This is a genomic window from Pseudomonas sp. WC1 (assembly GCF_050586565.1).
Classification (GTDB): Bacteria; Pseudomonadota; Gammaproteobacteria; order Pseudomonadales; family Pseudomonadaceae; genus Aquipseudomonas.
Map to the genome: position 1 here is coordinate 1 of NZ_JBOBDQ010000040.1, position 52,632 is coordinate 52,632.

37 protein-coding genes and 2 pseudogenes are annotated in these 52,632 nt (G+C 65.6%); 11 read left to right on the forward strand and 28 right to left on the reverse strand.

Going from position 1 to position 52,632, the window contains the following annotated elements:
* Positions 1 to 14: 14 nt before the first annotated feature.
* The 6 genes from ACQ4OD_RS17825 to ACQ4OD_RS17850 form a co-directional block, all read right to left on the reverse strand.
* The gene (locus ACQ4OD_RS17825; protein WP_139672062.1) at positions 15 to 1,031 is read right to left on the reverse strand and encodes an XdhC family protein; all 1,017 of its coding nucleotides are present in this window, start codon (positions 1,029 to 1,031) and stop codon (positions 15 to 17) included.
* Between the two features lie 66 nt (positions 1,032 to 1,097).
* Entirely contained in the window at positions 1,098 to 2,432 is a 1,335-nt protein-coding gene (locus tag ACQ4OD_RS17830; RefSeq protein ID WP_430944680.1) for a c-type cytochrome, read from the reverse strand.
* A 17-nt stretch (positions 2,433 to 2,449) separates the two neighbouring features.
* Positions 2,450 to 4,696, reverse strand: coding sequence for a molybdopterin cofactor-binding domain-containing protein (locus tag ACQ4OD_RS17835; protein WP_430944681.1), 2,247 nt, complete (start codon positions 4,694 to 4,696; stop codon positions 2,450 to 2,452).
* Entirely contained in the window at positions 4,696 to 5,151 is a 456-nt protein-coding gene (locus ACQ4OD_RS17840) for a (2Fe-2S)-binding protein (protein WP_023631311.1), read from the reverse strand. The genes ACQ4OD_RS17835 and ACQ4OD_RS17840 overlap by 1 nt, the downstream gene beginning before the upstream one ends.
* Before the next feature lie 148 nt (positions 5,152 to 5,299).
* Entirely contained in the window at positions 5,300 to 6,802 is a 1,503-nt protein-coding gene (gene proP / locus ACQ4OD_RS17845) for a glycine betaine/L-proline transporter ProP (protein ID WP_023631310.1), read from the reverse strand.
* Positions 6,803 to 6,971: 169 nt separating this feature from the next.
* On the reverse strand, positions 6,972 to 7,430 hold the full coding sequence (locus tag ACQ4OD_RS17850; RefSeq protein WP_139672053.1) for a GNAT family N-acetyltransferase: 459 nt from the start codon (positions 7,428 to 7,430) through the stop codon (positions 6,972 to 6,974).
* Positions 7,431 to 7,976: 546 nt separating this feature from the next.
* Here ACQ4OD_RS17850 and ACQ4OD_RS17855 point away from each other — a divergent pair.
* A complete protein-coding gene (locus ACQ4OD_RS17855; RefSeq protein WP_430944682.1) occupies positions 7,977 to 9,686 on the forward strand; it encodes a ShlB/FhaC/HecB family hemolysin secretion/activation protein in 1,710 nt (569 codons plus the stop codon).
* Positions 9,687 to 9,724: 38 nt separating this feature from the next.
* On the forward strand, positions 9,725 to 13,945 hold the full coding sequence (locus ACQ4OD_RS17860) for a hemagglutinin repeat-containing protein (RefSeq protein ID WP_430944683.1): 4,221 nt from the start codon (positions 9,725 to 9,727) through the stop codon (positions 13,943 to 13,945).
* A 254-nt stretch (positions 13,946 to 14,199) separates the two neighbouring features.
* On the opposite strand, the gene glsB is transcribed toward ACQ4OD_RS17860, so the two are convergent.
* The 4 genes and pseudogenes from glsB to ACQ4OD_RS17880 all read right to left on the reverse strand — a co-directional run bounded on the left by glsB (position 14,200) and on the right by ACQ4OD_RS17880 (position 17,643).
* Entirely contained in the window at positions 14,200 to 15,117 is a 918-nt protein-coding gene (gene glsB, locus ACQ4OD_RS17865) for a glutaminase B (RefSeq protein WP_038705799.1), read from the reverse strand.
* A gap of 149 nt (positions 15,118 to 15,266) precedes the next feature.
* Positions 15,267 to 15,773 carry a GNAT family N-acetyltransferase gene (locus ACQ4OD_RS17870; protein ID WP_277505584.1) on the reverse strand — a complete coding sequence of 169 codons (507 nt, stop codon included), beginning with the start codon at positions 15,771 to 15,773 and terminating at the stop codon, positions 15,267 to 15,269.
* 9 nt (positions 15,774 to 15,782) lie between these two features.
* Positions 15,783 to 16,340, reverse strand: a pseudogene (locus ACQ4OD_RS17875) (HD domain-containing protein); the annotation flags it as partial.
* Positions 16,341 to 16,437: 97 nt separating this feature from the next.
* On the reverse strand, positions 16,438 to 17,643 hold the full coding sequence (locus ACQ4OD_RS17880) for a diaminopropionate ammonia-lyase (protein WP_430944684.1): 1,206 nt from the start codon (positions 17,641 to 17,643) through the stop codon (positions 16,438 to 16,440).
* Positions 17,644 to 17,963: 320 nt separating this feature from the next.
* Here ACQ4OD_RS17880 and ACQ4OD_RS17885 point away from each other — a divergent pair, with 320 nt between their 5' ends.
* Entirely contained in the window at positions 17,964 to 18,425 is a 462-nt protein-coding gene (locus tag ACQ4OD_RS17885) for an Lrp/AsnC family transcriptional regulator (RefSeq protein ID WP_139672035.1), read from the forward strand.
* Between the two features lie 2 nt (positions 18,426 to 18,427).
* On the opposite strand, the gene ACQ4OD_RS17890 is transcribed toward ACQ4OD_RS17885, so the two are convergent.
* The 3 genes from ACQ4OD_RS17890 to ACQ4OD_RS17900 form a co-directional block, all read right to left on the reverse strand.
* Positions 18,428 to 19,081, reverse strand: coding sequence for an HD domain-containing protein (locus ACQ4OD_RS17890; protein ID WP_430944685.1), 654 nt, complete (start codon positions 19,079 to 19,081; stop codon positions 18,428 to 18,430).
* 89 nt (positions 19,082 to 19,170) lie between these two features.
* Positions 19,171 to 20,325, reverse strand: coding sequence for a type VI secretion system tip protein TssI/VgrG (gene tssI, locus ACQ4OD_RS17895; RefSeq protein WP_430944686.1), 1,155 nt, complete (start codon positions 20,323 to 20,325; stop codon positions 19,171 to 19,173).
* A 121-nt stretch (positions 20,326 to 20,446) separates the two neighbouring features.
* On the reverse strand, positions 20,447 to 21,550 hold the full coding sequence (locus tag ACQ4OD_RS17900) for a polyamine ABC transporter substrate-binding protein (protein ID WP_139672026.1): 1,104 nt from the start codon (positions 21,548 to 21,550) through the stop codon (positions 20,447 to 20,449).
* A gap of 138 nt (positions 21,551 to 21,688) precedes the next feature.
* Between ACQ4OD_RS17900 and ACQ4OD_RS17905 the strand changes: the two genes are divergently transcribed.
* Positions 21,689 to 22,480 carry a response regulator transcription factor gene (locus ACQ4OD_RS17905; protein ID WP_102683356.1) on the forward strand — a complete coding sequence of 264 codons (792 nt, stop codon included), beginning with the start codon at positions 21,689 to 21,691 and terminating at the stop codon, positions 22,478 to 22,480.
* Positions 22,481 to 22,591: 111 nt separating this feature from the next.
* On the opposite strand, the gene ACQ4OD_RS17910 is transcribed toward ACQ4OD_RS17905, so the two are convergent.
* Positions 22,592 to 22,909, reverse strand: a complete 318-nt coding sequence (locus ACQ4OD_RS17910) for a hypothetical protein (RefSeq protein WP_046856247.1) — start codon at positions 22,907 to 22,909, stop codon at positions 22,592 to 22,594.
* A gap of 227 nt (positions 22,910 to 23,136) precedes the next feature.
* On the opposite strand from ACQ4OD_RS17910, the gene bla reads away from it, so the two are divergent.
* Positions 23,137 to 24,012 carry a class A beta-lactamase gene (gene bla / locus ACQ4OD_RS17915; protein WP_139672011.1) on the forward strand — a complete coding sequence of 292 codons (876 nt, stop codon included), beginning with the start codon at positions 23,137 to 23,139 and terminating at the stop codon, positions 24,010 to 24,012.
* A gap of 61 nt (positions 24,013 to 24,073) precedes the next feature.
* On the opposite strand, the gene ACQ4OD_RS17920 is transcribed toward bla, so the two are convergent.
* The 4 genes and pseudogenes from ACQ4OD_RS17920 to ACQ4OD_RS17935 all read right to left on the reverse strand — a co-directional run bounded on the left by ACQ4OD_RS17920 (position 24,074) and on the right by ACQ4OD_RS17935 (position 27,343).
* A complete protein-coding gene (locus ACQ4OD_RS17920; RefSeq protein ID WP_430944687.1) occupies positions 24,074 to 24,937 on the reverse strand; it encodes a diguanylate cyclase domain-containing protein in 864 nt (287 codons plus the stop codon).
* Positions 24,938 to 25,294: 357 nt separating this feature from the next.
* A complete protein-coding gene (locus ACQ4OD_RS17925; RefSeq protein WP_139672005.1) occupies positions 25,295 to 26,335 on the reverse strand; it encodes a hypothetical protein in 1,041 nt (346 codons plus the stop codon).
* Between the two features lie 367 nt (positions 26,336 to 26,702).
* A pseudogene (locus ACQ4OD_RS17930) lies at positions 26,703 to 26,795 on the reverse strand (isocitrate lyase/PEP mutase family protein); the annotation flags it as partial.
* 167 nt (positions 26,796 to 26,962) lie between these two features.
* On the reverse strand, positions 26,963 to 27,343 hold the full coding sequence (locus ACQ4OD_RS17935) for a hypothetical protein (RefSeq protein WP_198755186.1): 381 nt from the start codon (positions 27,341 to 27,343) through the stop codon (positions 26,963 to 26,965).
* Between the two features lie 264 nt (positions 27,344 to 27,607).
* On the opposite strand from ACQ4OD_RS17935, the gene ACQ4OD_RS17940 reads away from it, so the two are divergent.
* Complete coding sequence (locus ACQ4OD_RS17940; protein ID WP_258598527.1) at positions 27,608 to 28,399, forward strand: FecR domain-containing protein; 792 nt, start codon at positions 27,608 to 27,610, stop codon at positions 28,397 to 28,399.
* Positions 28,400 to 28,466: 67 nt separating this feature from the next.
* Here ACQ4OD_RS17940 and ACQ4OD_RS17945 read toward each other — a convergent pair whose 3' ends face one another.
* The 5 genes from ACQ4OD_RS17945 to ACQ4OD_RS17965 all read right to left on the reverse strand — a co-directional run bounded on the left by ACQ4OD_RS17945 (position 28,467) and on the right by ACQ4OD_RS17965 (position 34,726).
* Entirely contained in the window at positions 28,467 to 29,072 is a 606-nt protein-coding gene (locus tag ACQ4OD_RS17945) for a hypothetical protein (RefSeq protein WP_258598525.1), read from the reverse strand.
* Positions 29,073 to 29,171: 99 nt separating this feature from the next.
* A complete protein-coding gene (locus tag ACQ4OD_RS17950) occupies positions 29,172 to 30,224 on the reverse strand; it encodes a hypothetical protein (RefSeq protein ID WP_430944688.1) in 1,053 nt (350 codons plus the stop codon).
* A 91-nt stretch (positions 30,225 to 30,315) separates the two neighbouring features.
* Positions 30,316 to 31,644 (reverse strand): TolC family outer membrane protein, encoded by a 1,329-nt coding sequence (locus ACQ4OD_RS17955; RefSeq protein ID WP_430944689.1) that lies wholly within the window; start codon positions 31,642 to 31,644, stop codon positions 30,316 to 30,318.
* A 1-nt stretch (position 31,645) separates the two neighbouring features.
* The gene (locus ACQ4OD_RS17960) at positions 31,646 to 32,983 is read right to left on the reverse strand and encodes an HlyD family type I secretion periplasmic adaptor subunit (protein ID WP_258598520.1); all 1,338 of its coding nucleotides are present in this window, start codon (positions 32,981 to 32,983) and stop codon (positions 31,646 to 31,648) included.
* Positions 32,984 to 32,989: 6 nt separating this feature from the next.
* Positions 32,990 to 34,726, reverse strand: a complete 1,737-nt coding sequence (locus tag ACQ4OD_RS17965) for a type I secretion system permease/ATPase (RefSeq protein WP_258598518.1) — start codon at positions 34,724 to 34,726, stop codon at positions 32,990 to 32,992.
* 653 nt (positions 34,727 to 35,379) lie between these two features.
* Between ACQ4OD_RS17965 and ACQ4OD_RS17970 the strand changes: the two genes are divergently transcribed.
* Positions 35,380 to 46,206: a peroxidase family protein gene (locus ACQ4OD_RS17970; RefSeq protein ID WP_430944690.1), complete on the forward strand. Its 10,827-nt coding sequence runs from the start codon at positions 35,380 to 35,382 to the stop codon at positions 46,204 to 46,206.
* 350 nt (positions 46,207 to 46,556) lie between these two features.
* Here ACQ4OD_RS17970 and ACQ4OD_RS17975 read toward each other — a convergent pair whose 3' ends face one another.
* Positions 46,557 to 47,021, reverse strand: coding sequence for a DUF1348 family protein (locus ACQ4OD_RS17975; protein WP_046856235.1), 465 nt, complete (start codon positions 47,019 to 47,021; stop codon positions 46,557 to 46,559).
* Positions 47,022 to 47,187: 166 nt separating this feature from the next.
* Here ACQ4OD_RS17975 and ACQ4OD_RS17980 point away from each other — a divergent pair, with 166 nt between their 5' ends.
* The gene (locus ACQ4OD_RS17980) at positions 47,188 to 47,379 is read left to right on the forward strand and encodes a hypothetical protein (protein WP_023631521.1); all 192 of its coding nucleotides are present in this window, start codon (positions 47,188 to 47,190) and stop codon (positions 47,377 to 47,379) included.
* A 1-nt stretch (position 47,380) separates the two neighbouring features.
* Here ACQ4OD_RS17980 and ACQ4OD_RS17985 read toward each other — a convergent pair whose 3' ends face one another.
* The 3 genes from ACQ4OD_RS17985 to nhaR form a co-directional block, all read right to left on the reverse strand.
* Positions 47,381 to 48,019: a YceH family protein gene (locus ACQ4OD_RS17985; protein ID WP_102683336.1), complete on the reverse strand. Its 639-nt coding sequence runs from the start codon at positions 48,017 to 48,019 to the stop codon at positions 47,381 to 47,383.
* 124 nt (positions 48,020 to 48,143) lie between these two features.
* Positions 48,144 to 49,355 carry a serine/threonine transporter SstT gene (gene sstT, locus ACQ4OD_RS17990; protein WP_430944691.1) on the reverse strand — a complete coding sequence of 404 codons (1,212 nt, stop codon included), beginning with the start codon at positions 49,353 to 49,355 and terminating at the stop codon, positions 48,144 to 48,146.
* A 72-nt stretch (positions 49,356 to 49,427) separates the two neighbouring features.
* Positions 49,428 to 50,321, reverse strand: coding sequence for a transcriptional activator NhaR (nhaR, locus tag ACQ4OD_RS17995; protein WP_110698522.1), 894 nt, complete (start codon positions 50,319 to 50,321; stop codon positions 49,428 to 49,430).
* A 131-nt stretch (positions 50,322 to 50,452) separates the two neighbouring features.
* Between nhaR and ACQ4OD_RS18000 the strand changes: the two genes are divergently transcribed.
* Complete coding sequence (locus tag ACQ4OD_RS18000) at positions 50,453 to 50,692, forward strand: hypothetical protein (protein ID WP_102683333.1); 240 nt, start codon at positions 50,453 to 50,455, stop codon at positions 50,690 to 50,692.
* Between the two features lie 15 nt (positions 50,693 to 50,707).
* A complete protein-coding gene (locus tag ACQ4OD_RS18005; RefSeq protein ID WP_102683332.1) occupies positions 50,708 to 51,460 on the forward strand; it encodes a TerC family protein in 753 nt (250 codons plus the stop codon).
* Between the two features lie 96 nt (positions 51,461 to 51,556).
* Here ACQ4OD_RS18005 and ACQ4OD_RS18010 read toward each other — a convergent pair whose 3' ends face one another.
* Positions 51,557 to 51,736, reverse strand: coding sequence for a hypothetical protein (locus tag ACQ4OD_RS18010; protein WP_081941225.1), 180 nt, complete (start codon positions 51,734 to 51,736; stop codon positions 51,557 to 51,559).
* A 204-nt stretch (positions 51,737 to 51,940) separates the two neighbouring features.
* On the opposite strand from ACQ4OD_RS18010, the gene ACQ4OD_RS18015 reads away from it, so the two are divergent.
* Positions 51,941 to 52,632 (forward strand): peptidase C39 family protein (locus ACQ4OD_RS18015; RefSeq protein WP_177486045.1); only part of this gene is annotated, 692 nt, incomplete at its 3' end.

Consider the following 52,632-nt stretch of genomic DNA (forward strand, 5'->3'; position numbering starts at 1 on the left):
GGCCGGTTCAGGCATTACGAAGGTTGATGGTCACGCTCGCGCTTGGCCCCGGATACGCTCACCGCCCCCGGCAAGCTCACGGCATTCTTGGCGGCCAGCACTTCGGCCATCACGCTCACCGCGATCTCCGCCGGGGTCTTGCTGCCGATGTAGATGCCGATGGGGCCATGCAGTCGTTGCAACGAGGCCTCGCTCTCGCCGAAATGCTCTATCAAGCGCTCGCGGCGCAGCTGGCTGTTGCGCCGCGAGCCGATGGCGCCAATGTAGAACGCCGGGCTGTGCAGGGCCTCGAGCAGCGCCAGGTCGTCGAGCTTGGGGTCATGGCTGACGGCGATGATGCAGGTACGCAGGTCTGCGTTGAAGGCGCGTACCGCATCGTCCGGCATGCCCTTGAGGTGCTCGACGCCGGCCACCGCCCAGGTGGCCATGTGTTCGGGGCGAGGGTCGCACACCGCCACCCGAAAACCGTTGAACAAGGCCATGGTCGCCAGGTATTCGGCCAGTGCCCCGGCGCCGATCAGCAGCATGCGGTAGCCGGGACCGAGGGTGTTGACCATGTGCTGGCCGTCGAAGCTGAACTGCTCGGGGGTGGCGGTGGCTGCCAGGCTCACCGCGCCGCTTTGCAGGGCCAGTCGGCGGCGCATCAGCCGGCCCTGGTCGAGGTGCTCCAGCAGTTGCAGCAGGGGCAACGCGGCCGGTTCGAATTCCAGGATCAGCTCCAGGGTGCCGCCACAGGGCAGGCCGAAGCGGTGGGCATCGTCGGCGCTGACGCCATAGCGAATCACCTCGGGCCTGCCCTGGGGCAGGCCGGGGCCGCCATAGGCGGTGGTGTAGCGATGAATCAGGTCGTCTTCGATGCAGCCGCCGGACACGCTGCCAACCACCCGGCCATCGTTGCGCAGCGCCATCATCGAGCCGACCGGGCGAGGGGAGGAGCCCCAGGTACGGGCGACAGTGGCGAGCAGCACGCGGTGCCCGGCCTGGAGCCAGTCGTGGGTGGTGCGCAGGACCAGCAGGTCGATGCTTTCCATGGTGTCCTCGGTTGTCTGTGCTCCACGCTTCACACGTGGGAGCGGGCTTGCCCCGCGATGGCGGTATCAGCGCATATGCAGGATGATCGGGCTGCTGCTGGCAGGGTCGGTATGCCCGCGCAGCTCGCCCACCGCCTTGGCCTGCACCGCGCCACCCTGATTGCCCCAGGCACTGCGGGCGAAACTCAGCACCTCGGCGATCTCCCGGTCCGACAGCTGCTCGCGGAACGCCGGCATGCGGTAGGCGTCCGGCACCCCGGCGGCGACGATGCGCTGCGAGCCGTTGAGGGTGATGTTGATCGCCGAGGCATTCTCTGCGGCCAGCATCGAGGTGGCCCCCGCCAGCGGCGGCATCCACTCGGCCTGGCCCTTGCCATCCGCGCCATGGCAGCTGGCGCAACGGGTCGCGTAGGTGTGCGCGCCGGGCGCATCAGACGCGGCGGCCGTCGCCTGGTACTGCCAGGGCGCACCATCACGTCGAGGGTCACCGGGCAATGCCTTGAGGTAGCGGGCGATCGCGCCCAGGTCGTCGTCGCTCATGAACTGCGTGGAGTTGTTGAACGCCTCGGTCATCGAGCCGTACACCACCGCATGGTGATTGCGCCCGGTCTTGAGGAACTGCACGATCTCGGCTTCGCTCCAGCGCCCGAGCCCGGTGTTGTGGTCCTGGCGCAGGCTCGGCGCGTACCAGCCATCGAGCAGGGCCCCGGCGAGGAACGGCGCGCCGCTTTCGTCCAGGGCTTTCTCGTTGAAGGCCAGGCCCCGAGGCGTATGGCAGCTGCCGCAGTGGCCGGGGCCCTGGACGATGTAGGCGCCGCGATTCCACAGCGGATCCTCGTCGGGTTTCTGCGCATAGGCGGTGGTCGGTGCGAAGAGGCCGTTCCACAGGGCGATGGGCCAGCGCAGGTTCAATGGCCAGGGAATGCTGCTGGGTATATTGGCTTCGGCTGCCGGTTGCACGCCCTTCATGAAGAACGCGTAGAGCGCCCGTACATCGTCATCGCTGAGCTTGGCATAGGACGGGTAGGGCATGGCCGGGTACAGCCGTCGCCCTCTCGGCGCCACGCCCTGGCGCACGGCACGGTCGAAGTCGGCCAGGCTGTAGGCGCCGATGCCGTGGTCGCGATCCGGGGTGATGTTGGTGGCATGGATCGCCCCCAGCGGCGTGGCCATTTCCAGGCCTCCGGCAAAGGGCGCCTTGCCCGGCAGGCTGTGGCAGGCCACGCAGTCGCTGAGGCGGGCGACGTATTCGCCGCGGCTGACCAGGGCGGCGTCGGCGCTGTCCGAGGCGCTGAAGGGCGAGGCAGGCTCGCGGGTGACGTACCAGGCCAGCAGGCCTGCCGCGACCAGGCACGGCAAAGCCAGCCAGCCTGCGGTTCTTGCGAATCGGCTGTTGTTCATGGGCTGTCCTTGTCGTGTCAGCTGAAGGTATGGCGGCTCAGGGGCATGCTGCGCACGCGCTGGCCGGTGAGCTGCGCCACGGCGTTGGCCACCGCAGGCGCGACCGCCGGCAGCGGCGGTTCACCGATGCCGCCCATCTTCGCCCCGCTCTCGACGATGCGCACATGCACCCGGGCCATGCGCGATGGCGGCAGCACCGGGTACAGGTCGTAGTTGCGCGCCCGTGGCATGCCGTTCAGCCACACCGATTCTTCCAGCAGCACCTGGGACAGGCCCAGGGATACCGCGCTGTTGACCTGGGCCTCGATGATCGCCGGGTTGACGATGCTGCCCGGGTCGATGGCCTGCCAGATGTCGTGCACCTTGACCTGGCCACCCTCCAGCGACACTTCGGCGATGACCGCCGCCTCCGAGCCGAATGGCGAGGCCATGGCCACGCCGCGGGCGCGCTTGCTGCCGTCCTCGGCGGTGAACGGGCCGCGCTTCCAGCCGCCGGACAATTCGCCCACCGCTTGCAGCAGGGCGGTCAGGCGTGGGTTGTCCCGCAGTAGCTGCAGGCGCAGCTCGAAGGGATCGTGGCCGCCCTTGTCGGCCAGCTCGTCGAGGAACGACTCGTAGAAGAAGTCGTTCAGCGAATTGCCCACCGAGCGCCAGTAGCCGAGCATGGCCGGGCCTTTGACATAGATCTGCGCGATGCGCTTGTTGGCGATGGCGTAGGCCTTGCCCGACAGTCCTTCGAGGGCGGTGGGGTCGACCGTGTCGCCCTGCTTGCCGGCAATGGCCTCGGTCGGGCCTTCGGTGGCGCTGATCGCCTCGATGGCCACCGGCAGGCCTTTCTCGTCCAGCGCGGCGCGGAACTTGACCACGGCCATGGGGCGCATGGCATCGCGCAGGAACTCCTCCTCGCGGCTCCAGATCAGTTTCACCGGCCTGCCGACCGCCTTGGCCAGGGCGATGGCCTGCGGGTAGGGGTTGGCCGAGTCGTACAGGAAGTGCCGGCCGAAGAAACCGCCGAGCAGGGGCGAATGCAGGGTGATCCGCGCCGGGTCCAGGCCGGTGCGCTTGGCGATATCGTCGCGGAACATGTCCTGGGCCTGGTTGGGCAGCCACACTTCCAGCGAGCCGTCGGGGTTGAAACGGGCGGTGGCGGAGGGCGGCTCCAACTGAGCGTGGTTGAGGAACTGGTTGTGGTAGGTGGCCTCGACCTTGGTCTTGGCCCCGGCCAGGGCGCTGGCGACATCGCCCTGGTTTTCCTCGTCGCGGCTCGGCCCGGTCTGGGCGGCCAGGTGTTCGCGCCAGCCATCGCTGGAAAAATCGGCAGGCATAGGCCGCACCTGGCTGTCGGCGGCCACTTCCTTCCAGTCCACCTGCAGCGCTTCCACCGCGCGCTTGGCGTGCCACCAGCGTTCGGCGACCACGGCGACCGCACCGGGCAGTTGATGCACCGAGTGCACGCCCTTCATGGCCTTGACCTGTTCCTCGTTGCGCAGGTTGCCTACGGTCATGCCCAGGCGCGGGGCATGCTGCACGGCGGCGTGGAGCATGCCGTCGACCTTGACGTCGATGCTGTAGACGGCCTTGCCGGTGGACTTGTCGTAGGCGTCGAGGCGCTGCACCGGCTTGCCGATCCAGCGGAACTGGCTGGGGTCGCGCAGCTTGACGCTGGCAGGGTCGGGCACCGGCAGGTCCATGGCCTTGGCGGCCAGTTCGCCGTAGCCCAGCGCACGGCCCGAGGCCGCGTGCACCACCTTGCCAGGCTCGGTGCTCAATTCACCAACTGGCACGCCCAACTGCTCGGCGCCGGCCTGCAGCAGCATGGCGCGGGCCAGGGCGCCGAGGCGGCGCATGGTCGGGTAGCTCATGCGCACCGACATGCTGCCGCCGGTGATGCGCAGGCCGTTCTCCATCACCACGTAGGCCTCGCCCGCTGGCGCGCTTTCGACCACGAAGGTGGCCGGGTCGGCGTCCAGTTCCTCGCCGATGATCTGCGCCATGGCCGTGTTGACCCCTTGCCCGCCCTCCATGAACGGGCTGAGCAGGTGCACGCTGCCGTCCGCGCGGATTTCCAGGAAGGCCGGCACCTGGGTGCCGCGCTCAGTGGTCGCGGCGGCGGCCTGTACCCGCGCCGAGCCCAGCGGCAGGCCGAAGCCCAGCACCAGGGCACCGATGGCGCTGCCGGCGAGAAAACGCCGGCGCGACAGGTTGACCGTTTCGCCGCTGCGCAGCCGTGCCAGGTCGTCAGGGGTGTCGATACGCGCGTTCATCAGGCGTTCTCCCCTTGGGCCAGTTCGTGCACGGCGGCATGGATGGCGTTGTAGGTGCCGCAACGGCACAGGTTGACCATGGCCGCGTCGATCTGTTCGGTGCTGGGTTTGGGGGTGTGCTTGAGCAGCGCAGTGGCCGCCATCACCTGGCCGGACTGGCAGTAGCCGCACTGGGCCACTTGGTGCTCGACCCAGGCGGCGACCACTCGCTTGCCCACGGCGTCGGCTTCGATGGCCTCGATGGTGGTGACTTCACGACCGACCACGCCGGCCACCGGGGTGACGCAGGCGCGCACCACATTGCCGTCCACCAGCACCGAGCAGGCGCCGCATTGGGCCAGGCCGCAACCGTACTTGGTGCCGGTCAGGCCCAGGTCATCGCGGATCACCCAGAGCAAGGGCGTGTCGGCGTCAGCCTCGACCTGGTAGGTCTGCTGGTTGATTCTTAGTTCCATGGGCTCACCTGCTGATCATCGGTTCTGGAAGCGGGGAATACGCTGTTCCCCAATCCAGAAACGCTAGCACATGGCCCCGTTGCGCAATCGATGCACCCCGCAGGTTCAGAGGATCAGGCAAGCAATCCGGTGGAATGCGCAAGCCTCCTCAATCGATGCGCGGGTGCTGCTGGGCCAGGGTCTTGCGCTTGGCCTCCAGCTCGGCGATCTGCGCGTCGATGTCCTCGATCTTCTGTTCGATATTGTCGTGGTGCTCCTGCAGCAGTTCGCGGGCTTCGTCGATATCCGAGGCGGCCGGGGCGGCGCCGCGCAGCGGGCGGTTGGCGGTCTCCTTCATGGTCAGGCCGGTGAGCAGGCCGATCACGGCGATCACCATCAGGTAATAAGCCGGCATGTACAGGTTGTCGGTGGTTTCCACCAGCCAGGCGGCGAGGGTCGGGGTCAGGCCGGCGATCAGCACCGAGATGTTGAAGGCGCTGGCCAGGGCGCTGTAGCGGATATGCGTGGGGAACATCGCCGGCAGGGTCGAGGCCATCACGCCGATGAAGAAGTTCAGCAGCACGGCGAGGATCAACAGGCCGGCGAAGATCACCGCCAGCTTGCCGCTGGTGATCAGCATGAACGCCGGGATCGCCAGGGCGAACAGGCCGACGCTGCCGATGATGATGAACGGCTTGCGCCCCCACTTGTCGCTGAGCAGGCCGATGATCGGCTGCACGAACAGCATGCCGACCATGATCGCGATGATGATCAGCACGCCGTGGTCTTCGCTGTAGTGCAGGTTGTGCGAGAGGTAGCTGGGCATGTAGGTGAGCAGCATGTAGTAGGTGACGTTGGTGGCGATCACCACGCCGATGCAGGTCAGCAGGCTGCGCCAGTGCTGGGTCGCCACCTCCTTGAACGAAACTTTCGGGCCGCTGGCCAGGCCTTCGCGGTCACCTTGCTCGAGTTTTTCGACGTGTTGCTGGAAGGCCGGGGTTTCTTCCAGCGCGTGGCGCAGGTACAGGCCGATCAGGCCCAGCGGCAGGGCCAGGAAGAACGGCAGGCGCCAGCCCCATTCGAGGAACTGTTCCTCGCCGAGGAGCGTCGAGATCAGCACCACCACGCCGGCGCCGAGGACAAAGCCGGCGATCGAGCCGAAGTCCAGCCAGCTGCCGAGGAAGCCGCGCTTGCGGTCCGGGGCGTACTCGGCGACGAAGATCGAGGCGCCGGTGTATTCACCGCCCACCGAGAAGCCCTGGGCCATCTTCGCCAGCAACAGCAGGATCGGCGCCCAGATGCCGATGCTGGCGTAGGAGGGGATCAGGCCGATGGCGAAGGTGCTCAGGGACATGATCACGATGGTCGCGGCCAGCACTTTCTGGCGCCCGTAGCGGTCGCCCAGGGCGCCGAAGAACAGCCCGCCCAGCGGGCGGATCAGGAAGGGCACGGAGAAGGTGGCCAGCGCCGCGATCATCTGCACGCCGGGGCTGGCGTTGGGGAAGAACACCTTGCCCAGGGCATAGGCGACGAAGCCGTAGACGCCAAAGTCGAACCATTCCATCGCGTTGCCCAGGGCGGCGGCGGTGATGGCCTTGCGCATCTTGGCGTCGTCGACGATGGTGATGTCCTTCAAGCCGATGGGCTTGACGGGTTTTCTGCGTGATTTCATGGGCCGTTGTCCTTGAAGGCTTGGGGGCATGGCCATGGTTTGGCCAGCCTTGTACCTAGGGTCAGATACAACGGCGCGCTAAATAATTCCCTACTGGATCATTTGTGTGCGGCATGGATGGCCCTGGCGCGGGGCAAGCCCGCTTCTACAGAGGCCATCGGGCAAGCGATCAGAGCGTGCGTGACATCAGCCAGTGCTGCTGCCCCCAGGCCTCGAAGGGTTCCAGCGGTGCCCAGCCACGCTTGGCGTAGTAGGCGCTCTGGTCGTGGGTGTGCAGGTAGAGCGTGGAGACTCCGCTGCTGCGTGCATGGTCGCAGATGCCTTCGATCAGTTGCTCCGCCAGGCCTTGCCCTCGTGCTTGCGGGGTGACGAACACGCAGGCCAGCCACGGACCAAGGTCGCTGCGCCCGGGCAGGTCGTCGCTGGCCAGGGCGGCGCTGCCCAGCAGGCGGTCGCCGTCGAGGGCGACCAGGCATCGCCATTGGCCGTTGCGCTGGCCTTCGGCGAACTCGCGTTGCCAGTCGCTAAGCGGCACGTCCGCGTACTCGTAGTGGAACTGTTGGTGCAGCCACTGGGCGAGGGTATCGCTGTGGGCCATGTGGTGTTCAAGCCAGTCCAGGCGGGGCATGCTGTTGTCCTTGTCGAGGGGCATTTCAGTGCGGTGGGCTGTGATGTCGCGAGCATACACCAGGCCTCTAACGCGTACTCGAGTTGCAAGTGCATTCGAGGGCAGTCGCTTCAATAGAGTCGAAAGTTCAGCACGAATCGTCGCCGCACGGGCCAATTATTCGGCTTAGTTTCGGCGCGTTTCACCGAGGTAGAATCCTCTTGTGTGTTTCCAAGTTGCTGTGCGTAGGCGGCATGCGACTAAAGTCCGGTGTCTCCCGCTCTTGTCTAGAAGTACCGTTGGCTCAAACAGTCGGCAAGTTTGATTGTTGGACAATCTAGCGCGTCAGTCCCTCTAGCCTCTGCAATACGGGGTGTCGGGTGACCAGGTGGTCATGCCAGGCTTCGGGTGGTAATTGGCAGTCATTAACTTTTCCGTGAGCGTTTCAGTGAATAACGCTCAACTTTCTAAAGTTATTGCACGTGTGCCGATAACTCTCGGTAACCGTGCCGGGAAGTTCCAAGTGCTGCGATTCTCGCTGTGCCTTTGCCTGCGAATGGGTGTTGTATGTCGTACCTGTCTGCTATTGATTGCCGTCGCGTATCGCTGTGTGTCGTATTGACTTGCCTGTCCCTGGGCAACGTGCGGGCTGAGACGTTCGTGCCTGGCCAGGAAGTGTTGCGCCAACAGCAACAGCAACAACAGGACCTGCAGCAACTGCAACTGGAACAACGCCGCCGCCAACTGCAGCGCGGTGCGTTCACAGGGCCCGATACATCCGCGCAGGTCCCTCAGGCCGCGGCTCCGGATACGCACTGCTGGCCGCTGGCCGGGGTGCGGGTGGGCGGCGTCACCCTGATCGACCGTGCCACCCTCGATGCGCGCATCGATCCGCTGGTGGCGGCGTGCATGGGCGTGGGGCAGATCAACCAGCTGCTGGCGAGTATCACCGCGCTGTACCTGGAAAAGGGCTATATCGCCAGCCGGCCCTACCTGAGCAGCGCCCCGGCAGCCGGGCAGTCGCTGGACATCCTGGTGGACGAGGGCTACCTGGAGGCCATCGAACTGGCCGACCAGCGCCTGCCGGTGTCGCTGGCCGGGGCCTTCCCCGGCATGCTCGGCGAGCCGCTGAACCTGCGTGACCTGGAGCAGGGCCTGGACCAGCTCAACCGCCTGCGCTCGGTCGACCTGACCGCCGACATCGCCCCCGGCAGCCAGCCGGGCGCCTCGCGGATCATCCTGCGCCCGCGCAGCGCCGGCCAGCCACGGGTGGCCGTGGGCCTGGGCCTGGACAACCTCGGCAGCGCCAGCACCGGGCGCGACCGTCGCGTGCTCAGCCTGGGCCTGGACAACCCGCTGGCACTCAACGACCTGCTCAGCCTGTCGGCCAGCGATACCCTCAACCAGGGCGACCGTTACAGCCGCAACGCCAGCCTGTACTACGCGATCCCCTATGGCTACTGGACCTTCAGCCTGTTCGCCAGCCATGCCGAGTACCGCTCGCCGGTCAAGCTCAGCACGCTGACCTTGCATAGCCGCGGCATCACCGACCAGCTCAGCCTGCGCGGCGAGCGCGTGCTGTGGCGCGACCAGCGCCATCAACTGAGCGCCAGCCTGCAACTGGCGCACAAGGATGTCGACAGCGAGTTCGCCAAGGTGCGCCTGGACGTGCAGAGCCCGACGCTGACCGTGGCCGAGGCCGGGCTCAACCTGTTCTGGCTCGACCACGCGGTGTGGAACCTGGACCTCAACTATGCCCAGGGGCTGCATTGGTTCGGTGCCGACGATGACGCCGATCGCCCGGTGCCCGACCTGCCCAGGGCGCAGTTCCACAAGTACCGCGCCGGGCTCAGCCAGTGGCGCAATGGCCAGCTGCTGGGTCAGGCCTGGCAGTGGCAGAGCCAGCTCAACCTGCAGTACAGCCCCGACCCGCTGCCGGCCATCGAGCAGTTGCTCGGCACCGACGATTCGGCCGTGCGCGGCTACCGCATCAGCAGCCTGTCCGGGGCCAGTGGGGCGGTATGGCGCAACACCCTCCGCCTGCCGTTGCGGGCGCAGGGGTCGTTGAGCGTCACCCCACGGCTGGGCCTGGACCACGGCTGGATCAAGGCCGACCACGGCGCCGCCAGCCAGCGCCTGAGCGGCGCGAGCCTGGGCGTGAACCTGGGCTGGAAGGCGCTGCAGCTGGACATCGACTACCAGCGCAGCCTCAACACTCCCCGCGGTTACCAGCGCGAGCCTGAAGTCTGGCTGTTCAGGGCCGCCGTGCAGATCTGAGCGCACCGATTTAGCAGTACCTACATGGAGAGTGACCTATGCCCAAGACCCCCTTTACCTTCAATTTGTCCCCGCAAGGCAAGCTGCGCTGGGCGATCGCCAGCCTGCTGCTGGCCACCAGCCTGCCCCAGGCGCTGGCTGGCGGCGTGGTAGTCGCCCCCGGGCCCGGGGGCACGGCGCAACTGCAGACCCAGGGCGGCGTGCCCATCGTCAATATCGTCGCCCCCAACGGCGCGGGCCTGTCGCATAACCAGTTCCTCGACTACAACGTCGACCGCCAGGGCCTGGTACTGAACAACGCCCTGCAGGCCGGGCACTCGCAGCTGGCCGGCGAGCTGGCGGCCAACCCGCAGTTCCAGGGCCAGGCGGCGAGCGTGATCCTCAATGAAGTGGTCAGCCGCAATGCCTCCGCCATCAATGGCGCCCAGGAAATCTTCGGCCGTGCCGCCGACTATGTGTTGGCCAACCCCAACGGCATCTCGGTCAATGGTGCCAGCTTCATCAACGCGCCCAACGCCAGCCTGGTGGTGGGCCGGCCCGAGCTGGAGGCGGGCCGGCTCAAGGCCCTGGGCACCCAGGACGCCAACGGCCAGTTGCAGGTGCAGGGCGCCGGCCTGCGCAACGACGGCGGTTCGGTCAACCTGATCGCCCCGCGCATCGACAGCCAGGGCCGACTGGATGCCCGGGACCAGCTCAACCTTACCGTGGGGCGCAACCAGGTGGACTACGCCAGCGGCCAGGTCAAGGTGCTCGACGGGGGCGCGGCCAGCGGCGAGCAGCGTATCGACGCCAGCCTGTTCGGCGCGATGCAGGCCGGGCGCATCAATATCGTCAGCACCGCGCAGGGTGCCGGGGTGCGGGTCGGGCCAGGGCAGATCGAAGGCCGCGACGGCGTGCGCATCGACTCGGCGGGTAACCTGAATATCAGCGGCGCCGCCGTGGCCGACTCGCTGCAAGCGACCCGTGCGGGCGTGCGCAGCAGCCAGGGCGATGTGCAACTGCATGGTGCCCAGGACCTGACCCTGGCCGCCGCCGACGTGGCCGGGCGCGACGTCAAGCTCGACGCCGGGCGCAACCTCACCCTGAGCACCGTGCAAAGCCGCAAGCTCCAGGAAAAACGCGAGAACTGGCGCAGCGGCGCACTGGGCATCGATTGGGAAACCTACCAGCGCACCCAGACTGACAGCGATACCCGCGAGCATGGGGTGCAGGTCGTGGCCCAGCGTGATGCTCGGGCGAATGCCGGCCAGGATGTCACCGTCAATGCCGCCAGCATCGAGGCGCCCGGCCAACTGAGCCTGAACAGCGGTGGCGACCTGCGCCTGACCGCTGCCACCGAACGCCAGGTCAACAGCGACCAGGGCAAGCACACCAAGGGCTTCTGGAAGGCCGACTGGGACAACCGCAGCGAAACCCAGCGCAGCGTCACCAGCCAGCTCAAGGGCGGCGATATCGAACTGCGGGCCAAGGCTTCGGTGCTGGCCGAAGGTGCCCAGCTGACCAGCGGCCAGGACATCCGCATCGCCGGCAAACAGGTGCAGATCAGCAACGCCTCGCGCACCGACCAGCGCGACAGCCAGAACCAGCAGAGCAAGTTCTTCGGCGTCAGCCACAACGAAGCCAAGCAGAACAGCCGGGAAAGCACCGCCGTGCGCAGCGAGCTGGTGGCCGGTGGCAGCGTTGGCCTGAACAGCGCCGAAGGCATCGAGGTGGTCGGCTCCACGGTCAAGGCCACCGGCGCGTTGAGCGCTGACGCGGCGGGCGACCTGAAGGTCGCCTCGGCCCAGGACACCCGCGAGCACGGCAGCGCCAGCAGCAACCGTGGTTTCGTGGCCTCGGCCAAAGAGACCGCGCCGGGCTCGGGGCAGTATCGGGCCGGCGTCGGCTATGCGAGCGATCGCCAGAGCGCCACTGGCAGCCAGGTCAGCCAGCAGGGTTCCAGCCTCAGCGGCAGCGAGGTTCAGCTGACCGCCGGCGCTGACCTGACCGTCAAGGGCGCAGCGGTGAAGTCCACCGCCGGCGACACTACCCTGGCCGGCAAGCAGGTGTTGTTGCTGGCCGAGCAGGACAGCCGCAGCGAGTCCCGCGACAGCAGCCACACCGGGGGTGGCGTCTACCTCACCGCCGGCCTCGACCGTGCCGGCGCCGGGGTCGACTTCGCCCATGGCACCCAGCAGGACGCCGCGAGCAGTAGCACTGCCAAGACCACCGGCCTCGACAGCGCCGGCAGCTTGACCATCAAGGCCGACACCCTGGCCAGCGAAGGCGCCCAGGTCAACAGCGCCGGCACCCTGAGCGTCAGCGCCAACCAGGTGGACAACCGCGCGGCTCGCGACACCACCAGCAGCAGCCACCAGCAGAGCAACTGGACGGCGGATGTCGGCGTCAATGTCGAATACAAGGACATCGCCCGGCCGATCGCCGGGGTGGTCAAGGATGTGGTGGACGGCAAGGTGTCGGTGAAAGACGCGCTCGACGGCAAGCTGCCGCTGGGCGATGTCAAGGACGTGCTTGCCGGCAAGACCTCGCTGACCGAAGCCCTGGGCAAGCTAGGCACGCCGAACCTGGGCGTCGACCTGGCCGTGGGCCATGCCAGCCAGCAGCAGGGCGAGCAGACCGGCACCGCGGTGGTCAGCCAGTTCAACGGCCAGGGCGTCCAGCTGGACGTGGCCGGTGCGCTGAAGGATCAGGGCACCCAGTACAACGCCAACGGCGGCGCGCTGAACGTCAAGGCCGGCACGTTGCAGGCCGATGCGGCCAGCAACACCCACAGCCGCAGCGAACATCAGGTGAATGCCGATGTATCCGCCCGGGTCTACACCAAGACCGGCGAGGACCTGAATGTGACCGCCAGTGGTTCGGGGGGGAGCAAGCGCCTGGCCGAAGACCGTTCCACTGCCGTGGTCGGCACCTTCACTGGCAATCAGGGCCTGAACATCCAGGTCGGCGGCGATGCCCGCTTCGAAGGCAGCCGCCTCGACGGTGGCCAGGGCGCGGTGGCCGTCAACACTGGCGGCAAGCTGGCCCTGGAGCAGGCCAGCAACCATGAGCGTCTCGACACCAGCAGCCTCGGTGGCAGCGGCTCGCTGACCGTGGGCACCTTGCCGGTGGGTGACAAGGTCGACCTGGGCGCAGGGTTGCAACTCGATCATGCCGGCGAACACAGTGCCGACAGCAAGGCCCAGGTGGCGAGCATCAGCGGCAGCGGCCCGGTGCGGCTGGGCAGCGGTGGCGACCAGACCTTGCAAGGTACGCGCATTGACGCGACGGGCCCGGTCGAACTCAAGGCCGGTGGCGCTCTCGACCTGCAGGCCGCCAGCGACACCCGGACTGTCAGCGGCAGCCACCTGGGCGGCGGTCTCAACCTCGGCGGCAAGGTAGCCACCGGCGAGCAGGGCCGCGACCTGAGCGGCAAGCTGGGCGGCAACTTCAATGTGGGCCAGACCAACGAACGCTCGCAGACCCTGAGCGGCGGCCAGCTGAACAGCCACGCCAATGTGGACCTGGCCGGCCAGTCGGTGCATCTGCAGGGCACGCAGGTCGCTGCTGCGGGCGTCAACGTCGGCGCAGGCGAGGGTGGCCTGGCGCTGGAGTCGGCGCAGTCCACCCAGGGCCGCAACAACTGGGGCGTCGAGCTGAAGGCCGGCGGCAACCTGAGCCGCAATACCCCGGCCGACGCCGGCCAGCAGGCCACTGCGTCCCATGACTTCGACCTCGGCGGCAAGGTGCACGTGGACCATCTGCAGGGCACCACCCAGCAGAACAGCCGGATCGCCGCCGACACGGTGGCGTTGAACAGCACGGGCGCGGCGCAACTGAGCGGTGCCCGTGTCGAAGGCCCGCACATCGGCGGCAAGCTCGCCGGCGGGCTCAGCATCCAGGAGCGTCAGGACACCACCACCTCGGTGCGTCTCGACCTGGGCGCCGGCCTTGTCGGCAAACCGGGCGAGGCCAAGGAGGGCGAAGCCAAGCCCGCCTTCGGCTACACGCCGTCGTTCAACGCGCAGGGCGAGTTCGTGCGCAAGGCCGGGGTCCAGGAAACGTCGCAGATAGCGGCGCAGCGCGAGCTGGGGCTGCAGGTCAAGGGCGTGGAGCAGGGCGGGAACACGGTCGGGGCCGAGGTGAAACCACTCGGTTACCAGGTCAAGGCCACCCTCGACCTGCCCAAGCTGCCTGACGCCGGCCTGCCCAGCGTGTCGCTGGATGACGGCAAGCTGAGGGTCGGGCCGCTGACGGTCGAGGGGCATATCGACGGCTGAAGGGCTTCCGTTACACCAATGAGGTCTGGGGCGCTTGGCGCCCCTTTTCGTTGGCTGGTAATAGCGACGGTGTCCTAGATCGGAATAGCGCTGGGCGGGGCTGAGCCTCTCGGCTTGGTGCGAGAGCTGTGGAGGCGAGCCTGGCCTCGCGATAGCACAAGGCAACGCCATAGGGCATCTGACGCTATCGCGGGGCAAGCCCGCTCGCGTGCAGGTTATGTGTGCAACCAAGCGCCTGCCTGCAACGGCCTCGTTCAGACCGCCGAAAACACCGACCCGGTGATCCGTTCGCTCAACAGCTCCAGAACCCGCAATCCCGCCAGCGAGTTGCCCGAGGCGTTCAGCGCCGGCGACCACACGCAGATGCTGTAGCGCCCCGGCACCACCGCGACGATGCCGCCGCCCACGCCGCTCTTGCCCGGCAGGCCGACCCGGTAGGCGAAATTGCCGGCCTCGTCATACAGCCCGCTGGTGGCCATGATCGCATTCACTTGCTGCGCCTGGCGCGGGCTGAGCACTTGTTCGCCGCTGTGCGGGCAGTAGCCGCTGTTGGCCAGGAAGGCGAAGCCACGGGCGACGTCGGCGCAGCTCATCGACAGCGCACAGTGGTGGAAGTAGCTGCGCAGCACCGCGTCGACATCATTGTGGAAGTTGCCGAAGGCCTGCATCAGGTACGCCATGGCCGCATTGCGTGCGCGGTGCTGGTACTCCGACTCGGCCACCACCGTGTCGCTGACGATACGCGGATTGGCCGCCAGGCGGCGGACGAAGTCGCGCATCGACAGGGTGGGGGTGGCATAGCGCGATTGGTTGATGTCGCAGATCACCAGCGCCCCGGCATTGATGAACGGGTTGCGCGGCCGGCCCTTTTCCACCTCCAGCTGCACCAGCGAGTTGAACGCCTGCCCCGAAGGCTCGTAGCCCAGCCGCGACCAGATGTCTTCGCCACTGTGGTTGATCGCTTGCACCAGGCTGAACACCTTGGAGATGCTCTGGATCGAGAACGGCGTGCGCGCATCCCCGGCGCAGTGCAACTGGCCGTCCAGGCTCTGCACGGCGATGCCCAGCTGGTTGGGGTCGACCTGGGCGAGGGCGGGAATGTACTGCGCCACCTGGCCCTGGACGAGCAGGGGGCGGACGTGGTCGAGGATCTCTTGCAGGAGTGCTTGCATCGGAAAACCTGGTGCGGAGGAAAGACGCGGTCGAAAACGTTCAGGTAGACGATGGTTGCTGGCTGCGGAGCACATCTGCCGGCGTTGATTCCTGTGATGATGCGTGACCTGCAGGCGCAGGCTTGCCCCGCGCCTGCAGTGACCGCGTTTTACGCGTTGGAGGTTGCCTCGAACGCGGCGTGGTATTGTACGTCGCCTTGCGGTACGTCCCCAGTGAAGGCCAGGGCCTGGAAGTACTCGGCAGGCACGCCCGGCAAGGTCAGGCCCGGCTGGGCCTTGAAGCCGAAGCGGGCATAGTAGCGCGGGTCGCCCAGCACCACGCAGCCCTGGCCGGCCAACCCATGCAACCGGGCCAGCGCGGCATTGATCAGCGCCGAGCCGATGCCTTGCCCCTGGCGCGCCGGCGACACCGACACCGGCCCGAGGCCGAACCAGCCGCTGGCGCCCGACGCCAGGGTGACTGGGGAAATCGCCACATGGCCGACGACAGCGCCGGCTTCCACGGCCACCAGCGAGACAGTGAGCTGCCCCGCCCGACGCAGCGCCGTGACGATGAACTGCTCGGTGTGGCTGCTGTGTTCGGCGTCGGCGAAGGCGGCTTCGGTCAATTGGCCGATGGCGTCGATGTCTTCGGGGCGTTCGTCGCGCAGGGCGATGCCATTGTCCAGGTGTCTGCGCGTATCGGCGTCGATCAGGCCGCGCAGGGCCTCGAACAGCGGTGTGGCGGCGGTGTAGCGCTTGCCGTAATCCAGGTTGAAGGCATAGTCGAAGCCCGGTGGGTTGCGGCCCTGGTTGTGCTGCAGCAGGGTCTCCAACTTGTCGAGGGCCTTGACCGCCTGGGCTTCGGCGGACGTCGCGGCTTCGTAGTCTTCCCACAGCCACATGATCTCCTCGCGCAGGGGCGTATCCAGGCTCGCCATCAACTGCAGCAGGTCGTCGCGCTCCTGCTGGCTCTTGTCGGGGAAGCCCTGCTTGCTGACGGCGGGCACGTCGCCGCTGATGGCCTCGCCGAGGTCGTGGACCAGGCACATTTTCAGGACCTTGAGCAGGTCGAGGTCGCCCAGTTCGTCGGCGAAGGTGATGGCCATCAGGCACAGCCGCCAGGTGTGCTCGGCGGTGCTTTCGGCACGGCCGGTGGAGGTATGGGCGCTGCGCAGCACGCTCTTGAGTTGTTCGGCCTGGCGCAGGAAGTCCAGGCGGTTCTGCAGTTTTTCGATGTTCATGGCGACTCCATGTCCTGGGGCGGGTTCAGCGTGTCGGCATGATAACCCCAGACGACTGCCGGCCTTCATGGTTCTGACGTTTGCATGCCTGGGATACTCAATTCCACGCCTGCTGCCGTGCGAGCACCGATGCCGGCTTTTCCCCCACCAACTCGGTATACAGGCCCGGCGCGGTAGCCCCTTCGGTGCTGATCAGCAGCACCCTCGAGTCGCGTCCGAGCCCCACCTGGGCCGCCAGTTCCGGCGCCGCCATCAACTGCGCCAACCCTGCCAGCCCGGCCACCGCCGACTCACCCGCCAGCAACGGAATGTCCCGAGCACTGCCTTGCGCCAGGCGCCGCATCGCGGCGATGGCATCGGTGTCGCTCAGGGTCATGAAGAAGTCGACGCTTGGCTGCAGGAATCGCCATGCCAGCGGCGAGGTTTTCCCGCAGGCCAGTCCGGCCATCAGTGAGTTCACTGAGCCGCTGGCAGCACGGGGCTGGCCGGCCATGGCGCTTTGCAGCAGGCAGTCGGCCTGCTCAGGTTCGACCACGATGAAGGTCGGGCGCTGTTCACCCATCAGCTCCCACAGGTAGCTGACAATGCCCGCCGCCAAGCCACCCACGCCCCCTTGCAGGAACACATGGGTAAAGGTGGGATCTGGCCCGCCGGCCTCGACCAGTTCGGCAGCGAGGGCTCCGTAACCTTGCATGACATCGCCGGGGATCTGCTCGTAGCCATCGTAGGACGTGTCTGAAACCACCTGCCAGCCGTGGGCCTGGGCCAAGGCCGCGGCGTGCGCCACCGCGGCGTCGTAGTTGCCCTCGACCCGTATGATCTGCGCGCCGTAGGCGGCAATGGCCTGATCGCGCTCCACGCTGACGTGGGCGTGCAGGACGATGACGCAGCGACACCCCACGCTCTGCGCGGCGGCGGCCAGGGCGCGGCCATGGTTGCCGTCGGTGGCGCTGACCACACTGAAGCCGGCCAGCTCGCTGGCGTGTCGGCTGGCGAACAGGTCGGCGGCGGTGAAGCCGTGCCCGGGGAAGGTGCGCAGGATCAGGCGCACCAGGGCGATGGGCGCCCCCAACGCCTTGAAGCTGCCCAAGGGGGAGCGCACCGATTCATCCTTGACCAGCACCTGGTCGACACCCAGTTCGGCGGCCAGGTCAGGCAGGTCGTAGAGTGGCGTGCCCGCGGCGCGCAGTTGCGGCCAGTGCGCCAGCCATTGGCGGCTTTCGTTCGCCTGGCGGATGCTCATCAGTACCTGCAGGCTGCGAGGATAGGGCTGGCGGGTGGCGTTGGGGTTGGCAAACAGCATATACGTCTCCAGGGGGCAGGGCGGTAGGATCTGGTCACTGCGTGGCGCTCAGTCGCTGAGCAACCACGTCCAGCAACATCCGCGCGCCGTCGAGCAACTGGGCGTCGTCAGTATGCTCACGGGGGGTGTGGCTGATACCAGTCCTGGATGGGCAAGAAGGTCATCGCCGCCGGAGCGATGCGCGTACGGCCTCCACTCTGTGCATTGACGCCATGCGGTGTGAGCGAAATGGTATTTGCTTGTGGCGTATGGAAAGATTGATTTTCAGGTAAAATGCGTAATCTTGTTGCATTCGCACACGCCTGACAGGACCCACTCCCATGACCCTTGACCCCTTCGACCGCGCACTGCTCGACGCCGTGCAGCGTGACGCCAGCACTTCCCAGATCGATCTTGGCACACAGGTGAACCTGTCGTCGGCTGCGGTTAACCGTCGGCTGAAGAAACTCACCCACGATGGCGTGATCCAGCGCACCGTGGCCCTGGTCGACCCGGTGGCGCTGGGTTACACGCTGACGGTGATCACCGAAGTGGAGGTGGAGAATGAGCGGCTCGACTTGCTCGACGCCATGAAGCGCACCTTCATGGCCTGCCCGCAGGTTCAGCAGTGCTATTACGTGGCGGGGGCATGCGACTTCGTGCTGATCCTGCTGGTGCGGGACATGGCGCAGTACACCCAGTTGACGCGGGAGCTGTTCTTCCAGAGCAACAATGTGAAGCACTTCAAGACGCTGGTGGCGATGAGCAATGTGAAGACCGGGTTGCAGGTGCCGGCGACCTGAGCTCAGGCCACGCCGATCTCATCCATGAAGTCGTCCAGGAACGACGCCAGCCGTTCATGCCGGAGCGTCGCCAGGCGAGCCCCCTCGGTGGTCTGGAACCCCGAGGCGAGCTTTAGCAGCTTGGTGTGGAAATGCTCGATGGCGTACCGGTTGTCCTGGTGGTCCCGCCCTTCGGCAGTGGGATTCTCGAAGTCGTACAGTGACGAGCCCATGCGCCCTGCGACATAGAAACAACGGGCGACGCCCACCGCGCCGAGGGCATCGAGGCGGTCGCTGTCCTGGAGGATCCTCGCCTCCAGGCTCAGCGGCGCGATGCCCGCCGAGTAACTGTGGGCCTGCACCGCATGGGCCGCTTGCTCGACGCGTGCCGATGGCCAGCCCTTGTCGGTGAGGATCGCGGCGGCCCGCTTGGCCGAGAGCATCGAGGCCTGGCTACGCAGAGGCGAGTTCTTCTCCACCGCCACGCAGTCGTGCAGCACGGTGGCGGCGAGCAGCACTTCAAGGTCGCCACCTTCCTTGGCCTGGATGCGCCGGACGTTGCTCCACACCCGCTGCACATGGGCGAGGTCGTGGGAGCCGTCGGTACAGGCGCCGGGCAGGCAGGGCAGCAGTTCGTCCGCCAGGGGCTGCAGGGGAAAGAACGGCGCGTTGGCCATCGAGCGTGCTCCATCGATCAGGGTAAGGGCTGAACATCGGTTCGGCGCGGCAACGGTACACCAATCGTCGCTGGCTCGGGCAGGCGCGGTCAGCGGCAACACAGGCAACCGCTGATCAGCGGTTGATCAGGGTCGTTCTCCAGAAAGGTGACCATGACTTCCATGCCCGTGTGCGGTGGCGTGCTCGCACAGCTCCAACTGGAGCACGCGCTCAGCCAGCAACGGCTCTTGTCGTCGAACCTGTCTTCACGGTCCCAGGGGAACTTGACCTGTATCTTTGCCAGGCGCCGGTCACGCTGGGACATCTCGTCTTCCACCGCGATGACGACAGCGGTCTGGTTGCCGGGTAACTCAGGTTTGCGGTGAGTCAGAGGCAGGCGGTAGGGCGCTTCCCAGGGAATAGCCATGAAGTGGTTGCGGTATCCCCGAGCAATTTCATCGACGTGGTCAGTGGCGCCGCGCTCACCGGCTATCCGTGGTTGCCTGCCCTGGTGAATGACCCGCGTCAGGAGCCACGGGGCGTTCAACGCCTGGCGCGGATGCCCGCAAACGTCCAGCACATGGCCACTGGCCAAATGGGTCTGGTCACTGTGCCCTTCAGCTTGATGATCTGCCAGGCCACGAAAATCGAGCGGATTGTCGCCGTCCTGGTTGCAGGCGGCAGGTTGCCCCAACCTGGGGAACACCGCCTGGTCATCACCGAACACCAGCACATGGCCCTGGGCACTGTGCTGGAAATGGAAGTGGATGCCTTCTTCCTCGCACAGGCGCTGAATGAAGTGCAAATCCGTTTCGTCGTACTGGGTGCAGTAGTCGCGCTCGGGGTAGGTCGAGCCTAGATGAAACCGATAAGCGTCGCCGACGATTCCGTGCTCTTCCAGGATCAAGGCAACGATATTCGGTACCGAGAACTTTTCATAGATTCTCTGGTTGATGCGATGGCGCAAGTAGGAGAGGTGCGGTACCAGGGTCATGCTGTAGTGCTTCGAGCACTGTGCATTGCCGCTTTGAGCGATGTGGTAGACCCGGCCATGGATGCCGTTGCCATTGTTGTCGAAGGACAGGAAAGCCTCACGGTCGAAAAGGCACTCGAGATCCATGTCAGCCCGCTCGCCGACAAGCTCCACATTGAAGTAGTACGGCCTGCCGAGCGCTTCCTCCCCACTGAATGCGAGCACCTGGAAAGCGGGATCGATACCGTCGATCGTCAAACTGAATCGAGTTTGTTGGGCTGGGCTGAACATCCACTGTTCTCTTTTCAAGGTCGGACTCAATTGAGCAACAGGCATTGGCGCGCAGCGCGCTGCACGGCAATGGACACGATCAAGGGGTGGCATGGGGCAGCAGCCACCCCATCACCTCAGATCACACGCCGCTCTTCACTTTGGTCCAGACCCGGGTGCGGATCCGCTCCAGTTTCAATGGCAGTGGCTCGAGTGGGATCAGCGTGGATATCGTCGTGGCGTCCGGGTAGATCCAGGGATTGTCGCGCAGCTTCTGCTCGACAAACGCGGTGGCGTCTTTGTTGGCGTTGGGGTACAGCGTGTGGTTCGAGGTCTTGGCAATGACTTCTGGCCGCAGCATGTAGTTGATGAACGCCATGCCTTCCTTGGGGTGAGGGGCGTCTTTGAGCAGTACCAGGTTCTCCGACCAGACCAGCGCGCCCTCGCGCGGCAGGCTGTAGGAAATCCGGCGCCCGGTGTTGGTCTTTTCGTTCAGGGCCTGTGCCGCAAGGGCGCCATTGGCCCAACCGACAACCGCGCAGATATTACCGTCAGCCAGGTCGGTGTCGATTCGCGAGGAATCGAAGTAGAGGACGTAGGGGCGTATCTTCAACAGCAGCGCCTGGGCCTTCTGGTAGTCGTCCGGGTTCTTGCTGTTGCTGGGCAGCCCCAGGTAATGCAAGGCAATCGAGATGATCTCGCTCGGGGAATCCAGCATCGCCACCCCGCAGGATTGCAGCTTGCTGATGTTCTCTTCCTTGAAGATCAGGTCCCAGCTGTCCACCGGCGCCTGTTCACCCAATGCCGCTTTGACTTTGTCGACGTCATAGCCGATGCCGGTGGTGCCCCACAGGTAGGGCACCGCGTAACGATTGCCAGGGTCATTGACCGCGACCTGGGCCAGCAGCGCCGGGTCGATATGCGCCAGGTTGCTCAGTTGCTCACGGTCCAAGGGCTGCAGCACGCCCGCCTGGATCAGGCTGGGCAATACGTTGGAGGTGGCCACGACCACGTCATACCCCGTGCGCCCGGCCATTACCTTGCTCTGCATGATGTCGGCGCTGTCGAACGCATCCATGCGCATCCGCGTGCCGGTTGCCTGCTCGAAGGCCTTGGGGGTCTCTGGCGCGAGCAGCCCGAACCAGTTGTACAGGTGCATGCCGGGCTGGGCCGCGGCCACCGAGGTGCTGATTGCCGCACCGAGCAGCGAGGCCGCAAAAAGGGTTCGCAAACGTGACGTTCTCATGCAACATCCTTATCGAAACGATGTATCTTCTGGCCCGTCCTGAGCCCAGACAGCGACTATACCGGGCAGGCCCGGATAGTAAATACCTCCGATTACGTAGCGCTGACCTGCTGATTCCTAACCCAAAAGGGGTAGAAAATGCCGTTCGACCTTCATGGCCTGGCGTGGCACCGTTCGATCGGCAAGCTGATCATGCAGCTGGACCGCCCCGCGTTCTGGAGTTCGTTGGTGCGGGTATTGAATGAGTACGTGCAGATCGACAACTGGGTGGTGTTGATCTTCAGCCAGCAGCAGGTGGACGTGGTGGCTCTTCCTGAGGTGGCGGATGCGCAGGAGGTCGATGCGTTCATTCATCGCTATGTGAAGGGGCTTTACCTGCTGGACCCGTTTTATATCGCCAATCGGGAAAACCCGCAGAGTGGCTTCTTTCATCTGCTGGACATAGCGCCGGAATACTTCGTCGAAACTGAATACTATCAGCAGTATTTCGCTCATTATATTTCGGCGGATGAAGTCCAATACAATGTCCAGCTCGACCCCGATAGAACATTGTGCATGTCCATCGGGAGCAAGGTACGTTTCAGCCAGGAGCAAATTACCCTGCTCGATATCATCAAGCCCTGGGTAACTGCGCTCATGCACCAGCGCATGGCCTTTGAAGTCGACGCGAATGAACACCTCGCCGAGCCACTGTCATGGCCTGAAACGGTTGCGCAGCTGGCCACGCAGATCACCTCGCGCGAAAGCGATGTGCTCAGGTTGTTGCTCAGTGGCTATTCCAACAAGGAAGTGGCCGGCAAGCTGGCGCTCTCGGTGGAGACCATCAAGGTTCATCGGCGTAACCTCTATGCCAAGTTGAATGTCCGTTCACAATCGGAATTGTTCGCCCGGTTCCTCATGCCCAAACAGGACGTTCTTTCTGCACGGTGACGTCAGTTACTGGGGCAGATGTTGATCGCTAGTGTGGTATTTCTGAAACACCACACTAGTGCAAGATCGGGGCAGGGCAGAGCCCGGCATGGCGCCGGGCTCTTGAAGGTATTACTGAGGCAACAGCTTGTGGGCGCGTTCGCTGGCGTTATTGAAGACCTCGATCAGTCTTTTCGCCAGTGCGTCTTCGATTGCCGCGGCAGTGAGCAGGCCCTGGGTAAAGCCGATGCCCTGGTCCTTGGCAACCGCCAGTTGCTGGCTGTTCTCCGCTTCGGCCAGGTCGCCCAGGTAGTGGGCTGCGCGGAAGGCGTAGCGCTCGGGGAGGGTCAGCTGTTCAAGCTCCTTCAACGAAAGGGCGAACTGGCTGGCGGCGGCGGGTTTCAGGCTGAGGTGCTCGAACTGGAGCAGGCTCAGGCGATCGGTAGTCAAGGCGAATCTCCGTTTCTTTGCGGGAATACCCGGTTACTGTCCTGCCTTTTGCCGGTCAGCGCAAGGGTAGCCAGGGCGGTGGCGCGAAAAACAGTTGTCCAGGCTCGCTCGCAGCACAAGCGCGTGCCATGCGCCGCGCAGGCAGCCCTGGGCGCATCCTCTGCTTGGCGCGCATGCTAAAACGTTCTAGCCTTCGCGTTTTGCTCATTGCCGTAAGGAATACCCGCATGACTTCCACCCTCAGCCGCCGTCGCGTGCTCCAGGGCGCGCTCGGCTGCTCGGCCTTGCTGGCCCTGCCAACCTGGGCGGATGACCCGCTGCGCAAAGCATTGCAGCAACTGGAGGCCACCACCGGCAGCACGATCGGCCTGTGGGCCCTGGACACGGGCAGCGGCCAGCAACTGGCCTGGCGCGCCGAGGAGCGCTTCGCGTTCTGCAGCACCTTCAAGGCCGTCCTCGCCGGCGCCATCCTGCACCGCAGCCAGGCCGAGCCAGGCTTGCTGGAGCGGCGCATCGCCTACGGCGCCGAACAGCTGGTGGTGTATTCCCCGGTCACCGAAAAGCACGTAGGCGCCGGCATGACCGTCGCCGGGCTCTGCGCCGCCGCGGTGCAGTACAGCGACAACACCGCCGGCAACCTGTTGCTCGAGCTGGTCGGTGGCCCGCCGGGTCTTACGGCGTTTGCTCGCAGCCTGGGTGACCCGACGTTCCGTCTCGACCGCAACGAACCGACCCTCAATACCGCCTTGCCAGGCGATCCGCGTGACACCACCACGCCCCTGGCCATGGGCGTGACCCTGCAGCGTCTGTTGTTGGGCGACGGCTTGGCCGCTGCCGAGCGACAACAGCTGCAGGCCTGGCTCAAGGGCAACACCACGGGCGATGCCCGCATCCGCGCCGGCGTGCCGAAGGATTGGGTGGTGGGCGACAAGACCGGGTCGGGTGACTATGGCGTGGCCAACGATGTCGCGGTGATCTGGCCCAAAGGCCGGGCGCCGTGGATCCTGGTGGTGTTCAGCCGGGGCGCCAAGGCGGATGCACCCTGGAACAGCGAGACGATCGCGGCAGCCACGCGGGTGGTGGTGGACGCCTGGCAGGGCTGAGCAATCGCTCGGACCATTATCCAAACGCGTGGGAGCGGGCTTGCCCCGCGATGAGGTCGGCTCACCCCACGCGTACGCGCCGCCGTTTCTTGAGGTACATCTGGCCATCGGCATGGCTGAGCAAGGTGTCGGCATCTTCGCCATCGCTGGGGTAGCAGGCCACGCCAATGCTGCAGGAGGGCATCCTGACCTCACCGAATTCGGCGCCGAGCGGTTGCTCCATGACCCTGGCGATCTGCTCGACCATCTGGTACACGGCATCCTCCGAGGGCACGTCAGTCAGCAGCACGATGAACTCGTCGCCGCCGATCCGCGCCACGGTGTCCGCCGCCTGCACGCTGTCCTGCAGCCGGCGGGCGATGGTGCACAGCACGCGGTCGCCAGCAGCATGGCCATGCACATCGTTGATACCCTTGAAATCATTGACGTCGAGAAACAGCAAGGCGAGCCGCCGCTGCTGCTGGCGAGCCATGCGCAGGGCCGTGGCGAGGCGGTCGTTGAACAGCGAGCGGTTGGTCAGCTTGGTCAGCGGATCGTGATGGGCCAGGAAGCGCAGTTCCTGCTCGGCCTGGGTGAGGGCGGTGATGTTGCGGGCCACACCGATCCGCGCGCCGACTTCGTCGGACCAGGAGGCCGCCCAGAGAATGTGCACGATCTCGCCATCCTTGCGTACATAGCGGTTGCGAAAGTCGCAGTGGGCGTTGCCGTTCATCACCCGCACGATCGAGGCGCGGGTGGCCTCCAGGTCATCCGGGCGCATGTAGCGGGTGATCGGGGTGCCGGTCAGCTCGTCGGCGCGGTAGCCGAGCAAGGCCTCGCAGGCATCGCTCACGAACACGATGGTGTCGTCCCGGTCGACCACGAACACGGTGTCCAGCATCAGGTGGATCAGCCTGGGGTACAGCGCTTGCAGGTCGACGGGCATAGGGCGGGGGTATCCGATACGGGTAGCCCGGTCATGGTCCGATCACGCAGGGCGGCCGCGCGATGTCCTGCAAGCCGCCGTGGGCCGCTTGCCGCGCCCGAGCAGCATACACAGGGTCGGGGGCGGGCACACTACCTGTGAGCAAGCAAAGCCTGCATGGTGCAGCCTGGCGGCGCGTACCCTGTCCCCCAAGGCGAGGGTGACCGGGCGCAGGGCGTGACCTTTGCGCAGGCAGGTGCCGGGCTGCGCCTAGGCTGATGGAGCCGGCGGGTTGGTGGCTGGCCTCAGGGAGCTGAGGCCGAGGTTCAAGGGGGCGGCGATCACTAGCATGGGACAGACTTGCGCTCGGGTGACTGCCTACAGCCTCCAGCATCCGGCGAAGCGCTGGCAAACCCCTTCGCGTTGATCCAGTTCAGCCATGCTGCGCAAGTGTTCGAGGCTGATCTGCGCGACCGTCTCTTGCAGGACATAGTTGTAATAGTACGCCATGTCGCGCATGCGCTGGGCCTTGCTGCGCAGGCCTGCGTCGTTGTTGCCACCGGCCCAGACCTGTAGCTGCTCGTCGCGCACGCTACGCAGATAGGCGCGGCTGTCGGCGTCGTAGCGCTCTAGCGTACGTGCCTTGAGGTTGGCGAGCGCCTCGGCGAGCCTCTGCAGATTCTGCTGGTACTGCTGCCAGTAGGCCTCTGGCAGATCGAGGCCCAGTTCCCGCTTGCGTGCCGCTACCTGGGCTTCGGGAGAGGTTTGACGAGTGATGGCGACGGCAGTGCGCAACGTGGTCAGTTGCTCCATCTCCGGGGTGACGCTGTCGTGGATGATGCTATCGATCAACGCGGTGCGCCGGGGGGTATCGGGCAGCGGTGTGGGTTGTTTCGGGAACAACGCTGAGGTACCCCGGCAGGCGCTTGGGATGGTGTCGATCATCGGATAGGGCTGGCGCTGGTCCTTGCCCTCGACGCGTTGCAGACGCACCAGTGCCGCCTGGCAGTAGCCAGGTGACTGGTCGAAGCTCAGTTCATACTCGGAGCCTGCCTGAGGTGTCAGGGTGAACGAGGCCGAGCAGACCGTGGTTGCGCCCTGGGTGTTGGCGCGAACATGTACCGGCTGGCCGGGTTCGAGGCGGATCTCGTAGTAGCTGTTGCTGTTTGCTGGCGGCGGCACGCTCATGTCGGCCCGCCGGCGAGAGTCGGGCACGAACAGGTTGTTGAGCATGCCGGTGGTCCGGGCTTCACAGCGCGCGCTGTCGAACAGGTCCAGGGTGGCGCTGCCATTGCCCGAGATGTAACGCAGCTTGGCGGCATCCGGGCGGGCGCTGTCGATATAGGTACCATTGAGACTGCAGGCGCTGACCAGGGTGGACAGGGCGAACAGGGCAAGCAGGCGGGCGGCGGGGTGCATGATCGTCCGTGAGTGAGGCCATGGGGGCGCCGATGCTAGGGCGATTCCGGCTAATCGTCCAGTGGGCCGAAGGTGATCAGCCCACGGTGGTGGAGCGCTTGCTCTTCCCTTTAGAACATCCGCCACCGTCCACGTAGAGCAAGGCCTTGACCAGCTCACACGAACCCATGAGGGTCAGGTGCTGTTCAGCATTTACAGGCTTTCCCTACCGTTGGGGAGGTGCCATCAGTGCGTTGAGTTCTGCATTGCTGTGGGCCTTCAACCCGCTGGTCTCGAGCTGCCCGCTCTGCAGGAAGCGCTGGATCAGGCCGCGCATGGCACCGTGGAGGAAACCGTGGATATCGAAGGCGGCTACTCGAACGCTCCCGACCAGGCGTGCACCGCCGGCGTCCGCCACATTGGCCAGCATCAACAGCTCTTGCTGGTGAAGGTCATGAAAAATGCGATCCATTGCAGGCATGAGTGCATGACTCCCTTGAATATCCTGAAGAGTGTTTGCTGCGCGCCCTAGATTGCCACCCAACCGGTCGGGCCTGCAGGATTTTTCAAGATGTTCCAGCGAAGCGTCGCGGTGGCCTCCAGCCCCAGTGGAGCTTTAGCGCGGGGCTGCATACACAGGGCTGCTGCTCAACGGCGATAGTAGCGGCGGTCGTCGTCATAGCGATGGTGCAGGGCGCGATCATGGTGGCGGTCCCAGTAGCGTTGCCGCTCCATTGCCCGGCGGTGCTGCTCCCGGCGCCATTGCTCGCGGCGCCACTGCTCCCGGCGCCAGTCGTCGCGGTGGTCATGCCAGCGCTCGTCGTGGCGGTAGCGGTCGTCATGGGCCAGCAGCGGTGCCGATGGCGCGCTTGCCAGGCTTGGCCAAGGGGTTTCAGTGGCCTTTCGGTCCGCCAGGTCGAGGGTATGGGAGGGAGGTGTCGAAGTCTTCATCGCTGCGGCGGTTGCCGAGCCTGCGGTCGCGAGTGCGAACAGGCCAACGAGCAGCATGTATGGGGCAGGGATTTTCATGAGTGAAGACAACCTCTGATTGGCAGTTGAACGTGCGTTCGGTAGCTGTTGGAACAACCGTGGAACGCACTCACCCAATAGACCGGCAAAATGGAAAAAGTTCTGGAGCGGCGCGTGCCCCGGGGCTTGCTCTCCGGTTGTCTGCAGCAAGCGCTGTGGCCAGCGTCTTGAAAGCCTGCCTTTGGAGTGGATTGAAGCAACTGGCAGAAAGTAAATGATAAGAATTATCATAAGCGCCTTTCGCCCTCCCCAGAGAGTCGTCGTATGTCTTCAACCAACCGCGAGCCGGCTCTGGACCTGATCCAGAACAATGGCGCCGAGCCGCTGGGCACCTGGAGTGGCGGGGCGAAGGTATCGCGGCGGGCATTGCTCGGCGGACTGAGCGTGGCCGGTGCGCTCCTCGCCAGTGGCTATGGCGCGAGCAAGTGCGGCGCGCTGCCAACCCTGTTCAGCGATTGCGCCACTGGCACCGGGCAACGACGTGGCTGGCGGCTGGCGTCGGGCCTTTCAGTGCTACTGGACAGCCGCAGCGCGCTGGACAGCGTTGACCGCGCCGTGACCTTGCAACGTGGGCGGGTGTTGCTGGAGGTGACGCAGGGCGCTGGAGTCAGCCTGCGAACTGCGCAGATATGCATTCTGCCGGGGCAGGCGGCACGCTTAATCGTTCAGCAACAGGCCGGCGTCACCCTGGTGCAGATGCTTGATGGCGTGGCGTCGATCGCGTGTGGTTCGGCAGCGCCGGTGGTACTGGAAGGCGGTTGGCAGCAACTGTTCGGCGACAAGGGCTGCACACCGAGAGCTGCGCTGCCGGATGGTGCTGGAGCCTGGACCCACGGGCACCTGGTGGCCGAGCACATGCCCCTGGCCGAGGTGCTGGAGGAGCTCGACAACTATCGCCCCGGCGTGCTCAGGTGCGACCCGCGGGTCGCGGGATTGCAGGTCAGCAGATCGTTGTCCCTCGACCAGCCGGACGACAGCCTGACGCTGCTGAGCGAAGTGCTGCCAGTCCGGGTCCTGCGGGTGCTGGGGTTCTGGGTCAACGTGGTGCCGGCCTGAGTCCGTCTGTTTCAACGGCTGAACAGCGTGTTGTCGGGACCTGCAACGTACCGCACGCGCCAGTCACTTACTTCACCTGGCCGTTGTACACCACGGTCGCGGCGCCGTCCTTCTTGATGGTCAGCTTGTTGCCCTCGGCCATGCTTTCGACCATTTCCGAACAGCCTTCCACTTCGGCCTTGCCGTCCACGTACTCACCGCTGGTATCGAAGCTGAAGACATAGGTGGACGCCGGGCAGGCATTGCCGCCTTCGCCCGTGGAAACCACGAGTACATAGCGGTTGGGGCCGAAGGTATAGGCCTTTTCGATGGCGACGTAGCCGGTGCTTTCGGCATCGGCGACGACGGCCTCCATGACGTTCATCACGCCCGCCCGGGACTGGTAGTTCAGTGCAGTGCCCAGTTCCATGCCTTGCACGGTGAACGGCCCGGCGCCTTCGTCGCCGACTGGCAGCGGCTCGTAGGCGATGCTCGGCGCCAGCGGCGCGGTGGCCGGTTTGGCCAGCAGCGCGGGTTGCGGCTGGGGGTTGACGCACTGTCCACTCTCACAGATGCGCTCACCTTTGCAGTCGGTGTCCTTGGCGCATTGGCCAGACACTGCGGCGGTCTGTTCGGCCTTGTCGCAGCCGGCGATGGCCAGGGTGAGGAGGGCGAGGGTAAGCAGTCGCTTCATCAGCGAAGTCCTTTTCATGGATGAGGGCCGCGTAGTATCGCCAATCCGTGGGCGGATGTCGTGGGGCACGCCTCTTCCAGGCTGGTTGCGGACCAACGCTCAGGATGATTTGTCGTCCTGGTCCTGTGTGGGTGCAATCGTGGAGTCTTCCTCGGCAGGTACTCTCGCCTCGGGCGTGCCAGATGAGAGGGTGGAGGGAGGTGTCCCGACAGGCCCATCGCTGTCATGCGTGCTCAAGGTGCCGGCGGGCGGCATGAACAAGCCCATGAGCATGGAAAGGAACGCACCGAACAGGGTAGAACAGCTGATGGTCACGAACAGGCGCTGAGCTACGCTGTGGCGTTTTTGCAGGTGGATCTCGAAGCCTGTCAATGCACCCTGGATGTCACTGGAACGTGCTGTTGGCTTCCCGGACCACGATAGCCGGGTCGTGGCGAAATAACGGTGTTCGACATCATCACCACGCCCGATGTTCGGCCCCATCGACAGACCTTGAACAGGAGGGAGCGCGGAGGTCAATTCAAACACCGAGGATACGTACAACAGCGCTCCCCGCAAGGGGGGCCCGCAATTGAGATCGTCAGGCTTTCCATTCTGGTTCGGTTGGCCCGAGACAGCGTCCTGGCAGCGCAGATTTCGGGTGGCGAGCTGAACCTGGGCTGAAACTTGACCGAATCCGGCGTCCATTGCATCAGCGGCCAGGCGGAAGCTGCCTTGAGGGTTAGAGACATCTCCTGCAAGGTGTACGGCAAATGACGAAGATTCACCCATGGCCCTCTTCAGTGTCCCTCGGGTTACGATACTCGGCCCATCGTTGAGTGAGAAACCACGAGGAATGATCCGGCCTTCCTCCAAGTGAAGCACCAGGTTTTCGGTGGTGATCAGTGCATAGGGCGGGGTACTGCAGCTGGGGTGCTCCGACGGCAGTGCTTGGATGGTGAGCGCTGACTGGAATGGCAGCACCTCCATCATGGCAGTCACCTCGGCAACCGAGTTGCAGGCGTCGTCGACATGGATCTCTATGCGGGGTGTGCCCAGGCTTTGCGTTGACTCGAACAGATCGAGTCCATCGTTGACGTACAACACGGGTAGCAACGAGATGATGCACCCAGTTGCGAGCAGTACGCCTGACATGGAACGCTTCAGTTGCATTTCTGGACGTCCCCTGACGTGCCTTGCAGATCGCAGCGCTGATAAGGCTGGCATCTGGCCAAATAGCGCTGAATGAGCAGGTATGCAGATTTCAGTTCGTCACCAACAACTCCGGCCCCAGGTAGCGGTTGATCTGGTCGATGTCGTCATCTCCCAGGCTGCCCACCGAAGACGCCAGGCGCAGCCGTGACATCAGGTAATGCAGCTTGGCCTCGAACAGGTCATGGCGTGCCACGAACAGCAACTCCTCGGCGTTGAGCACATCGGCATTGGTGCTGGTGCCGCCCGCGCTGAAACCCTTGCGCGCCGAGAGCAGCGAGCGTTCGTTGGAGGCGACCGCCCGCTCCAGCGCGTGCACGCGCAGGGCTCCGCTCTGCACGCCGCGGAACTCGCGGGTGGTGCCGGTGATGACTTCCTGGCGTGTGGCGTCGAGCTCGTCCAGGGCCTTGGCACTGTTGGCACTGGCCTGCCGGCTCAGCGCGCTGACACCGCCACCGCTGTACAGCGGGATGTTCAGCTCCAGGCCGATCGAGCTGTAGTGGTTGCGCTGGTTGAGCTCGGATATCGACTGGCTCTTGCCGGCGGTGTAGCCGGCGACGAAGTCCAGGGTTGGCCAGTGACCGGCCTTGGCACGCTTGAACTCTTCCTCGGCCAGCGCGTAGCTGTGCTGGCGCGCATGGATCAATGGGCTGTCGGCCTGGGCCCGGGCCAGCCAGTCGCGCAGGTTGTCCGGCAGCAGCGGCGGGGTGGCGAAATCTGTTTGCAGGGTGGTCAGCGACGCCGGTGTCTCGCCGATGTATTCGGCCAGCTTGCGGCTGGCATTGGCCAGGTCGTCCTGGGCCTCGATCAGCTGGGCTTCGGCAAGGTCGCGGCGGGCCAGGGACTCGTCGATATCGGTGACGGTGCCGGCACCCAGCTGCATGCGTCGCCGGGCCGAGGTGAGCTGTTCCTCGAAGGAGGCGAGCTTGGCGCGGGCCAGGGTGATGGTCTCGCTAGCGAGGAGCACGTCAAAGTAGCTGTCGGCCAGGCGCACGGCGGCGTCCTGGCTCTTGGCATCGAACACAGCGACGCTGTAGTCGGCGCGCTGCTGGCCCTGACGGTATTCAGCCATTTTCTGCTTGTTGAACAGCGGCTGGCGCAGGCGCAGGTTGGCGCCGGTGGAGTCGTAGTCGAGGTCATTGTCGATGCCGTGCTGGCGCTGGCTGCCGTCGATGCGGTTGGCGTAGGCCGATGCGTTGACCTGCGGCAGCAGGCCGGCCTGGCCGATGGCGCGGTTTTCCAGGCCGGCCTGCTGTTCATGCACCGCGGCGCGGTAGATCGGCCCCTGGTACTGCAGCAGGTCCCAGGCCTGCCTGAGGTCCATGGCGGCGGCCGGCAACGCCAGCGCCAGCAGGCACAGGCCAAGGCAGTGGCGGTTCATCTCATTGCTCCTTGAACGCGGCGTCGACGCGTTCGAGCAGGGGCTTGAGCAGGTAGCTCAGCAGGTTGCGCTCGCCGGTCTTGATGGTGACGGTGGCGGGCATGCCGGGGCGGATATGGTTGCTGCCGAGCAAGGCCATGCCATCGGCCGTGACCTCCACCTGGGCCAGGTAGAACGGCTGCTTGCTCTCCTCGTCGAGCAGGCGGTCGGCGGAGACGGTCAGCACGCGCCCGGGGATGTTCGGCGTGCTGGCATGGTTGAAAGCGGGGAAGGCGATGTCCACGGCCAGCCCCGGCGTCATCTTGTCGATAGCCTGCACCGGTATCATCGCGTCGACCTGCAGCGGCTCGTCGAGCGGGACCACCTCCATGATCCGCGCGCCGGGCTGCACCACCCCGCCAACGGTGGCGATGCCCAGGGCCTGGACCATACCGTCGATGGGCGCGCGGATGACTGTGTGAGTCACCTCGTCGTCCAGGGCGCGCAGGCGGTCGGCCAGGGTGGTGCTCTCCTTGGCGGTGTCGGTCAACTGCGACTGCACTTCCTTGAGGTAGTCGTGGCGACGTTGCAGCACGCGCAACTTGAGCTCGGTGACCTGGCTGCGCACACGGGCAATGTTGTTGAGGTTCTCCGCTTGCCCGGCGGAGAGCTCTGCGTTGCTGCGCTCGAGCTCGAGCAGGCGGTTGCGCGGCACGTAACCTTCGGCCGCGAGCATGCGAGTGCCTTGCAGCTCCTGGCCGAGGAAGCCGATCTGCGAGGCGCGTGCGCCGTACACCTGCTGCAGGCCCTTGAGCTGCGCCGCCGAGGCGGCGAGGTTCTCTTCGAGGATGCTGATCTCTCCGGCGAGCCCCGCGCGGCGCGTATCGAGCAGGTGCTGTTGCAGGTCCATGGCTGAAAGCAGGCGCGGGTCACCTGCGTATTGCCTGAGCAGTTCGGGGGCGAAGATGACCGTGTCGCGCCCGTCCCGCTCGGCCTCCAGGCGGTTTTCCACGGTCTTGCTGACGATGTACTGGGCGCTGACCGCGCCTTGTTCGGCCTGCGCATGCAGGGCGTCCAGACGTACCAGCGGCTGGCCTTTGCCGACCCGCTCGCCTTCGTGCACGAGAATCGCCTCCACGGTGCCGCCGCTCAGGTGCTGCACGGCCTTGCGGTTGCTGGTGACCTTGACCGTGCCGGTGGCGACCACGCCGGCGTCCAGCGGCGCCAGCCAGGCCCACAGGAGAAAGCCGCCGAAGCCGGCGAGCACCAGCCACAGGCCCCAGCGCACGGGTTTGCCAACGTCCAGGTCAAGCAGCTCGGTGTTGGCGGCAAGCAGTTCGGTATGCGCGGTGGTGGACATGATCGGTCACTCCCTTGCCTTGACGGCGGCCAGTGGGGTCGCGGTGCCAGCGGGGATGACGCTGGCCGTGCGCAGGGCGGCGAACACTTCGTCGCGGCTGCCGAACATCTGCACGCCGCCATCGCGCAGCATCAGTACCTTGTCGACGGCGCAGAGCACGTTGGGGCGGTGCGAGATCAACACCACGGTGGCGCCGCGGCCCTTGAGCTCGGCCAGGGCGTCGACCAGGGCTTTTTCGCCGACGTCGTCGAGGTTGGCGTTCGGTTCATCCAGCACGATCAGGTTGGGTTCGCCGTACAAGGCACGGGCCAGGGCGATGCGCTGCTTCTGGCCACCGGACAACGGGCTGCCGTCGCTGTCCAGGCGGGTGTCGTAGCCCTGCGCAAAGCGCAGGATCATGTCGTGCACGCCGGCGCTCCTGGCGGCGCGGATGACCGCGTCGCTGTCCACCTCGCCAAAGCGGGCGATGTTGTCGGCGATGCTGCCTTCGAACAGCTCCACGTCCTGGGGCAGGTAGCCGAGCCAGGGGCCCAGTTCGCGTTTGTTCCAGGTGAAGATGTCGGCGCCGTCCAGGCGCACCTTGCCGGCCTGGGCTGGCCATACCCCGACCAGCAGCCGGGCCAGGGTCGACTTGCCGGACGCCGAGGGGCCGATGACGCCGAGGCTTTCGCCTGGCAGCAGGCTCAGGCTGACCCCGCGCAGGATGGTGTTGCTGGTGCCGGGCGCCCCGGCGTAGACGTTCTCCACGGCAAGCATGCCCACGGGCCGTTGCAGCGACATGCTCGGCGGGCGCTGCGGGTAGTCTTGCAGCAGGCCGTTGAGGCGGCTCCAGGCCAGACGGCAACCGAGCAGCGGTTTCCACGCGGCGATCACCTGTTCCACCGGGCCCAGCGCACGGCCGGTAAGGATCGAGCAGGCGATCATCATGCCGGGGGTGATCTTGCCTTCGATGGCCAGCAGGGCGCCGGTGCCGAGGATCAACGACTGCAAGGTGATGCGCACGAAGCGCCCGATGCTGCCGATGACGGCGGCGCGGTCGGAGGCCAGGGTCTGCATCTGCAGGATGCGCAGGTGGCTCTGGAACCAGCGCTGGCTGATCGACGGCAGCATGCCCATGGCCTCGATCACTTCGGCATTGCGCAGGTTGTTGTTGGCGTAGTGGGCGCAGGCGAGGGCGGCGTGGTTGGCCTCGGACAGCGGTTGCTTGGTGGCTTTCTCGGTGAGCCAGGCCAGGGCCGCGAGGATCAGCGAGCCGACCAGCGTGACCAGCCCCAGCAATGGGTGGATCAGGTAGGCGACCAGCAGGTAGATAGGTGTCCAGGGCGCGTCGAAGAAGGCGAACAGGCCATTGCCGGTGAGGAACTGGCGCACCTGTGCCAGGTCCTGCAGGGCCTGGCCGGGGCTGCCGCCGGCACGGCTGAGGTTGCGCTCGAAGGCGGCGCTGAACAGGCGCCGGTTCAGCGCCATGTCCAGGCGATTGCCAACCCGCACCAGTACTCGGCTGCGCAGCAGCTCCAGGGCGGTCATCAGCAGGAACAGGCCCGTCACCAGCACCGTCAGCATGCCCAGGGTGGTGAGGTTGCGGCTGACCAACGCGCGGTCGTACACCTGCAGCATGTACACCGCAGGTGTCAACATCATGACGTTTATCACCCCACTGAACACCGCCAGGGCATAGAAGCTGCGTCGCAAATGAAACACTGCCTCGGCCAGCTCGGAGCGGGTACCTGGATGCCTGGTCATCGGGGGGAGCCTCCCTCTTCGCAAAAGCCGTCCGCCGTTGCGGCGGTCGGGCTAGAAGCCTTGTGGTTGCTGGTTTGCAGAAAGGTTGGTCGCTCTTTTGGCGCGTTTTCCGAATACAGTGCAAGCAGCCCACAAGCAGCAGAGTAGGCGCCTCAGAAACATCCTGTAATATCTTTTTGCTCTATCGGTTCCTTCAAGTTCCTATTAAAAACAGTGGGTTGATAACCATTATCGCTGGCAAGGTTTTTTTGCTGACGAAATATTGACAAGATTTTGCAGCGCAACTTTAGTCTTAATCAGTTCGTGGGAACTTTCGCCGCAGGCCTGCTGTCGCCCCGACCCCTCCGCGAATCCTCTGTCGACATTCCTGTAGGAGCAGAACATGACTCGTTTCCTGTTCTTGTGCCGAGTGAATGGGCTCTACAGGACGTTCCCCTTCCACTCGCGAAACCATGGCCCACCCACCGCCCGGGAGCGCCGCGCCTGATCGTCGGCGAGCCCTGAACCCCGCGAATTCCAGGTTCGCATCCCGCGCGGCGGGCTGAGCCCGTGTTCGCTACTAGACAACCGAACCGCATAACCGTGCACGCCAATGACCGGGCGTGGCGAGCGCCTGCGCCTGCCCGCCGCCCGACAGATCGAGGTCAGCCAACATGGCCAATTTCAGCAAGTCCGACCTGCAATTCATCCTCCAGCAGATCTTCATCGCCGAGGCCCATGCCAACGGCGCCAGCCTCATCGACCTGCTGCCCAACAGCCAGGTGCCGTTTGGCCTGCGCACCGTCGATGGCAGCTACAACAACCTGGTGGCCGGGCAAAGCGAATTCGGCGCCGCCGACAACGCCTTCCTGCGCCTGATGGATGCCCAGTACCGGGCGGCCTATGCCGGCACCGGCATGGTGGTCGACAGCCAGCCACGCACCATCAGCAACCTGATCGTCGACCAGACGGCCAGCAACCCGGCCGCGGTCGAGGCCAACGGCGGTGCTGCGCCGGTGCTCAGCCCCGGCATCGACGGGGTGTTCGGCACCGCGGACGACAAAGCAGTGTTCTTCATCCCCAACCAGTCGCCGGACGCTGGCCTGACCGCCGGTTTCAACGCCTGGATGACCTTTTTTGGCCAGTTCTTCGACCATGGCCTGGACCTGGTCACCAAGAGCAGCAGCGAGATCGTGTTCATCCCGTTGCAACCTGATGATCCGCTTTACGTGGCCAACAGTCCGACCAATTTCATGGTGCTGTCGCGTGCCGTGCGCACGGCTGGCGCCGATGGCGTGCTCGGCACCGCCGACGATGGCCAGCCCAACACTACCTCGCCCTTTGTCGACCAGAGCCAGACCTACAGTTCGCACCCCTCGCACCAGGTGTTCCTGCGCGAGTACGCCCTCGACGCGAGCGGCCATCCGGTGGCGACCGGGCGTCTGATTACCAATCGCGACCTGGGCGCCGATGGCAAGTTCGGCACCAGCGACGACGGCAATGCCGAGAATGGCGGCATGGCTACCTGGGCCGTGGTCAAGGCCCAGGCCCGCGACATTCTCGGCATCAACCTGACCGACGCCGACGTGCATCGGGTGCCACTGCTGGCCACCGACGCCTATGGCAACTTCCTGCGCGGGCCCAACGGCATGCCGCAGGTGGTGATCCGCGTGGGCAATGGTGCCGACGGCATTGCCGGGACCGCCGATGACGTCACCCAGCTGGTCGAAGGCAACCGCGCCGCGCCCATCAGCCTGGCCAATGCCGTGAGCACGGGCCACGGCTTCCTCGACGACATCGCCCACAACGCCGAGCCGGTGCTGGTCGGCGGAGTGTTGCAGGCCGACGCCGATACTACCGTGGGCAATGCCCAGCCCATGGGCCCGGGTGGCAACAACTTGAGCTACGACAACGAACTGCTCGACGCCCACTACATCGCCGGTGACGGCCGGGTCAACGAGAACATCGGCCTGACCGCCGTGCACCACGTGTTCCACTCCGAGCACAACCGCCTGGTCCAGCAGACCAAGGACACCGTGCTTGCCTCCGGCGACCTGGCGTTTCTCAACGCGTGGCTGGCCATCGACGTGGTCGCACTGCCCGCCACGCCCGCCGAGGTGGCTGCGTTGGTGTGGAACGGCGAGCGCCTGTTCCAGGCTGCCAAGTTCGGTACCGAGATGCAGTACCAGCACCTGGTGTTCGAGGAGTTCGCCCGTACCCTCCAGCCGCAGATCGACGAGTTCCTCGCGCCCAACGGCTATGACACCTCGATCAACCCGGCGATCCTCGCCGAGTTCGCCCATGTGGTGTACCGCTTCGGCCACTCGATGCTGACCGAGACCGTCGACCGCTTCGACCCGGCGTTCAATCCGATTCTCAGCGACCCGGACAACCCGGACCAGCAACTGGGCCTGATCGCCGCCTTCCTCAACCCGCTGGCCTTCGCCGGCAGCGGTGCCACCGCCGATGAGGCGGCCGGGGCGATCATCCGCGGCGTGACCCGCCAGCTCGGCAACGAGATCGACGAGTTCGTCACCGAAGCGCTGCGCAACAACCTGCTAGGCCTGCCCCTGGACTTGCCGGCGCTGAACCTGGCGCGTGGTCGTGATACCGGTATCCCTTCGCTCAACGAGGCGCGGCGCGAGTTCTACGCGATGACCGGCGACAGCCAGCTCAAGCCCTATATCAGTTGGGTCGACTTTGCCGACCACCTCAAGCACCCGGCGTCGCTGGTCAACTTCATCGCCGCCTATGGCACCCATGGCACCATCACCTCGGCGGCGACTCTGGCCGACAAACGCGCCGCGGCGCTGGCGTTGGTGCTGGGGGGCAGCGGCGCACCCGCCGACCGCCTGGAGTTCCTCAATGGCACCGGCAGCTGGGCCAATGTGACCAAGGCCGGCCAGGACGGCGTGCTGGGCACCGCGGACGACCTGACCGCGGTGACGGTCACCGGGGTCGATGCCATCGACTTCTGGGTGGGCGGCCTGGCCGAACAGAAGATGCCCTTCGGCGGCATGCTCGGCTCGTCCTTCAACTTCGTCTTCGAGACCCAGCTGGAGGCCCTGCAGAACGGCGACCGCTTCTACTACCTGGCGCGTACCGCCGGGCTGAACTTCGGCGCGGAGCTGGAAAACAACTCGTTCGCCAAGCTGATCATGGCCAACTCGGATGTCACCCACCTGTCCAACACTGTGTTCCTGACGCCGACCTTCACCCTGGAGGTGAACCAGGCCAACCAGTTCACCGGGCTGGGCGGTGACGGTCGCGCCGATCCTACCGGCGGCCTGCAGATCAACGGCGTGGAGATCGTGCCGCTGGTGATCCGCGACAATCCCGATACCGAGGGCGCTGACAGCAACTACCTGCACTACACCGGCGAAGACCATGTGGTGCTCGGCGGTACTTCGGGCGACGACATCATCATCTCCGGCGAAGGCGACGACACGCTGTATGGCGATGGCGGCAACGACTACCTCGAGGGCGGCGCCGGTAACGACGCCGTCCTCGGTGGTGCAGGCGACGACATCATCACCGATGCGTTCGGCGACAACCGCCTGGAGGGCAACGCCGGCAACGATGTAATCGTGGCGGGCAGCATGCTTGCTGCCGGCAACCTGATCCTTGGCGGCGATGGCCAGGACTTCATCATCACCACCGAAGACATCAGCACCACCTTCGGCGGCCAGGGCGACGACTTCATCCTTGGCGCCAAGACCAACCTGCCGCCCACCGGCAACGAGGGCGACGACTGGATCGAGAAGGGCACCCAGGACGGCGCACCGGGCGACAACTTCGCGCCGCTACTCACCGATGAAGTGGTGGGCAACGATATCTTCGTCGGTGGCGGCGGATTCGACGAAATGATCGGTGAGGGCGGCGACGACATCTTCGTCGGCAGCGATGCCCAGGACAAGATGGACGGTATGTCCGGCTTCGACTGGGTCACCTACAAGAACGACCAGGTCGGCGTCACCGCCGACCTGAGCCTGGCCGCGCTGGCGCAGCCCCATGGCAACGCGCCGAACCAGAACGCCGGGGTGTTCAACCCGGTCGGCGCCTCGCCGGCGTCGATCCTCGACCGCTTCGCCGAGGTCGAAGGGCTGTCCGGTTCGCGGTTCGCCGACGTGCTCAAGGGCGATGACGTCGATGCGGTGACCATCCTCAACCATGGTGGCACGACGGGCAGCGCCCTGAGCAATGTTGCGCTGATCCGCGGGTTGGCGCAGTTCCTCGCCGACGCCGGGCTGCCGACTACCGGCTTCGCCACCGGCAACATCCTGCTGGGCGGCAATGGCAGCGACCTGATCGAAGGCCGTGGCGGTGACGACCTGATCGATGGTGACAAGTGGCTCAACGTGCGCATCGCGGTCTACGCCGCGGATGACGTCGACCACACAGGGCCCGAGATCGCCAGCTTCGACAGCATGGTCGAGATGATCCCGTTCATGCTCGACCGCACCTACAACCCGGGCCAGCTCAAGGCCATCCGCGAGATCCTGCCCGGCACCTCGACCGGCGGCGCCGCCTTCGACACCGCGGTCTTCTCCGGGGTGCAGGCCGAGTACGTGGTGACCCAGGACACCCGTGGTACCGCCGACCTGGCGGACGATGTGTGGACCGTGACCGACACCGTGGCCGGTCGTGACGGCACCGATACCCTGCTGCATATCGAGCGCCTGCAGTTCGCCGATGCCCAGCGCGTACTGGTGCCAGGGCTGAACGCGCAGCCGACCGGCAGCCCGAGCCTCAGCGACGGCAACGGTGGTGCGATCACCGTCGGCGATATCCTCAGCGTGAGCATGGCCGGCGTGCGCGATGGCGACAATGTCGCAGCGGGCAACCCGCTGGGTACTCTGGCCAACGCGTCGGTGTCCTACTTCTGGCAGTTCGAGGCCGACCCCGGCAGCGGCGTGTTCCAGGACATCATCCTGCTGCCGGCCGGCGACCTGGCGTTCCAGAGCGCCGATGGCACCGCGTTCAAGGTGTCGCCGGACCTGGCCGGGCTGTCGCTGCGGGTCAAGGCGATCTACCAGGACGGCCATGGCACCACCGAGGTGCTGTTCAGCGCGCCCACCAGCGTGGTCGAGGCCGGCGCCCCCATGGTGCCGACTGCGCCGACGCCGGTGGTCGATGCCAGCGCGGGGGGCGATGGCCTGCACATGGTCCGCTCCGACCTCAACTTCATCCTGGCCCAGATCAAGATTGCCGAGGCGCACGCCGCCGGTCAGGACATACTCTCGTTGATCCCCAACATCCGCGCGCCCCTGGGCCTGCGTGCGGTCGACGGCTCTAACAACAACCTGATGAACCTCAATGGCCACGACCACACCGGCTACGGCGCCGCCGACCATGTCTTCCCGCGTCTGACCGACCCGGTGTTCAACGCTGCCGAGGGCGCGCCCGCCGGCTTCTTCGGTCCGGGTTCGCCGGCCATTCCCGGCTCGTCCTACCAGCAGACCAGCGGCTACGTGTTCGACTCGCAGCCACGCACCATCAGCAACCTGATCGTCGACCAGACTTCGAACAACCCGGCGGCCTACGCCAGCGCCTACGACCCCGGCGCCAACGGCGTGCTGGACTTCGGCACCCCCGGCAACGACGACCAGCTCAAGGACGGTGTGCGGGTGGTCGCCAGCCCAGGTATGGACGGCCAGTTCGGCACCGGCGACGACCATGATGTCTTCCTGTTCGAGAACACTGCGGCGGATGCCGGGCTGTCGGCGCCATTCAATGCCTGGATGACCTTCTTCGGCCAGTTCTTCGACCATGGCCTGGACCTGGTCACCAAGGGCGGTTCGGGGACCATCTTCATCCCCTTGCAGCCGGACGATCCGCTGTACGTGCCAGGCGGCGCCGCCAACTTCATGGTGCTGACCCGAGCCACCAACCTGCCAGGGCCGGACGGCATCCTCGGCAACGCCGATGACATCCATGAGCACAGCAACACCACCACGCCCTTCGTGGACCAGAACCAGACCTACAGCTCGCACCCCTCGCACCAGGTGTTCCTGCGTGGCTACCAGCTCACCGCCAGCGGTCCCATCACCACTGGCCGGCTGATCACCAACCGCGACCTGGGTAGCGACGGCAAGTTCGGTACCGGCGACGACAGCGAGATCGGTGGCATGGCCACCTGGAAGGTGGTCAAGGCCCAGGCCAACGACATTCTCGGCCTCCGCCTCACCGACGCCGACGTCGACAATGTGCCGCTGTTGGCCACCGACGCCTATGGCAACTTCATCAAAGGGCCGCATGGCTATCCGATGGTGGTGATGAAGGGCGCCGACGGCCTGGGCGGCACTGCTGACGACGTGCTGGTCGAGGGCAACCCGCTGGCGCCGATCGACCTGACCAACGCGGTGCGCACCGGCCACCAGTTCCTTGCCGATATCGCCCACAATGCCGTGCCAGTGTTCACCGGTGGAGTGCTGGCCCCCGACGCCGACGCTGCCACCGGCAATGCCGTGCCGGTCAACCCGCACACCGGCGCCAACCTGGCCTACGACAACGAACTGCTGGACGCCCACTACATCGCCGGCGATGGCCGGGTCAACGAGAACATCGGTCTGACGGCGGTGCATGCGATCTTCCATGCCGAGCACAACCGGCTGGTAGCGCAGACCCAGGACACCGTGCTCGACTCGGGCGACCTGGCCTTCCTCAACGAATGGCTGCTCGCGCCGGTCAGCGCCTTGCCTGTCAGCCAGGCAGAGGTCGATGCGCTGGTGTGGAACGGCGAGCGGTTGTTCCAGGCGGCCAAGTTCGGCACCGAGATGCAGTACCAGCACCTGGTGTTCGAGGAGTTTGCCCGTACCATCCAGCCGCGCGTGGACTTGTTCTTCGCCCCGACCCAGGTCTACGACGTCGACCTCGATGCCTCGATCGTCGCCGAGTTCGCGCACACCGTGTACCGCTTCGGTCACTCGATGCTGACCGAAACCGTCGACCGTTTCGACATCGACTTCAAAGTGATCGGTGACCCGGCCAGCGCCAACCCCGAGCAGCAGCTCGGCCTGATCGCGGCATTCCTCAACCCGTTGGCGTATGCCGCCAGCGGCGTGACGCCGGAGGAGGCGACCAGCGCCATCGTGCGTGGGGTGACCCGCCAGGCCGGCAACGAGATCGACGAGTTCGTCACCGAGGCGCTGCGCAACAACCTGCTCGGCCTGCCACTGGACCTGCCGGCGATCAACATCGCCCGTGGCCGCGATGTCGGCATCCCATCGCTCAACGCCGTGCGCCGCGACATCTTCGGGCAGACCGGAGACACCCAGCTCAAGCCCTATACCAGTTGGGTCGACCTGGTGCAGCACTTGAAGCATCCGGAGTCGCTGATCAACTTCATTGCAGCCTATGGCACCCACGGCAGCATCACCTCGGCCATCACCTTGGACGACAAGCGTGCCGCGGCGCTGGCCCTGGTATTCGGCGGCGCTGGCGCGCCGAGCGACCGCCTGGACTTCCTCAACGGCAGCGGCACCTGGGCCAACGTGACCCTGGCCGGCAAGGATGGGGTGATGGGCACTGCCGATGACCTCAAGGGTGTGACGGTGACCGGCGTCGATGCCATCGACCTGTGGATCGGCGGTCTGGCCGAGGCCAAGACGCCGTTCGGCGGCATGCTCGGCAGCACCTTCAATTTCGTGTTCGAGAACCAGCTGGAGAAACTCCAGGACGGCGACCGTTTCTACTACCTGGAGCGCACCGCCGGCCTGTCGATGAACGCGGAGCTTGAGAGCAACTCGTTCGCCAAGCTGATCATGGCCAACACCTCGGCCACCCACTTGCCGGGACTGGTGTTCTCCGATCCCGGTTTCTACCTGGAACTGGATCGCGACAAGCAGTACAACGATGGCCTGGGCAACGCCGACCCGCTGGGTGAAAACGGCCAGCAAGTGGTGTTCCGCGACAGCCCGCTGACCGATGGCCCCGACAGCAACTACATCCGCTATGCCGGTGACCAGCACATCGTGCTGGGCGGCACCCAGGGCGATGACATCCTCGTTTCCAGCGAAGGTGATGACACGGTCTGGGGTGATGGCGGCAACGATCGTATCGAAGGGGGCTACGGCAACGACCAGCTGCGCGGTGGCGCCGGCGACGACATCATCAGCGACATGGGCGGCGACGACAACATCCAGGGCGGAGACGGCAACGATGTGCTGCATGGTGGCAATGGCGTCAACCTGATCATCGGCGGCTTCGGCAACGACTTCATCGTCACCGGCGAGGATGCCTCCGAAGCCATCGGCGGCCAGGGCAACGACTTCATCCTCGGCAGCAAGGCCAACGAGCAGGACATGGGCAACGAAGGCGATGACTGGATCGAAAAGGGTACCTCGGACGGGGCTCCCGGCGACAACTTCGACCCGCTTGGCAACGACCCGGTGATCGGTAACGACGTGTTCGTCGGCGGCAACGAGAACGACAAGTTCAACGGCGAGGGCGGTGACGACATCATGGTCGGCAGCCTCGGCTTCGGCGATCGCTACATCGGCGGCTCGGGCTATGACTGGGCAACCTTCAAGGGCCTGGCCCAGGGCGTGAGCATCGACTACAGCGACCGCTTCTTCGATGTGCCGCCGGTTCCGGGCTCGGGGGCCTCGGCGCTGGTGCGCTTCGACATCATGGAAGGCCTTTCGGGCTCGGCGCATGGCGACTTCCTGCGCGGCGACAACGAGGACGCCACCTCGCTGCCGACTGCCGGGGCCACCGGCAGCGTGCTCACCAACATCAGCCTGATCAACGGCTTGGCCGGGCTGCTGCGCGCCGGCGCGACCTTCTACGACGGCGGCAACATCATCCTCGGCGGCAGCGGCAGCGACCTGATCGAAGGGCGTGGCGGCGACGACATCCTCGATGGCGACAAGTGGCTGAACGTGCGCATCAGCGTGCGTGCCAACAACGACGGCAGCGGGGCGGAAATCGCTTCGTTCGACAGCATGGAACCGATGGTGCCACTGATGCTCAAGGGCACCTACAACCCCGGCCAGCTGGTGATCGTGCGGGAGATCCTCAGCGGTACCGACCAGTACGACACCGCGCTGTTCTCGGGCATTGCCACCGACTACCGTATCGTCATCGAGGGCAACACCGTGATCGTCACCGACACGGTGGTCGGGCGCGACGGCGCCGACCGCCTGACTGGCATCGAGCGCCTGCAGTTCGCCGACGGCGCCCTGGCCTCGGGCGTGGGCAGCGCCATCAACAACGGCCCTACCGGTCACCTGGCGATCGTCGACGATGCCAGCGGCCTGCGCGATGACACACCGGTCGCGGGCCAACTGCTGCGGGTCAGCAACCTGGCGGTGCACGATGCCGACAACCAGGGCGCGGGCAACCCGAACGGCGCGCTGAACGGGCCGGTGGCTTACTACTGGCAGGTCGAGAGCATCCCCGGCACGGGCGTGTATGAGGACATCACCTTCGTTGCCGCCGGCGAAGCCTCGCGGGTGACCGGCAGCACTTATCGGGTGGCGGACGATGTCGCCGGCCTGAACATTCGTGTACGTGCGGTCTACCAGGACGCCAAGGGCACTCTGGAGATTGTCGATTCGTCGGCCAACAGCGCGCCCAGCAGCGGGCCCGCCGTGGCCGGGCTGCTGGCGCAGAACCAGGTACTGACCGCCAACCCGGCTACCATCGTCGACGCCGATGGTATCGGTGGCGCGCCGTTCACCTTCCAATGGCAGATGAACAACGGTGGGGGCTGGCTTGACATCGGCGGCGCTACTGCCAGTACCTTTACCCTCGGCCAGCCCCAGGTCGGCCAGCATGTGCGGGTGCAGGTGGGCTACGTGGACACCTTCGGCGTGGCCGAGCGCGCCGCCAGCGACATCCTCGGCCCGGTGGCCAACGTCAACGACGCGCCGACCGGCGCGGTGCTGATCAGCGATACCACGCCGGACCAGGGGCAACTGCTGACTGCCTCAACCGCCGGCATCGCCGACCTCGACGGGCTGGGGGCCTTCAGCTTCCAGTGGCAGCAGGGCGTGGCTGGCAACTTCGTCAACATCGCCGGCGCCACCGCAGCTAGCTACACCCCGGGCTTCGCCCAGGGCAACCAGCAACTGCGGGTGATCGTGCGCTACACCGACGGCTTCGGCGCCCAGGAGACGGTGACCTCCGCGGCGACCACCGCGGTGCGCCTGCTGAGTGGCGTCACGCTGGTGGGTACCAATGCGGCGAATACCCTCACCGGTGGCGTCGGCAACGATGTGCTGCGTGGCCTGGGCGGCAACGACACGCTCAATGGCCTGGGGGCCGTCGACCAGCTGTTCGGCGGGGTGGGCAACGACATCCTCAACGGCGGCGACGACGATGACTTCCTGTTCGGGGAGGACGGCAACGACACCCTCAACGGCGGCCTTGGCGCGGACGCCATGGACGGTGGCCTCGGCAACGACACCTTCGTGGTCGACAATGTAGGCGACAGTGTCATCGAGGTGGCCGGTGGCGGCACCGACCTGGTGCAGACCAGCCTGCTCAGCTACCAACTGGGCGCCAATGTCGAGAACCTCACCTACACCGGCAACGGCAACTTCGCAGGTTTAGGCAACGCACTGGCCAACACCCTCACGGGTGCTGCCGGCAACGACCGGCTCGATGGCGGGGCAGGTGGTGACCGAATGGTAGGCGGTGCCGGCAACGACACCTACATTGTCGACTCTGCCTCGGATGTGGTGGTCGAGGCAGGCGGTGGTGGTACCGACACCGTGCTGACCGCGCTGGCCAGCTACAGCCTGGGTGCCAACGTCGAGAACCTGACCTACACCGGCGCTGGCAATTTCGTCGGCACCGGCAACGGGCTGAACAACGTCATCACCGGCGGTGTCGGCAACGATACGCTCACGGGCGACGGTGGTAACGACACCCTCATCGGCAACGCGGGCAACGACACGCTCAATGGCGATGCCGGCAACGACCAGTTGATCGGTGGCCTTGGCGCGGACAGCCTCAACGGTGGTGGTGGCGATGACAGCCTCGACGGCGGTGACGGCAACGACACGCTCAATGGCGGCGTTGGCAACGATACGCTGCAGGCCGGGGCCGGCAACGACAACCTCGATGGTGGCGTCGGCATCGATGTGCTGGCCGGTGGCGATGGCGACGACACGGTGCTGGGCGGGGGCGGCAACGATGTGGTGCAGGGTGGCAACGGCAATGACTTCGTCGATGGCGGTGCCGGTGACGACATCGTCAGTGGCGGGGCTGGCAACGACACGCTGGTCGCCAACGACGGCAACGATATCTTCCAGTTCGCGGCGGGCTTCGGCACCGATCAGGTGTTCGGTTTCGACGCCGCCCCGGCAGGCGGCCAGGACCGGCTGGATATCACGGCACTGAGCATTACCGCGGCGACCTTTGCCGGCAGCGTCAGCATTGCCGATGTGGGCGCCGATACGCTGGTGAGTTTCGGTGGGCCTGACTCCATCCGCCTGGTCGGGGTGGGGGATGCGACCAGCGTGACGGCGGCGGACTTTATCCTGGCGTCCTGAGGCAATGGCGCAGCGTCGCGTCAGCGGCGCTGCGCCAGGTCTTTGCTTGCTGCTCCACTTCATCCAAACACACAGCCTAGGAACGCACGCCGGCCGTCTGGTCATCGACCCTGCGCAGACTGATCATTTCGCCGACCCGGACCTTGCGCCGGGGCTGGCCTTGCCCAGCACGGTCCGGGCACCATCGGCGACGCTGTAAAAAGGCATCAAGGAGGGTCATCGGGCTGTCCTGAAGTGGATTCGCCGCAAAGTCTGGCAGCGCTGCGCTCACTGTTTCCCCAGACCGCGTAGTCCGTTTCCCAAACCTGAAACGGGGCCGTGGAGCGGCCCCGCTGATCCGGTGTCGGGCTTCAGAAGCCGAAGTCGCTCAGGCCCGGGTGATCGTCCGGACGGCGCCCCAGTGGCCAGCGGAACTTGCGCTCGGCTTCGCTGATGGGTTGTTCGTTGATGCTGGCGTGGCGATTGCGCATCAGGCCGTCCTCGGCGAACTCCCAGTTCTCGTTGCCGTAGGCGCGGTACCACTGGCCGCTGTCGTCGCGGTACTCATAGGCGTAGCGCACGGCAATGCGGTTGTCGGTGAAGGCCCAGAGCTCCTTGATCAGGCGGTATTCGAGCTCGCGGTTCCACTTGCGGGTGAGGAAGGCCTGGGCCTCTTCGCGGCTGCTGCAGAATTCGGCGCGATTGCGCCAGTGGGTGTCGGTGGTGTAGGCCAGGGCCACCTTGGCGGCGTCGCGGCTGTTCCAGCCGTCTTCGGCAAGGCGGACTTTCTCGATGGCGGTTTCACGGGTGAACGGGGGCAGTGGTGGGCGGGACATCGTGGTCAATCCTCAAGGTCGGTGGGCTTGGTTTGCAGAACCGAGAGTAGTCCGGTCGGCTGGCGGGGAGAATCGGTGCCCTGGGCACTTCATAATTGCTCTTGGAGGAACAATCCCGCCTGGCACGCCTGTCTATAGTTACCCCAGACATTCGCTGGAGCCCGCCATGACCCTGATCAGCCGCGAACCCTGGTGGCTCGTCCCGCCCAAGCCCGGGCAGACCGAGCAGGACCTGCACTGGGGCTACCTGGAAATCTACGCCGACGGCCGCACTGTGTTCGTCGACCAGCGACCCAGTGAGCGGGAGCTGGCCGAACGCAAGAGTTGCCGTAACTTCCCCGACGCCGAAAAGCCTTGAGTCAACCTTCGAGCTGGGCCAGGCGCGCCTCCAGCGCCGCCACCCGTGCTTCCAGCGCCTCTATGCGCTCGTCCGCCGCGCTGGCGCGCGTGCCGCCTTCCTGCTGGCGGGCAGCGAGGATCGCCTCGATCTCGGCCGGGTCGCCCAGGGCGTGGGTGTAGCGGTCTTCGCGCTGGCCGGCCTGGCGCGGCAGGTGCAAGGCCAGGCCCCGCGAGACCAGGCGCTCGAGCTGGTGCTGGACCTGATCGACATCCTCGAATTCATGCAGGCGGTTGCTGCGGGTCAGCAGTTCGCTGAGGGTCTGTGGGCCACGCAGGAACATCAAGCCCATCAGCACAAGCTGCGCCGGCACCAGCTCCAGGCCCTTGTCCACCCGCTGTTCCCAACGGTCGGCGCGGCTGCCCATCTGCAGGCGGGCCATTTCCTGGTTCTCCAGGGCGCGCAGGGCCTGGCCGACCTGGCCGGGGGAGAGGTTCATCACCGGTTCACGGCTGGTCTTCTGGTTGCAGGCCAGGACCAGGGCATTGAGGGTCAGGGGGTAGGTTTCCGGGCTGGTGGCCTGTTTCTCGATCAGTGAACCGAGCACGCGGATCTCGATGCTGTTGAAACGGCCTTCGCGGGTGGTTTCGTGTTCTGACATGGCCCTGTCTCATTGCGAGGAAAAGGCCCTTAGCCTAGGTAAAGCGCCGGGCTTAAGCAATCACCGCTGGCGTCGCCGGCCAAGCCAGCTCCCCTGTGGCGTGGGAGCTGGCACGGCTGGGGCTTCAGGTGCTGGGCCGCTCCATGGCCTGGCAGGCCGCGGCGGTGAACAGCACGTCGGTCGAGGAGTTCAGCGCGGTCTCGGCCGAATCCTGCAGCACGCCGATGATGAAGCCGACCGCCACCACCTGCATGGCGATCTCGCTGGGGATACCGAACAGGCTGCAGGCCAGCGGGATCAGCAGCAGCGAGCCACCGGCCACGCCCGAGGCGCCGCAGGCGCAGACCGCGGCCACCACACTGAGCAGCACCGCGGTCGGCAGGTCGACCGGGATGCCCAGAGTGTGCACGGCGGCCAGGGTGAGCACGGTGATGGTGGTTGCCGCACCGGCCATGTTGATGGTCGCGCCCAGTGGGATCGACACCGAATAGGTGTCCTCGTGCAGGCCGAGTTTCTCCGACAGTGCCAGGTTGACCGGGATGTTGGCTGCCGAGCTGCGGGTGAAGAACGCGGTGATGCCGCTCTCGCGCAGGCACAGCAGGGTCAGCGGGTAGGGGTTGCGGCGGATCTTCCAGAATACGATCAGCGGGTTCATCACCAGCGCCACGAACAGCATGCAGCCGATCAGCACGGCCAGCAGGTGCAGGTAGCCAAGCAGTGCATCCAGCCCTGACTGCGCCAGGGTGGCGCTGACCAGGCCGAAGATGCCCAGCGGGGCGAAGCGGATCACCACGCGCACGATCAGGGTCACGCCGTTGGACAGGTCCTCGACCACGGTGCGGGTGGTGTCACCGGCATGGCGCAGGGCCACGCCCAGGCCGATGGCCCAGGTCAGCACGCCGATGAAGTTGGCATTGAGCAGTGCGTTCATCGGGTTGTCGACGGCGCTGAGCAACAGGTTCTGCAGCACCTCGGTGATGCCGCCGGGCGCGCTCAGCGTGGCCTCGCCGGTGCTCAGCACCAGGTTCGACGGGAACAGCATGCTGGCCACCACGGCCACTACCGCAGCGGCGAAGGTGCCCAGCAGGTACAGCCAGAGGATCGGGCGGATATGGGTTTCCTGGCCATGGCGATGGTTGGCGATCGAGGCCATCACCAGGATGAACACCAGGATCGGCGCCACGGCCTTCAGGGCGCTGACGAAGACCTTGCCGAGGAACCCCAGCTCGCGGGCCACGGCGGGGGCGAGCAGGGCCAGGGCAATGCCGGCCACCAGGCCGATGCAGATCTGCGTCACCAGGCCGGTGCGGTTGATGAGGCGGAGGATGGGGGTCATGTGCAGCGCAATCCAGTTACGTGAAAGCGCGCGACTTTACCACAGACCGCGCTGGCTCCTGTAGGCGCGGGCCTACCAGTGAAACAACTCCCGCCGCGCGCCTTCGGTGATCGCCAGGATCCCCGGGTGCTTGACCTTGCGCTCCACCGATATGGCGTAGAACGACTCGTTCACCGCCTCGGTCTGGCCGATCAGGCGCACGCCGTACTGGCGGCAGACCTCCTCGGCGATCACGCTGGGGGCCACGAAGATGCCGCTGCCCGATTGGCCGAAGGCCTGCATCAGCGCGCTGTCGTCGAATTCGCCGACGATCCGCGGCTGTACCTGCTGCTCGGCCAGCCAGCGCAACAGGCGGCTGCGCAGCACGGTTTCCTGGCCTGGGATCAACAGCGGCGCGTCGTCCAGGCAGGCGGGGAAGGGGCGATCAAGGCGCTCGGCCAATGCCTGAGTGGCAAAAAAGCTCAGGCCGCACTCACCGAGCTTCTGGCTGTAGCCCTTGATGCCCAGGTGGCTGGGCATGGGGCTGTCGGAAATCACCAGGTCCAGGCGCTGGATCGCCAGGTCCGCGAGCAGGCGTTCGAGCTTGTCCTCGCGGCAATTGATGCGCAATACCTCCTCCAGCTCCATGGTCGGTGCCAGCAGGCGATAGACGATGGACTTGGGCACCACATCGGCCACCCCCACGCGAAACAGGATCTGCTCCTGCGGCCCGGCGCGCAGCATGGCCTCCAGCTCGCCGCCGATCTGGAACATCTGCTCGGCGTAGGCCAGGGCCTGGCGCCCGGTCTCGGTCAGTTCCAGCTGGCGCCCGACGCGCTGGAACAGCTCCAGATTCCAGGTCTGCTCGAACAGGCTGATCTGGCCACTGATGGTCTGCGGCGTCAGGTTGAGCTGTTCGCTGGCGCGGGCGATACTGCCGGTCTTGGCCACCGCCCAGAAATAGTGGAGCTGGCGATAGTTGAGCATGCCTGCCTCGATTCGGAAAAATCGAAGTATACACGCTGAAAATACGAATTTTCCGGATGTTTCAGTCCCTCTAGAATGCCACCCCATCAGGCGCATGACGCGCCGCCCGGCATTCGACAAGCGAGGACCTCATGCTACAACTCAAATCCATTGGCACACCGCTGGTACTGGCACTGGCCCTGTTTGCCATGTCCGGTTGCGACCAGGCCGAGAAATCCGCCCAGCAGATGCTTGACCAGGCGGCTGAAACGGCCAAGCAGGCCATCGACAAGACCAATGACGCCGCCCAGCAGGCCTTGAGCGACGCCATCGGTGGCGATGGCGAGAAAGCCAAGGCCGAAGACGACAAGAAAGACACCCAGGACATCTGAGAGCAGGACTGACCAATGGAATATTTGCTGGAACTCGCCGCAAGCCCCACCGCCTGGGTAGCCCTCGCCACCCTGGTGGCCATGGAGGTCGTGCTGGGCATCGACAACCTGATCTTCATCTCCATCCTCACCAACAAGCTGCCCGAGGCCTATCGTTCCAAGGCGCGGCGCATCGGTATCAGCATGGCTCTGGTCATGCGCCTGGCGCTGCTCAGCACCGTGGCCTGGATCGTCCAGCTGACCGAGCCTGTGGTCGAGGTGTTCGGCCACACGTTCTCGTGGAAGGACATGATCCTCATTGCCGGTGGCCTGTTCCTGCTGTGGAAGGCGACCAAGGAGATCCATGAAAGTGTCGACCCACATGGCGCCAAGGAAGAGTCCAAGGCCGGCCACGTCGTGACCATCGGCTTCACTGCGGCGATCTTCCAGATCCTGCTGCTGGACATCGTCTTCTCGATCGACAGCATCATCACCGCCGTGGGCATGACCGAGCACCTGCCAATCATGATCATCGCCGTGATCAGTGCCGTGATCGTGATGCTGGTGGCCGCCGACCCGCTGGCCAAGTTCATCAACGACAACCCGACCGTGGTGATGCTGGCCCTGGGCTTCCTGATCATGATCGGCATGACGCTGATCGCCGAAGGCTTCGGTGCCCATGTGCCGAAGGGCTACGTATACGCTGCCATGGCGTTCTCGACCGCGATCGAGATCCTCAACATCATGGCCCGCCGGGCGCGCTTGAAGCGTGAGGCTGCCGAGGGCTGATCTGGCGTGAACCATCGCGGGGCCAGCCCGCCGCCACAGGACATGGATCTTGTGGTGGTGGGCTGGCCCCGCGATGCGTTTCAGGAAAGCTTCAGCTCAATGGGCCCCGGCATGCCGACGCGCACGGCGCACAGGTTGTGGTTTGACCAGGGCCTGAGGGGGCAGGTGATGTGGGTGTGCATGCCGGCGCACGATGCGCAGTACGCCCCAGAGCATGGCGGCCGCGACGCTCAGCCACATGCCGACCAGCATTAGAATCGCCATTGTCAGGCTCATGCGTGCCTCCTTCTCTCTGGCAAGCCAGGCTCGCCATCCAGACACTGCTTTAGTCTAGCCTGTCGGCTGTGACGTTCCATTGACCGAAGGTCTAGTCCTTGGGCCGTTTCGTTCCAAGCCCGCATCGGGCTATACCCGCAGGCGCCGGCGTCCTATGATCGGCTTCTTGGCCGGGCGCTGCCTGCCTGGCCGCGGAACAAGCGAGTGTCCACGTTGCAAAAGCTCTCCAAGTTTCGGGCCCAGGGCCCACGTCGCCTGCTGGCCGCCTGCCTGGTGGCGGCGACCCTGTCCGGCTGCGCCGGCACGCCACCGGCCGCGCTCAAGGGCCTGCCGCAGCGGGTCGAGATCAGCAGCGTTCCCTTCTACGGCGGCAACGCCAACCACAGTGGCTCGATGGCCCTGGCCGCCGTGCTGTCGCAGCAGGGCGCACCGATCACGCCGGGCCTGCTCGACAAGTCGTTGGGCCTGCCTGCCGCCGCCGATTCGCTGGAAACCGGCATCCCTCGGGTTGCCCGTGAATACGGCAGGGTCGTCTACCCGCTGGACAAACACCTGGATGCCTTGCTCGCCCAGGTGGCGGCCGGTTACCCGGTGCTGCTGCGTTATCAGGAAGGTTCGGCGTGGTGGAGCGAGCCGCGTTATGCCGTGCTGATCGGCTATGACCGCTACAAGCAGCGGGTATTGCTGCGCTCGGGCATGCACCGGCGCCAGTTGATGGCTTTCGACGATTTCGAGTCGGCGTGGGGCAAGGAGGGGCGTTGGGCGGTGCTGGTGCAATCGCCGCGACAGTTGCCGGCCCAGGTGGATCGCCAGCGCTGGCTGCAGGCAGCGGATGAACTGGCCCGTTCGGGGCAGGAGATCGCGGCGAAGCAGGCTGTCATCAGCCTCGGACGGTG

Coding starts and splice junctions, on each gene's coding strand:
- proP (WP_023631310.1), bottom strand. CDS start 6,802: ATGAAATCACGCAGAAAACCCGTCAAGCCCATCGGCTTGAAGGACATC.
- ACQ4OD_RS17955 (WP_430944689.1), bottom strand. CDS start 31,644: ATGAACCGCCACTGCCTTGGCCTGTGCCTGCTGGCGCTGGCGTTGCCG.
- ACQ4OD_RS18000 (WP_102683333.1), top strand. CDS start 50,453: ATGCTACAACTCAAATCCATTGGCACACCGCTGGTACTGGCACTGGCC.
- ACQ4OD_RS17985 (WP_102683336.1), bottom strand. CDS start 48,019: ATGTCAGAACACGAAACCACCCGCGAAGGCCGTTTCAACAGCATCGAG.
- ACQ4OD_RS17925 (WP_139672005.1), bottom strand. CDS start 26,335: ATGCACCCCGCCGCCCGCCTGCTTGCCCTGTTCGCCCTGTCCACCCTG.
- ACQ4OD_RS17935 (WP_198755186.1), bottom strand. CDS start 27,343: ATGAAAATCCCTGCCCCATACATGCTGCTCGTTGGCCTGTTCGCACTC.
- ACQ4OD_RS17880 (WP_430944684.1), bottom strand. CDS start 17,643: ATGCTGTTTGCCAACCCCAACGCCACCCGCCAGCCCTATCCTCGCAGC.
- ACQ4OD_RS17855 (WP_430944682.1), top strand. CDS start 7,977: ATGTCGTACCTGTCTGCTATTGATTGCCGTCGCGTATCGCTGTGTGTC.
- ACQ4OD_RS17885 (WP_139672035.1), top strand. CDS start 17,964: ATGACCCTTGACCCCTTCGACCGCGCACTGCTCGACGCCGTGCAGCGT.
- ACQ4OD_RS17900 (WP_139672026.1), bottom strand. CDS start 21,550: ATGAGAACGTCACGTTTGCGAACCCTTTTTGCGGCCTCGCTGCTCGGT.
- ACQ4OD_RS17965 (WP_258598518.1), bottom strand. CDS start 34,726: ATGACCAGGCATCCAGGTACCCGCTCCGAGCTGGCCGAGGCAGTGTTT.
- bla (WP_139672011.1), top strand. CDS start 23,137: ATGACTTCCACCCTCAGCCGCCGTCGCGTGCTCCAGGGCGCGCTCGGC.
- tssI (WP_430944686.1), bottom strand. CDS start 20,325: ATGTTCAGCCCAGCCCAACAAACTCGATTCAGTTTGACGATCGACGGT.
- ACQ4OD_RS17850 (WP_139672053.1), bottom strand. CDS start 7,430: ATGCCCCGCCTGGACTGGCTTGAACACCACATGGCCCACAGCGATACC.
- glsB (WP_038705799.1), bottom strand. CDS start 15,117: ATGCAAGCACTCCTGCAAGAGATCCTCGACCACGTCCGCCCCCTGCTC.
- ACQ4OD_RS17945 (WP_258598525.1), bottom strand. CDS start 29,072: ATGAAGCGACTGCTTACCCTCGCCCTCCTCACCCTGGCCATCGCCGGC.
- ACQ4OD_RS17830 (WP_430944680.1), bottom strand. CDS start 2,432: ATGAACAACAGCCGATTCGCAAGAACCGCAGGCTGGCTGGCTTTGCCG.
- ACQ4OD_RS17970 (WP_430944690.1), top strand. CDS start 35,380: ATGGCCAATTTCAGCAAGTCCGACCTGCAATTCATCCTCCAGCAGATC.
- nhaR (WP_110698522.1), bottom strand. CDS start 50,321: ATGCTCAACTATCGCCAGCTCCACTATTTCTGGGCGGTGGCCAAGACC.
- ACQ4OD_RS17905 (WP_102683356.1), top strand. CDS start 21,689: ATGCCGTTCGACCTTCATGGCCTGGCGTGGCACCGTTCGATCGGCAAG.
- ACQ4OD_RS18005 (WP_102683332.1), top strand. CDS start 50,708: ATGGAATATTTGCTGGAACTCGCCGCAAGCCCCACCGCCTGGGTAGCC.
- ACQ4OD_RS17960 (WP_258598520.1), bottom strand. CDS start 32,983: ATGTCCACCACCGCGCATACCGAACTGCTTGCCGCCAACACCGAGCTG.
- ACQ4OD_RS17980 (WP_023631521.1), top strand. CDS start 47,188: ATGACCCTGATCAGCCGCGAACCCTGGTGGCTCGTCCCGCCCAAGCCC.
- ACQ4OD_RS17975 (WP_046856235.1), bottom strand. CDS start 47,021: ATGTCCCGCCCACCACTGCCCCCGTTCACCCGTGAAACCGCCATCGAG.
- sstT (WP_430944691.1), bottom strand. CDS start 49,355: ATGACCCCCATCCTCCGCCTCATCAACCGCACCGGCCTGGTGACGCAG.
- ACQ4OD_RS17940 (WP_258598527.1), top strand. CDS start 27,608: ATGTCTTCAACCAACCGCGAGCCGGCTCTGGACCTGATCCAGAACAAT.
- ACQ4OD_RS17920 (WP_430944687.1), bottom strand. CDS start 24,937: ATGCCCGTCGACCTGCAAGCGCTGTACCCCAGGCTGATCCACCTGATG.
- ACQ4OD_RS17825 (WP_139672062.1), bottom strand. CDS start 1,031: ATGGAAAGCATCGACCTGCTGGTCCTGCGCACCACCCACGACTGGCTC.
- ACQ4OD_RS17840 (WP_023631311.1), bottom strand. CDS start 5,151: ATGGAACTAAGAATCAACCAGCAGACCTACCAGGTCGAGGCTGACGCC.
- ACQ4OD_RS17950 (WP_430944688.1), bottom strand. CDS start 30,224: ATGCAACTGAAGCGTTCCATGTCAGGCGTACTGCTCGCAACTGGGTGC.
- ACQ4OD_RS18010 (WP_081941225.1), bottom strand. CDS start 51,736: ATGAGCCTGACAATGGCGATTCTAATGCTGGTCGGCATGTGGCTGAGC.
- ACQ4OD_RS17890 (WP_430944685.1), bottom strand. CDS start 19,081: ATGGCCAACGCGCCGTTCTTTCCCCTGCAGCCCCTGGCGGACGAACTG.
- ACQ4OD_RS17860 (WP_430944683.1), top strand. CDS start 9,725: ATGCCCAAGACCCCCTTTACCTTCAATTTGTCCCCGCAAGGCAAGCTG.
- ACQ4OD_RS17835 (WP_430944681.1), bottom strand. CDS start 4,696: ATGAACGCGCGTATCGACACCCCTGACGACCTGGCACGGCTGCGCAGC.